Genomic DNA, 56,849 nt, shown 5'->3' with positions numbered 1-56,849 from the left:
TTGCGCGAAAGCGGAACAACGACAATCAACAGACCATCTCTTGCTTCGGCCCTTTGCAAAACAAAGGGTTCACAAATGTCTTTCGCCGGCCTGGTAGCTCTCAGCGAAGTGGCCAGACCCGATCCCATCCCGAACTCGGCCGTCAAACGCTTCCGCGCCAATGGTACTTTGTCTCAAGACACGGGAGAGTAGGTCGCCGCCAGGCCTGCAAAAGACATTTAGCCTCTTCACAATGAACCAACTCGAACAGCGGCCCAAAAGGCCGCTGTTTGCGTATAAACCGGATAACGCGGGGTGGAGCAGCCCGGTAGCTCGTCAGGCTCATAACCTGAAGGTCACAGGTTCAAATCCTGTCCCCGCAACCATCTCAACTTGCGACGCCAAAGCCACTCCGTCCTCGGGGCGGCTTTTCGCGTTTCCCCCGCCAAACCGCGCCTTCTGGCCCGTCGGCGTCGAGGCGATCGTCAGGATGCCGGCGAGCTCGCCGCGCACCTCCACGTCGAGGCGGCCTTCGGCGTTTGGAGTCAGAATGATCGCGTCGATCAAGGACCGGATGATCTCCTTCGCTTCGATCTGGTTGATTTCGTCGCCGTCGAGGAGCGTGGTGTGGAGTTGCTCGACTTGGCGGCGGTAGTGCGAGGCCATCTCGGGATGAAGCAGGGGAGGTGGCGCGCCGGCGCCCGCGACGCTTTCCTCGAGTTTGTTGATTTCCGCGAGGAACTGACCCGGGATTTCCACTAAGAACTGACCCGCCTCAGTTTATGGTTTGAAGGTCAGGTTGGGGTCAAGTTTCTGGCTTTCTCCTTTCGCCCTTTTGTTGCCGCGGCGCTCGCCTTGAAGCGGAAGCTGTCGTTGCCGGTCTCGACGATGTGGCAGTGGTGCGTGAGGCGATCGAGCAGCGCGGTGGTCATCTTGGCGTCGCCGAACACGCCGGCCCATTCACTGAAGCTCAGGTTGGTGGTGATTGCCACGCTGGCGCGCTCGTAAAGCCGGCTCAGGAGATGGAACAGCAGCGCGCCGCCGGAGGCGCTGAACGGCAGATAGCCGAGTTCATCCAGGATGATCAGGTCGCAGCGCGCCAGCCGCTCGGCGATCTGCCCTGATTTTCCCTGCGCCTTCTCCTGCTCCAGGGCGTTGACGAGGTCGATCGTCGAGAAGAAGCGGACCTTCTTGCGGTTACTTTCGATGGCCTGGACGCCAAGCGCGGTCGCGATATGCGTCTTTCCGGCGCCGGGTCCGCCGATCAGGACGACGTTGTCGGCGTTGTCGATGAACGTGCAGCGGTGGAGCTGACGCACCAGGGCTTCGTTGGCCTCGCTGGAGGCGAAGTCGAACCCGGCCAGATCCTTGTAGGCTGGAAAGCGCGCCGCCTTGATCCTGTTGGCGACGGAGCGCACGTCGCGCTCGGCGGTTTCTGCCTTGAGCAGCTGAGAGAGAATGGGCATGGCCGCTTCAAACGCCGGCGAACCCTGCTCCATGAGATCGGCGACGGCCTGCGCCATGCCGGACATTTTCAGACTGCGCAGCGTGATGACGATGGCGCCGCTGGCCGGATCATGACGCATGGCGCGCCTCCTGCTCGGCTTTGCGCAGCGTGTCATAGCGCTCGACGTCGGCGCGGGGCTCCTTGGTCAGCGTCAGGGCCGGCGGGGCCTCGACCTTGGCGACCTCTGGTGCCTTGCCGTCGACCAACCGGTGAAGCAGGTTGAGGACATGCGTCTTGGTGGGCGCGTCGTCGTTGACGGCCATCTCGACGGCGCACAGCACCGCCTGCTCGTCGTGCTGGAGAACCAGGGCGAGGATCTCCGCCATCTCGCGGTCGCCGCCGGGCCGTTTGAGCAGATGCTGTTGCAGCCGTTTGAAGGCGTCCGGCATCTCAAGAAAGGGCGCGCCGTTGCCCAGGGCGCCGGGCTTGCGCTGGATCACCGCCAGATAATGGCGCCAGTCGTAGATCGTCCGACCGCGGACGTGATGGGAGCGCTCGATGACGCGCGGGTGCTCGCAAATCACTTTGACTTCGGCGACAACGACGAGACGGTCGGCGTAAACGCGCAGGCTGACGCGCTGATTGGCGAAGGGCGCCGGCACGCTGTACCGGGTGCGCTCGAAGCTGATGAGACAGGTCGAGGACACCGGCTTGCTGTGTTCGATGAAGCCGTCGAAAGGCCGCGAGAACGCCATGAGGCTTGGCGCCTCGGCGCGCCAGACATCGGCGATCGTTCCCGGCTCGCTCTCGTGGCGCATCTCGCTCCACAATTCCTGGCAGCGCCGCTCCAACCATTCATTCAAGGCGTCCAGCGTGGGAAAGTTCGGAATCGGCTGCCAAAGCTGATGGCGTCCGTCCTGAACCTTTTTCTCGATCTGGCCCTTCTCCCAGCCTGCCGCGGGATTGCAGAACGCCGTCTCGAAGACATAGTGGCTGACCATGGCGAGAAAGCGCGCGTTCACCGCCCGCTGCTTCCCGGTCAGGACCTTGTCGACCGCGGTTTTCATATTGTCGAAAATCCCGCGCCGCGGCACGCCGCCGAACACACGGAAGGCGTGGTTGTGGGCGTCAAACAGCATCTCGTGGGTTTGCAGCAGATAGGCGCGCACGAAGAAGGCGCGGCTGTGCGACAGCTTGAACTGCGCGACTTGCAGCTTGGTCCGCTCGCCGGCGATGAGCGCCCAATCCTCGCTCCAGTCGAACTGGAACGCTTCGCCTGGCTGGAACACCAACGGGACAAACGTGCGGCCGGACGGCTTTGTGCTGCTCGCGATTCCGCTCAGCCTTCCAGTCGCGGGCGCAGGCGGCCACCCGATTGTAGGAGCCGGTGAAGCCGAGCGCGACCAGATCACCATGCAATTGTTTGAGCGTGCGTTTCTGCTTGCGCGGCTTGCGCGCCTCCGTCTTCAGCCAGTCGGACAATTTCCCGGCGAAGGCGTCGAGCTTGCTCGTCCGCTCCGGAACCTTGAATTTCACCTCGACCGCGTCGGAGCGCAGATATTTGCGGATGGTGTTACGCGACAAGCCCGTCCGTCGCGCTATCTCCCGGATAGAAAGCTGGTCCCGCAAGGCCCAGCGCCGGATCACACTCAATAACTCCATGTCGATCACTCCGCGGCCCCCCGCTGAAACGGACAGGGCGGGTGCAAAACATGGGTCAATTCTCGATGGAAATTTCCCGCGTAGGCGGGTCAGCTCTCAGTGGAAATCAACACTCAACGTCAAAGCCAAGCCAGAGCTAAGGGATGGCAATGTGATTCGGCTCGCTATATCCGCCTCATCCCGCTGACCCCTAATCTGATAAAGTTAGTGTCAGGTTCGTCCATCATGGACCGCTGCAATCCAGCGACCAAAGTGGGACCCGAAGTAGGGCCGATAACTTCGCGAAATTTGATAGTTCAGTAAAAACAAGGTGTTAATTTGCAGTGCTGGCGGAAGAGGTGGGATTCGAACCCACGGTAGGCTTGCACCTACGGCGGTTTTCAAGACCGCTGCCTTAAACCACTCGGCCACCCTTCCCAGACCTCGCCACAAGCCCGAAACATTGGGCGGGTCGAGGCTGGGTTCCTATAGACCCATCGCGTCCGAACGCAAGGCCCCCCTGACAAAAACATCGCCGGAAATCCGGGCTCACGCGGGCGAGACCAAGGCGCCAGGCCCCGCGCGGTTGAATGTTTCGCTCAGCCTGCTAATCATCCAAGCTGAGCCGCCTCCCGAAATGACGTCCTCGGCGCGCTAATCCCCGCAACTTGAGCGAGCATGACATTGACGAACGTGAAACCGGCGAGCGTAACTCCTCGACCCGCGCTCTCCGGCGCCTTGCGGCTGCTGAGCGCCTTCGCCCTGGTCTTCGCGCTCGCCCGCATCGCGAATGGCGGCCTCGAGAACGCCATCGTCGCGGCTGCGATCGGCGCAGCGGCGCTTCAGGGATTCGCCGTCGCCGTCACCGGCCAGCGTGAGCGCCTGACCTATCTGGCGCTCGACGGCGCCGTTCTGCTCGCCTTCGGTGTCGCCTGCGCGCCCGAGATGAAGCTCTGGGCCCCGCCGCAGACGTTTGTTGACCTGTTCCGCATGACCCCCGTCGGCGTCAGCCTCGCCAGCGCGCTCTACATCGCCGCCGCGCTCAAAAGCCTGATGCAGACGGGCCGCCGCCCCGGCCTGTCCGGCGCGCTGGCGCTGCTGATTCCGCCCGTGGCGCTCAATCTGCTGCTGGCGCTGGGCTCGCCCCTGTTCGACCGCGCGGCGGCCGCGACCCCGCTCCCGGCCCCGGTCGCGCTCGCCGCGCTGCGCGGCCTCGTCCTGTTCACCGTCAACGAGCTGGTCGTGCTCGGCGCCGGGCTCGCCATGGGCCGCCGCCCCTCGCGCGACCCAAAACTCCACGGCCTGCTGCTCGCATCGGCCTTCGGCGCGGCGGTCACCCCCATCGTCTCGCAATTCGGCTCGACCGCCCTTGTCGCGCAGCTGATGCAGCCGCTCGACATCCTGGCGGCCTCGCTCGCCGCAGCCGCGGCGCAGGCCGGCCTCTGGGCCGAGGTCTATCTCGTCACCTCGGTGCTCGGCGACATCCTTCACGCCGCGCCGCCGGTCGCGCCCCGCCTCATCGCCACCTGGCGGTCCGGCGTCGGAAAAGGCGCGATGTTCGGCGGCGTGTTCATGGCGCTGCTGCTGATCGCCGCGGCCGTTGTCGCTTCGCCCGCCGCCATGGAGTTTTTGCGCGCGTCCTCCTGGCTCGGCGCCGGCCTGCTCGGCGCGCTGCTGTTCCCGCTGGGCCGCACCATTCTGGAGTCGACCGACGCCACGCCGCCATTTCCAAAACGTCTCGCCAGCGCCTATCGCATGGCGCCCAATTATGCCGCCGGCGCGGTCGCCGGTTTGGGCATGCATTACGCCTTCGCCCATGGCCTGCCGGAAGCCGACTCGGCCGTTCGCTTCGGCGTCGGTTTCGGCATTGGCGCGGCGGCCTATGTCGCGTCGCTGCTTTACGACGATCTCGCCGATATCGGGCGCGGCATGCGCGGCCGTCCCCGTCATTGGCGCGTCTATGCGCTCGGCGTGCTGCTCGGCGGCATTTTGGGCGGCGCCATCTCCTGGTATTTTGACCGGGGCCAACTCGACGTCGTGCTCGGCCATTTCCGCGAACATGTGGCGCTCAACTATGTCGCCGCCGGCGTGGCCGACCACCGTTATGTCATCACGCCGTTCTTCTCCAAATGGGGCGCGACCGATCTCGGCGCCGCCATGGGCGCGGTCAACCTGTTCTATCTCGAATCGCTGTCGGGCGTGATCCAGTGGGTGTTCGCCGCGCCTTTGTTCAGCATCAACCTGTTCTTCCTCACCGCGCTGCTGACGCGCAGCACCGCGCCGATCAAGACGCTGTTTTCGTCCGAGGGGCTGAGCGGGCTCGCCGACAACGCCATTGTGGTGCTGCGCTGGGGTCTGTGGATGGCGCCGATCATCTACGCCTTCTTGAAAGTCGCGCCGGATCCGCAATGGTACAACCAGGATGGCCTTGTGCGCACCGTGGTGGCCACGGCGGCGAGCGCCAGCCTGCCGGAAAACCAGTTCCGCGACTGGAGCTTGGCCATTTTCACGGCGCTGCTCAGCTATGACTGGCTGCGCGTGCTGATCTGGTTCGACCATATGGGCCTGCGTGTCGCCACTTTGGTCAATCTGTCCTTCGTCGGCGGCGATCTCGCCGACGGCGCCTGCGCGCGCTTCCTGGGATCGCGCGGCAGCGCCCGCGCCATTCCCGAGGCCATCAGGCGCTTCGGCACCTGGGCGCCGCTGCTCATCCCGTTCTACATTCCGCGCGGCGCCGAATGGGACAAGGCCTGGAGCGCGGCGGAGGCGGCGGCGAAGGCCCCGATGCCGCCGCTGGTGGCGCTCACGCTGGGCTATGCCCTGGCGGCGCTTGGCGTCGTCGCCGGCATTGTCGTCTTCCTGCTGACCCGGCCCGGAAAGAAAACCAAGGGCGCGCGGCAAAGCATCGGCAATGGCCTGCTGACCCTGGAATTCTATGGCAGCGGCGAAGGGCATTTCCGCATCGAGACGGCCGCCCGGCGCGGCGCGCCGATCGACATGACCCGCGTTCCCGACGATCCCATCCTGCCGCGCGGCGCCTTCTTCTATTTCCTCGAGCAGACCGGCGAGACGCAAAACCTGTGGTCGCTGACGGCCGCGCCGACCCAGGTGGGGTTTGGCGCGCTCGAGGCGGTGTCGCCGACATCGGCGCAATCGCGCGGCGAACTCTATGGCCTGCGCTGCGACACAAGCGTCGAAATGGTCGAGGGCGAGGTTTTGGCGCTGACGCGTCTCAAACTCTCCAACGCCGGCGCCAGCGCGCGAAAAATCCGCATTTGCAGCTATCGCGACCTCGTCATGAACGAGGGCGGGGTGGAGCGCCGCGACGCCCCCTATAATGCGCTGCATGTCGGAACATGGTTCGTGCGCGCCTGCGGGGCGCTGTTCTTCCGCAATCGCCTGCTGAAGAACCAGGGCGGGGATTTCGCCTCGAAACGGCTGTCGCGCGAAATCGCCTTCCACGCTGTGCGCGAACAGGCCGGGGTCAAACTCACGGGTTACGAGGATGTCCGCGCCCGCTTCCTGGGGCTCGGCCAGCGCCGCGACCCCGATGCGCTCACGCAAAATCTCAGCCTGCGCGATCCCGCCGACGAAGGCTTGCTTTACGGCTTCGAGCCCTGCGCGGCGCTCTCCGTGGAGGTCGAAATTCCCGCCGATGGTTCGGTCGAGCTCCTGTTCGCCGACGGCTGGGCCGAGGACGAACATGCGGCGGCGCAGGCTCTGGCCCGCGCCTTCGCAACCCGCGTCCCCGAGACCTTCGACGCGACTTTCACCCGCCGGCGCGTGCTGGCGCCGGCGATCACGGCGGCGGGCGAGCGCTTCGCCTTCTCACGCGACGGCCGCTCCCTGCGCACCGCGCCGGGCGCGCCGCGGCCCTATTCGCATGTGATGGCCAACGAAGCGGGATTTGGCGCCGTGGTCACCCATGACGGTGAAATTTTCTCGTTCCATCGCAACGCCCGCGCCAACAGCGTCACGCCGTTCCGCATCGGCGAGGGCCGCAACGCCCCGCCCGGGCAGGCGATCTACGTGTTCGAGAACGAGACCGGCGAGACGCATATGGCGACGCTGCTGCCGCTGCGCCGCGCCGACAGCGATTATGACGCCGTGTTCACCCTGGGCGCCGCCACCTTCACGGCGACCAATCCGAGGCTCGACCTCACCCAAGAGGTGTTTGTCGTCCACGACGATCCCGTGCAGGTGCAGGTCCTGACCCTCACCAACCGCACCGATCGTCCGCAGGTCTATCGCATCGCCTCGGTCGCGGAAATCGTGCTGGCGGAGACGCCGCCCGAGTCGATTGGCCGGGTCGAGACCGAAACGGACGACGGCCGCGCGCTGTTCTTCCGCAATCCCAGCAATGGCTTTGTCCAGGACTGGGCCTTCGCCGCCGTGTCCTTCGACGCCGACGAATGCGATTTTGCGCGCGCCAAAATCTTGGGCCGCAAGACCCGCGATCCCAAAATTCCGTTCCTGGCGGAACATGGCCATGTCGATGGCGGCGCCGGCGACGACGGCCGCCGCGCCGCCGGTTTCGCCGGCTCGATCGAGATCGAGCCGGGCGAATCCGCGCGCATCGTGGTGGCGCTGGGCGCCGCGCCCGATCTGGAGGCGGCGCGGGCGCTGGCCAAACGCGCGGCGACTCTCGCCTATGCCATCGACAAGCGCACGCGGCTCGACGCCTTCTGGACCGACATGCTGTCGACGCTGCGGATCAAGACCAACACGCCGTCCTTCGACCGCCTGGTCAATGACTGGCTGCCCTATCAGGCGCTGACCGCGCGTCTGTGGGGCCGCACCGGCCCGGCGCAGCGCTCGGGCGCCTTCGGCTACCGCGACCAGTTGCAGGACGTGTTGCCCTTCGTCGCCCGCGCCCCGGAGATCGCCCGCCGGCAAATCCTGCTGCACGCCGCCCAGCAATTCGTCCAGGGCGATGTGCTGAAATGGTGGCACAATGCGCCGGACGGCGGCGTCGGCATCGGCGAGCGCACCCACGCCTCCGATCCGCATCTGTGGCTGCCCTATGTCACCCTGCGCTATGTCGCGGCGACCGGCGACGCCACGGTTTTGCACGAAAAGGTCGGCTTCGTCGAAGGCGCGCCGGTGCCGCCCGGCGTCGAGGGCTATTGCTTCTCGCCGACGCCCGCGCCGGAAACCGCGACGGTGCTCGACCATTGCCGCCGCGCCATCGACCACACGCTTTCGCATTTCGGCGCGCATGGCCTGCCGCTGATGGGCGCCGGCGACTGGGACGACGGCATGAATCTCGTCGGGTTCAGAGGCCGGGGCGAGAGCGTGTGGATGGGCTTTTTCCTCTACGACAATCTCACCCGCTTCGCCGAGCTTTTGCGCACGCAAAAGCAGGAGAGCCTCGCCAACACTTATTCGTCGCGTGCGGAAACCTTGCGCGCCGCGCTCGACGCCTGCTGGCGCGACAACCGCTTTGTCCGCGCCTTCTGCGACGACGGCGAGGAGTTTTTGGCGGTCGGCGCGATGTCCTCGGCCTGGCCGGCTTTGTCCGGCGCGGCGCAGGGCGAGCGCGGCCGGCAGGCGCTGGAGCATGCGCTGGAACAACTCGACAAGGGCGACCGCGTGCTGCTGGTGACGCCGCCTTATGACGAGACCTCCAAACCCTTCCCGGGCCGCAGCGCCGACTATCCGCCGGGCGTACGCGAGAATGGCGGGCAATATACGCATGGGTCCTCCTGGTTCGTCGACGCTTTGGCGCGGCTCGGCGAGCGCGCGGCGAAAGAGGGCGACGCCAGCGAGGCGGCGCGGCTGTTCTCCCGCGCTGTCAACGTGTGGATGGCGCTGTCGCCGCTGACCAAGACCACGCCCGAAAAAATCGACCTGTACGGCCTGCCGCCGCACCAGCAGCCGGCGGATGTCTATGACGGTCCGGGCTATGAGGGCCGGGGCGGCTGGTCCTGGTACACGGGCGCGGCGTCGCGGATGATGTCGGCGGCCTATGCCATGCTCGGCGTGACCGTCGACAGCGGCGAGCTGAAATTGCGCGCCGACGCCAGCGCGGACAAGGCGGGGCTGAAGCTGGAGAGCGTGACGTTCAAAGGCCGGGTTTTCCTCAACTTCGCCAGCGCGGCGGCCAAAGAGGATCTGCCAGCCGAGTGAGGGAACGGCGGGGCCGGATCGCAGTTGACCGCTTTCGAATGCGAATGGGGTCGACCATGAAGGTTTGTTTCGCTTCCGCGCTGGCGCTCGCGCTGACTGGCGCGGCCGCCGCCCAGGCCGCGCCGCCGCAGAAGATCAGCGACGCGGACAAGAAGTTTCTGGCCTATGCCGCCAAGGTCAACCAGCAGGAAATCCAGATGTCCCGGCTGGCCGAGCAAAAGGCGCAATCGCCGGCGGTCAAGGCTTTTGCGCGGCTGATGGTCAGCGACCACGCGGGCGTCGAGAAGGGGCTTTCCGGCATGCATGGGCATGCGGGCGCCAAGGCGCGCCCACATCGCGCGCATGTGTCGAAACACGCGCACAAAAGACATCACGCGTCTCACGCGCATGTCGCGCACGCGCAGGAAAAACCACCGGCGCCGCCGGCGCGGCCCGAAAATCCGCCGCCGAACGCCGGCGAATCCAAACCGGCGGACGAGGCCTTGTCAAAACTGAGGGACAAGAGCGGCGCGGATTTCGACAGCGCCTTCATGGCGGAGCAGGTGGATTACCACCAGAGCAACCTCGACAAGATCAACGACGAGATCAAGAACACGAAAGACGACAACGTGCGCCGCTTCGCCGAAAAGATTGCGGGCGCATTCAAGCAACATCTCGACCTGGCGAAGGCGGTCAAGGACAGCGGCGGCGCTCACTGAGCCTCTCCGAGCCCGGCCGCCTGCGCCAGCAGCACCAGGTTGAGGGCGACGACGATTCCGGCCGCCAGCCCCGCCACGCCGCGCGCGAAAACGCCGCTGACAAAATCCCCCATCACATCGCGGCGCGAGGTGAGCAGTATGAGCGCAATCAGCGGGACGGGCAGGACGAGGCTCAGCACCACCTGGCTCAGCACCAGCGCCCGCGTCGAGTCGACGCCGAAGCCGACAACGACGAAGGCCGGGACCATGGTGACCAGCCGGCGCAGCCACAGCGGAATGGTGAAGCGAACGAAATCCTGCATGATCACCTGGCCCGCCATGGTCCCGACCACGGAGCTGGAAAAGCCCGAGGCCAGCAGCGACGTCAGGAACACGGCCGCCGCCGCCCCGCCCAGCAGCGGAATCAGGGTTTTGTAGGCGGTTTCGATGCTGGCGACCTCGGCGTGCTCAGGGTGGAACGCCGCCGCCGCCATCGCCGTCATCGCCATATTGACGAGCCCCGCCAGCCCCAGTGCGACCAGAACCTCGACGTTTGAAAATCTCAGCGCCCGCCGCCGTTCCGCGTCATTATGGACGGGCACGCGGTCCTTGGTCAGGCTGGCATGCAGGTAGATGGCGTGCGGCATGACGGTGGCGCCGACAATGCCCACCGCCAGCATCACGCTATGCGGCCCCGCCAGAGCCGGCGCGACGGAATGGTAAGCAAGGGCCTTCCAGTCCGGCGGCGCGATCACGAGTTCGATGAAATAGCTGATCCCGATCACCGCGACGAAAGCGGCGATGGTCAGCTCCATGGGCCGGAAGCCGAAATTCTGCAATTGCAGCACGGCATAAGTGGCGACGCCGACCACGCCCAGGCTGACCATCAGCGGCAGGCCGAACAGCAGCGACAGGCCAATGCCCGCGCCCAAAAATTCGGCGAGATCGGTGGCCATGGCGGCGACTTCGCTCGCCCCCCACATGCAATAGACGACCGGCCTGGAAAAATGGTCGCGGCACTGCTCGGCGAGACTTTTCCCCGTGACGATCCCCAGCCGTGCGGAAAGACTCTGGAACAGCATGGCGACGAGGTTCGCCAGCACGACGACCCACAGCAAGAGATAGCCGTAACGCGCGCCGGATTCGATATTGGTGGCGAAATTGCCGGGGTCCATATAGGCGATCGAGGCGACCACGGCCGGCCCGGCGAAGGGAAACAGCGCCCGAAAACCCCGCCGACGCCCCGCAAGCGACTCGCGTCCCGCCGCTATGGTCTTGTCCGTCCATCCCACCGTGTCGCGCAAAGGCGCCTCCTGAAGCCGGGCGATTTCAAAATGACAACGAGCGATGCGGTCTCCGGGTTTCCTACGAATACTAAGGACATGCTCGGCTTAGCCTAAGCTTATCTCTTGGTTTACTCAAATAAACGCCATTGCATGGCGTCGCCATGACGCCTAATCTCCGCCGGCAGGAGGACGGCGACATCGTCGGCTCTACGCGAAAGGCGCACTTGTCCGCATCGCCGCAAAGCTCAGTTTTCCCCGAGATCGTCGCCACGATCCGGGCGCTTTCCGTGCTGGAATGGGTGGCCCTGGGCTTTGGCGCCGCGCTCGCGCATCTGGCGGGCGCATACAATTATCTGTTGTTTCATACCGCAGTCGAGTTTTTCGCCGCCTGCATCTGCTTCAATATTTTCGTCATCCTCGCCACCACCCAGGACATCAGCCAGAACAATTTTCTCAAGATCATCGGCGTGACCTATATGTTCGTCGGCGCGCTCGACCTGCTGCACGCCTTCGCCTTCAAGGGCATGCCGATCTTCACGGATTACGATTATTACGCGCCGCAGCTCTGGGTCGCCGCGCGTTATCTGGAATCCGGCGCGGCGCTCGTCGGGCTGCTGCTGCTGAAGGCGCGCGTCCAGGTGAGCGTGGCGGCGGTTTTCGTCATCGGCTTCGCCATCACCAGCGCCTCCCTGCTCGCCATCTTTCCTTACAAAATCTTCCCGATCTGCTTCATTCCCGGGGAGGGCCTGACGCCGTTCAAGGTCGGCAGCGAATTCGTCATCATCGGTATCTACGCGGCCGCCCTCGTGCTGTTGCATCGCCGCCGCGCGCTGTTCGGCGTCGACGTTTTCCGGCTGCTGCGCATGTCACTGGTCGCCTCCATGCTCATGGAGCTGTGTTTCAGCTTCTACACCGCGCCGCTGATGGACGATGCGCTGAACGAACTCGGCCATATCCTGAAGATCTTCTCGTTTTACGCGCTCTACAAGGCCATTGTGGTGGGCAGCGTGCGCAATCCGCTTATGTTGGTTGCCCAGGAGTTGCGCGACAGCGAGAAAAGGCTGCGTCAGGCGATGGCGGCGGCGGGCCTGACCTATATTGAAGTCGATCTCGCCCAACCCGCGATCCGCTTCGGCGACAATTTCGCCGAGGTGATGGGCTATCACCCCAGGGCGGGCGCAAGCCCCGACGCGCTCAAGGCCGAACTGATCGCCCATATCGATCCCGACGACCACGCGCGTTTCCTCGACGCGCAAAAACGCGGCGCCGTGCCGAGGTCCGGCGTCGAACTGCGGGTGATCGGCGATGACGGGCGCCTCCGCTGGATCGAAAGCGCCGCCAGTGTGCGCAAGGATGGGGACGCGCGCCTGTTCATCACCAATCTCGACATTACCGCGAGGGTGCGCGCGCGCAACGCGCTGGTCGTCGCCAAGAGCCGGGCGGAGCGCGCCGATCAGGCCAAATCCAAGTTTCTGGCCGCCGCCAGCCACGATCTGCGCCAGCCCGTGCAGGCGCTGATCCTCTATCTCGCGATGATAGACCGGCAAGTGCAGGATTTGCCCAAGGCGGCGGAGACGGTGAAGCGCATGCAGGCGGCGCTCGATGGGCTGTCGAACCTGCTCACCGCCATCCTCGACATTTCGCGGCTCGACGCCGGCGTGATCGCGCCACGCCTCGCGTCCGTCGATCTCGACGACCTGCTGGCGCGGCTCGCGCATGAATATGCGGCCAAGGCGGCGCAACGTCGCCTGGATTTTCGCACGGTCCCGCGCAAAATCTTCGTGTGCGCTGATGAGATGCTGCTGGAGCGGGCGCTTCGCAATCTCATCGAAAACGCTGTGCGCTACACGCCCTGCGGCGGCGTGCTGGTCGGCGCGCGTCGGCGCGGCGACCGCGTGCGCATCGACGTGGTCGACACGGGTATGGGCGTCGCGCCGGAGCGCAAGGACGAGATTTTCATGGAATTCGTCCAGCTCGACAATCCCGGCCGCGACATGGAGAAAGGCCTCGGCCTGGGGCTGGCCATTGTCTCGCGCGTGGCGCGGCTGATCGACGCGACGGTGGAGGTGTCGTCCAGGCCGCGACGCGGTTCGCGCTTCTCGCTGACGCTGCCGGCGGCCGCTCCGATCGAGGCAAGGCCAGACGATGAGCTCGAGCCGAGCGGGCTCGGCCAGGGCCGCATCCTGATCGTCGAGGACAATTCCATCGTGCGCGATGGCCTGGACGCGATGCTGCGCGACTGGGGCTATGACACCGTGACGGCGGCGAGCGGCGAGGAGGCGCTGGCGCTGGCCGAGGCGCAGGGACCTTTCGTCGCCCATATGCTCGATTACAGTCTCGGCCGGGGCATGAGCGGATTGGAGACCGCGCGCGAACTCTCCCGCCGCGCCGGCGCGAAAATCCCGACGGTGATCCTCACCGGCGACACCGCCAAGGATCGCATCGCCGAGATTTCCGCGAGCGAGGCGGAGATGCTGCACAAGCCGGTGACATCGGCGCAATTGCGCGCGGTTTTAGCGCGGGTGGCGGCGCCCGTCCTTTGAGCCGGCGCGCGACCCGGCGTCCATTGCGCTTGGAAATGCAGGGCGACTGGCCTGCTGAGGGTTTTCCGCAGTCGTATAATAGTATTTGCCAAGTTTGAGAACGTAGGCATAGTGATTTGCGATTCGCATACGGCGGCCGCTCCTGGCGTGACCATAGAAAAAGTCGCCATAACGTCTGACGAAACGCACGCTGGCGCGCGCAAAATACATCGGAAAATTGACATGAGTTACTCTACGTCAACATTTCCATACAATTGCGTCGTGCTCATCGAGAGCCCGGACCCGGTAAACCCCGGCTATTACTTTATCGGCAGCGGCGTGGTCATTGGTCCGCATACCATTCTCACGGCGTCTCACGTCGTTTTCGACGTCCCGGACCAAACGCCCGACCAGAGTTTTTATCTGTATCCCGGCTGGTCCGGTTCGGATCCGGCCACGGGCCCCGGATACATCAGCACAAGTTGGAAAGATCATTACAACATCATCGGCTCAGCCGGCTCGGATTTGTTGAGTCAGGCGGACAGCGCCAAAGATTACGCCATCATCGACACAAGCTATACGTTCACCAGCTGGATGGGCGTGCTCACGAATTGGCAAGGCGGCGTCGCCCATATGACCGGCTATCCCGTCAACGCCGGGGGCGTGCAGACCGACCAGGTCGGGACGGCCCAGGCCGATCCCTCTTATGCCGTGCTCGATTACGGGACGCTGAGCGCCTCGCCGGGAAACAGCGGCGGTCCCCTCTGGTTGAACTATAACGGCTCCTACGATGTCGTCGGCATTTGCTCGACCTCGGGCTGGGCCTGTCAATTGACGCCGGCGGTCTGGAGCCAGATCCAGAGCTGGGTGAGTCAGGACGGCTATGCGCTGGGTGGCGGCGCGCTGCCGGACTTCGCCATATCCGGCGCGCCGACGCTGAGCGCGTCATCCGTGGCGGAGGGGAGCAGCGTTCAGGTCTCGTATATCGTCGCCAATTGGGGAGGGAGCGCCGGCGCCTCGACCTCGGGCGTCTATCTCTCGACCGACAGCGTCATCACCAAAGCCGACACGCTGCTGGCCACGGACAGCGTCGCGGCGATCGCCGGCGGCTATGCGTCGCCCACCCACACGATCACGCTCTCCACCAGCGGCATTGCGCCCGGCACATATTATGTCGGCGTCATCGCCGACTATAACAATGCCGTCCCCGAGAGCAACGAGGCCAATAACGCGTCCGTTGGCGTCGTCCTCACCATCACCCAACCGGCGCAGCAGCCGCAAACCCCAAGCGCCTTCATCGGCGACGGGCGCAACGACTTCAACGGCGATGGCGTCTCGGACGTTCTGTGGCGCAACGTCGAGGGGGACGTGACCGTCTGGCTGATGCAGAGCGGGCAATATTCCGCCTCCGGCGCCACCTCTCACGTCGCCAACGACTGGAGCGTGCTCGGCATGGGCGATTTCAACGGCGACGGAACGACCGACGTGCTGTGGCGCAACAGCGCCGGCTACACCACGGCCTGGCTGATGAGGAACGGACAATACGCCAGCTCCGGCCTGGGATTCGCCGTGTCCACTGACTGGCGCGTGGTCGGCATGGGCGATTTCAACGGCGACGGGACCACCGACGTGCTCTGGCGCAACAGCGCCGGCCTGACCACGGACTGGCTGATGCGCAACGGTCAATATGCCGCAACGGGATTCACATTCGATGTCGCCAACGGCTGGAGCGTGCTCGGAACCGGCGACTTCAACGGCGACGGGACGACCGACGTGCTGTGGCGCAACAGCGCGGGCTACACCACGGATTGGCTGATGCGGAACGGCCAATATGCCGGCTCCGGTCTGGGCTTCGACGTGTCCAACGATTGGCGCGTGGTCGGCATGGGCGATTTCAACGGCGACGGGACGGCCGATATTCTCTGGCGCAACAATGCCGGGACCGTCGCCACCTGGCTGATGAGAAACGGCCAATATGCCGGGTCGGGCGCCACCCATGACATCGCCAACGATTGGACCGTGATCGCCGTCGGCGACTTTAATGGCGACGGAACCAGCGACATCATGTGGCGCAACACAGCGGGAACCGTCTGCGACTGGCTGATGAAAAACGGCGATTATTCCGGGTTCCGCGTGGAATCCGCGGCCACCAATTGGACCACCTCGACCAGTTCGTTCGCCTGAGAGCGCGGCGATTTCAGAACTGCGGCTGGCGATAGCGCGCGCGATCCGCGCCCGGGGTCACGGACTCAGGGTCATAGCCGTTGGCGATCAGCTCTTTGGCGGTGACGTCGCCGCCGGCCGCCGCGCGGTCGATCATCGCGCGTCCCCGCTTTTCGTCGCGCGCCACGCCATGGCCGCGCAGCAGGTCGAGGCCATAGTTGAACGCGCCGAGCGAGGAGCCGCGATCCGCCAGCCGCCGGTCCCAGTCCGCCGCCGCCACCGGGTTCGACGGCCGCTCAAAGCCGTTTTCCTCCATATAGGACATCCAGGGCATGGCGAGATCATTGCCCTCATTGGCGCAGCGTTCAAAGATCTTGCGCGCCTCCTCGTGCTGGCCGGTCTTGTCCATGAACACGCCATAGGCGCACACATGCGGATCGAGTTTTTCGGCGCCCGCCTTGCCGACATAATAGTCGACGCTCAACTGGTTGGGGTTGAGTTCGCCCATCTCTTCCGCATGAGCGGCGCCAGCGAGGCAGAGCGAGAGCACGAGAGCGATCCGCATTCATAACTCCTTGACGCAAGGGCATTTTTAGCGCCGATAGACACTATGCGCTAGAATTGCGGCTGGCGATAGTGGGCGAGGTCGGCGGTCGGCGTCACCGCTTCGGGGTCATAATCGGCGGCCTGCAAGGCCTTGGCCGTGGGTTCGCCCGCAGCGGCGGCGCGGTCCACCAGCGCCTTGCCGAGCGCGGGGTCGCGGGGCGCGCCATGGCCGCGCAGCACGTCGAGGCCGTAATTCAATTGGCCCAGCGCCGAGCCGGTCTCCGCGAGTTTGCGGTCCCATTCGGCGGCGGCGACGGGGTTGGAGGGGCGGTCGTAGCCGTTCTCCTCGGTCCAGGCCGCCCAGGGCATGGCGTAGGGATTGCCGTTCTGCGCGCAGCGCTCAAAGATTTTGCGCGCCGGCTCATGCCAGCCCATTTTGGCGATGGGATAGCCATACATGCACATGCCCGGGTCGAAGCGGCCCTCCTCGGCCCGCGCCGCCCAATATTGCACGGTCAATTCTTCGGGATTGAGAACTCCCACCTCGTCGGCGACGGTTTCGCCCACGGGGGCGGCGGCGAGCGGCGAACTCGCGGCGAACAGCGCCGCGGCCAAAGCAAACCTCAACGACATGCAGCCTCCACAAAACATCTTCGCACAAAAACAAACGCCCGGACCATCTCGCGATGACCGGGCGCCGCCACTGGAGGAATGGCGAAAAGGCTCAGATTTCAGCCGACATATAGCTGGTGACTTCCATGCCGACGCAGACTTCGCAAGCTTCCGGAACAGTCCAGGTCATCGCGTAACTCCCAAGATTTTTGCTTTATGGCCAAGACCTTGTTCATCCCGGCCTATGCTCTCTTGTAAACGGCGGGCGGCGCAAAAGGGTCATGCGTCCGGAAGGAATTTGTAAGATTTTTGTCAGGCGGAAGGCGGAATTTAGCCCCGCGTTGCGCGCCGGTTCGGAACCGCCCGCATCGCCGCGCGTCATTGGCGCAAATGGGGGACTGGATGAGCGAAACCTCAAGCAATTCAGATGTTCGCGCACAGGCGCAGCCTGCCGCCGGCGCGCGCTACAATGCGCCGGCGCAGGCTCTGCACTGGATCACCGCAGCGCTGATTTTCATCACGCTGGCGCTGGCCTGGGTGATGACCAACATGCCCGACGACGCGCCGACGCGCGGCCTGCTGTTCACCCTGCATAAATCCTTCGGCATCACCATTTTCGCGCTCGTGATCGTCCGCATCGTCTGGCGCGGCCGTCATCCCGCGCCGCCGCTTGCGGCGAGGCTTTCGCGCTGGGACCGGAGCGCGTCCGTCGCCTCGCATATGTTGCTCTATCTGCTGCTGATCGTCATGCCGATCTCCGGCTATATGATGTCGGCGGCCGGCGCCCATCCGATTTCATTCTTCGGCCTCTTCAATTTGCCGATCTCCGCGACCAAGGACGAGGCGGCGGAACACGCGGCCTTTTTCGTCCATGTCGGCGTGTTGCAATGGGTGCTTTACGCGCTGGTGCTGCTGCATGTCGGCGCAGCGCTCTGGCATGTGATCATGCGCCGCGATGGCGTGCTGGACCGCATGCTGCCGCCGCAAGGAGAGGAACACGGGCGCCACCCCATGCCCGCAAAAGTCGATATGGGCTGGCGCCGCCCGTTGAGCGTCACTCCTCGTACCGATACCCAACCCCATGAACCGTCTGAATGATTCGCGGTCTCGCCGGGTCCAGCTCGATCTTTTTGCGCAGCGATGACACATATTGGTCGAGCGCCCGGCTGTTGGGCATGTAGCCGCGCCCCCAGGCGAGATCGAAAAGCTCGTCGCGCGACACCGCCTTGCCTTTTCGCGCGTAAAGCGCCTGCAACACGGCGAGTTCGCGCGGCGCGAGATCAATGCCGCCGCCGCCGCGCGTGGCGCGCAAAGCGTCGGGATCGATGGCGAGATCGCCCATGCGAAACAGCTTTTCGGGCGTTGATGGCGCGGGCGCCTTGACGCGGCGCAGCGCCGCCTTGATCCGCGCCACCAGCTCCCGCGCCGAAAAGGGCTTTGCGATATAATCGTCGGCGCCGATTTCCAGCCCCACCACGCGATCGATTTCCGCGCCCTTGGCCGACAGCAACAGGATCGGCGTGGCGGCGTCCCGCTCGCGGATGCGCCGGCACAGAGCGAGGCCGTCGAGGCGCGGCATCATCACGTCGAACAGGCACAAAGCGGGTTTTTGTTCGACAAAGGCGGTCCAGGCGGCCTCGCCGTCCTCGGCGACGATACAATCGAGATTTTCCAGCGCCAGCAGGTCGGTGAGGCCGGCGCGCAGATTGGGATCGTCCTCGGCGATCAAAATCTTCATGCAAGTTCCATTTTTAGCGTCGCCTGGGCGCAGGAGCCTGGATGCGCCTGCGACAGCGCAAAACCGCCGCCATTGGCCCGCGCCAGTTCACGCACGATCGACAGGCCGACGCCATGCGACTTAGGCGCCTTGGGCGAACCGCCGCCATGGTCGCGCACGCTCAGATGCAGCAGGCCGCCGCTCTCGCCGACCGCGACCTCGATCCGTCCCGGCGCATATTTGCGGGCGTTGTCGATGAGATTGATCAGGATGCGCTCGAAGGCGCTGGTGGCGAAGCGGCGCTCGCCCTGCACGGCGCTCGTCACCGCGCAGGCGCAGCCGGAGGCGGCGAGCAGGCTTTGGTAACGCGCCACGATCTCCCGCGCGAGTTCGCCGGGGTCGGCGACCTCCATTTTGTATTGAACCGGCGCCGCGCCTTGCGAAAGGGTCGCGCCGGCGAGCGCGTCGAGCCGGTCGATCTCGTCGGTCAACACCGCGCAATAGCGGCTGAGCTCGGGACTATCCCCCTTGCGCCGGATCAGTTCGGCATAAAGTTTCAGATTGGCGAGCGGCGTGCGCAGGTCGTGGGACAATTGCGTGAGCAGGGTCATGCGCGCCGCGCTTTCCTCAGCCTGCGCATTTTGCGCGCGCCGCGCCTGGAACACCAGCAGCAGCCACACAAGCGCCAGCGGCGTGGCCAGCGCCAGCCGCCCCAAGGCGCCGCGCCTTGCGTTGGGCGCGCCGGAGAGTTCCACCACCCAGCCATGCAGCGCGCCGCCCTGGGTGAAGGATTCGAATGTTTCGCCCTTTCCCTTGCTCCAGACGATGCGGTCGAAGGGATCGCGCAGCCGAAACGCCCAGCCGGGGGTCACGGCGGCGAATTCATCTAGCACGCCGAACAGGGTGGGAAAGATTTGCGTGCTCGACAGCGCCAGGCAGTTTTCCTCGCGCTCGGCCCCCAAACCTTTGCGGCGGCACTCAAAATAATATTCGCCGGCGATATTGGGAAACCAGCCGTTGACGAAATCGCCGTCGCGCAGCAGGTCGGCGACGGCGCTGAGCGCGCGCAGCTTTTCCTCCCACATTTTCGGCATGGCGAGGGGATCTTCCGGCGGAAACAGCACGCGGTCGCCGCGCCGCTTGAGCACCAGCAGGCCGAGATCATAGGTGTAGATCACCCGCCACAGCGTCGGGTCGGGATTGGGATCGCGCAAAGCCTTTTCGATGTTGAGATTGGCGAAGGCGGCGAGTTCGGTGACCTCGTTGACGGCGGCGCCGGAAAAGGCATCGGCGACGCGCTCGGTCTCGCGCCGGGCTTTTTCGCGCAGCACCAGATAATCGGCGTCGAGCGCCTGCGCGCCGAGCAGGGCGGCCAGCATCAGCGGCAGCGCGAACAGCAGCGCCGTGCGCGCCGTCGCGATCCAGCCGCTGCGCGAACCCATGCCCAGTTTCAACTCGCTTCCTCCAGACTTTGAGCGCAGCACAAAACGGCGCTGGAAAAAACCCGGACCTTGGAAGATGTTTGCGCCATGACACCTGTCCTCCTGCCTCTGGGAGACGAGGCGGCGACGCTTCGCTTCGGCGAGGCGATCGACCTTGCGCTCAACGCTCGCGCCCACGCCTTTTGCGCCGTGCTCGACGCCGCGCGCCCAAAGGGCTTGCGCGAATGGGCGCCGGCCTTCGCCTCCGTCACGCTCTGGTACGACCCGGACGCGCTGTCTTTCGACGAACTGAACGCTTTGTGCCTGCGGCTCGCCTCAACCCCGGATTTTTCGCACACGGGGCGCGTGCATGAACTGCCGTTCTGCGCCGAGGGCGAGTTCGCCCCCGACCTTTTTGAAACCGCCGCGCGCAATGGCATGACCGCGCGCGACTGGCTGGAGGCTTTTTCCAAAGTCACCTTCGAGGTCTACATGCTCGGCTTCCTGCCGGGCTTCGCCTATCTCGGCGGCCTGCCAAAATTCTTGGATGCGCCGCGCCTTGCGACACCGCGCAAAATCGTGCCGGAGCGGTCGGTCGCCGTCGCCGACGGCATGTGCGCCGCTTACCCGTTCGCCAGCCCCGGAGGCTGGCGCCTCGTCGGCCGCACCCCGCTGCAAATGTTTGACGCAGACGCGAAAACGCCGACGCGCCTCGCTCCCGGCGACCGCGTGCGCTGGCGCCTCGTTGGTGTGGGCGAATTCTTGGCCCTGGAGGCGCAATGGCGCGGCTGATCGTCGAACATCCGGGCCTCGGCGTCTCCATTCAGGACAGCGGCCGCACGGGATTTCGCAAACTCGGCGTGCCCGTGTCCGGCGCCTTGGACCAGCGTTTGCGCATCGCCGCCAACATTCTGGCGGGCGCGCCGGAGCCGGCGGCCGTACTCGAAGTCCTGCTTGCCGCGCCGGTGCTTCGGGTGGAGCAGGGGCCGTTGCGACTCGGGCTCGCCGGCGCGTTTTCGGGCGTGCTGTTTCGCGACGGCGACGAGAAGAAAATCGACTCCTGGCGCGGCCTGACGCTTCACACCGGCGACCGCCTCGCGCTCAAACTTTTGCGCCCGCCCGGTTCTATCGGTTTTTCCGGCGGGCTTGACGCGCCGGCGCGGCTCGGCAGCCGCTCGACCTACGCCCGCGCCGGTCTGGGCGGCCCCCTCGGGCGCGGCGACATTTTGACCTGCGCGCCAGCGGAGGGCGCGGATTTGGCGGCGCCGCCGCTCGGGAGCGGCGAGGGGCCGGTGCGCTTCATTCCGGGGCCGCAGGCCGAGGCTTTTTCGCCGGAGACGTTTGCAACGTTTACGGCATCGCGCTGGACGGTGCGGCCGGAGAGCGACCGCATGGGCCTGCGCCTCGCGGGGCCGCGCCTCACCCACGAGAAGAGCGCGAACATTGTCAGCGACGGCGTCACGCCGGGCGCGATCCAAATTCCCGGCGACGGCCAGCCGATCGTCTTGCGCGCGGATGGACAGACTTCCGGCGGCTATGCCAAGATCGGCTGCGTGATATCAGCCGATCTCGACCGTTTGGCGCACGTCCTGCCGGGCGAAGAATTGAGCTTTCGCGCCGTCGATCTCGCCGAAGCCGCGCGGGCGCGGGCGGAGCAGCGCGCGGCTTTCGAGAAATGGCGCCAAGCGCTGGCGACGTTCGGTTTCGACGAGGACAAACTGTGGAGCGAAAACCTGATCAGCGGCGCGATTTCGGGGGCGTAGCGGCTGCGCGTAGCGCACGCGCGCGGGTCGTTGTCCGATCAATCCATCTCCAGCGCGTCATGGCCGGGCTTGTCCCGGCCATCCACGCGGCGCCGCCATGCGAACTGTCCCCGAAAAATTCCTCGCGGGTCGGCGTGGATGCCCGGGACAAGCCCGGGCATGACGGTTTTCGTGGCGGGCGGCGCGCCGCTCTATGACAGCCCCCCTCAACCTCAACGCCGATCTCGGCGAAAGTTTTGGCGCGTGGCGCATGGGCGACGATCCTGCGCTGTTGCAACTCGTGCAATCCGCCAATATCGCTTGCGGCTTTCACGCCGGCGATCCCCTCGTGATGCAAAATACCGTCAGGGCGGCGCTGCAAGCGGGGGTGAGCCTCGGCGCGCATCCCTCGTATCCCGACCTCCAGGGTTTTGGCCGCCGTGCGCTCAAATGCTCGGCGGAGGAGGTCGAAGCTTTTGTGCTCTATCAGCTCGGCGCGCTCGACGGGTTTGCCCGCGCGAACGGGGCGCGGGTCACCCATGTCAAACCGCACGGCGCGCTCAGCAACGAGGCCTGCCGCAATGCCGAGCTGGCCGGCGCCATCGCCCGCGCCGTCGCGGCTTACGACCCGCGAATGATCTTGCTCGCCCCGGCGCTGTCGGCGCTGGCGGAAGCGGGCGCGCGAGAAAAAATGTGTGTCGCGCTCGAAATCTACGCCGACCGCGCTTACGAGGATGACGGACAGCTGACGCCGCGCGGGGAGGCGGGCGCGGTGCTGCACGATCCGCAACAAAGCCTGGCGCATGTCGAAGCCATGCTCGCCGCGGGCGGGCTGAAAAGCCGGTCAGGCAAATTCCTTCCCACGCCGATCCATTCAATTTGCGTGCATGGCGATGGGCCGGAGGCGATCGCCACCGCGCGCCTGCTGAAGGCGCGGCTGGCCGAAAATTTTGTCCTCGCGCCTCTGCCGGCCCTGTTTGCCTCGACTCCTGCGTCCGCATAAGCTCGCGCGGCTTTTTGGGGGGGGACGCCATGAGCCCAGCAGTCACATCGCGCGCAAAAAAGATCGAGCAGGGCAAGGCCTTGCGCAAGCAGACGCCGCGCGCCGCCCATGGCCTCGTCGTCGGTCCCTTCCAGCGCGACGCCAACGCCATTCTCGAGCAGCAAAACGCGCGCCGGCTGCCGTCGCTGGTCGGGCTGCGCCGCGAGCTGATGAGCGCCGACCCCTTCGCCTATCTGCGCGGCGCGGCGGCGGTGATGGCGCATGATCTGCAATATCAGGCGATGGCTGGCATTCCGGTGCAGGCCTGCGGCGATTGCCACCTGATGAATTTCGGCGCCTTCGTCAGCCCCGAGGACAATATCCTCTTCGACATCAACGATTTCGACGAGACCCTGCCGGGCGTGGATTTCACCGTCGATCTCAAGCGCCTCGCCGTCAGCTTCGTCGTCGCCGGGGAGGCGTTGGGCACCTCCAAATCGACCCGCCACGACATCGCCGGCGCGGCGGTGCGCGCCTATCGCAAGCGCATCGCTTTGCTGTCGCAAAAATCGCCCCTGGAGGTCTGGCACAGCCGCATTGATCTTGAACAGGAGGCGGAAAATTTCGCGGACGCCGACCTGCGCCGCAAGCTGACGGCGATCACCGCCGCCGCGCGCGGCGCCGGGCTCGATCGCGACGACAATTTCCCCAAACTGGCGAAGGGCGACGGCATCGTCGACAAACCGCCGCGCCTGTTCCACTTCAAGCCCGACAGCGAGGCCGGACGGGCGTTCGATCCAAAAATCGGTTTCGAACGCTATGGCGCGGCGCTGCCGCCGGAACGCCGCGTTCTGCTCGAGCGATACGCGCTAAAGGATTGCGTGTTCAAGGCGGTGGGCGTCGGCTCCGTTGGCACATGCTGCTATGTCGGCCTGTTCCAGAACGGCGACGGCGCGCCGCTGTTCCTGCAAGTCAAGGAGGCAGGGCCGTCGGTGCTGGAGGCGCTCGCCCCCGCCTTCGCCGGCCACCAGGGCCAGCGCGTGGTCGAGGGCCAGCGCATGATGCAGGCGGCGAGCGACATTTTTCTGGGATGGACCGAGCACGATCCGGCGGAGCGGCATTATTACGTGCGCGTGCTGAAAAACCGCAGGCTGGGCTCGGTGAGCGAAATCGCTGAGGCCGAGGGCTTGAGCGATTACGCCAGATTGTGCGGCCGCACGCTCGCCCGCGCCCACGCCCGCTCCGCCGATCCGGCGTTGCTCGCCGGCTATATGGGCGACAGCGGCGCCTTCGACGAGGCCATCGCCGATTTCGCCCTCGCCTATGCCAAGCGCAACGCGATCGACCACGCGGCGCTGATCAAAAGCTGAGCTATTTGCAGACGACGAAAACTGACATGGATTTGGCGCGGTCGGCGAGATCGGCGGGGTCGAGCGGCTTTTCCGCCGCAACCGGCGTCAGATATTGAATGCGGTTGGCGTCGAGGAAATTGACCAGCATGGTCGCCTTGACCGCGAAATTGACGTTTTGGGGGAGGTCGCCGCCCTCCGACGCCACTTTCAGCGCATTGAGCTTCATGGCGACGACGCCGACGACATTGCCGTCGCGGTCGAGCAGCGGGCCGCCCGAATTGCCGGCTTGAACCGGCGTCGAAATCTGGGCGAAGCGGCTGTCGTCGCCAAGCCCGCTCAGCGCCGTGACATTTCCGAGGGTGAAATTGCCCGAGGTCGCGAGAATGTCGGCATGGGGAAAGCCGAAGGCGGCGACGTTTTCGCCAAGCCGCAGCGAGGGGCGCAAGTGCGCGGCCTTGGCGGCGGTCTTGTCGACCTTGAGCAAAGCGAGGTCGTTGGTCGCATCCCGCGCGACCAGCTTGGCGTCGAGAATGGCGCCGTCGTCCGACCGGGCCTTGATCGAGGCGCAATCGGCGATCACATGGGCCGAGGTGACGAAATGGCCGTCGGCGGCGATGAAGAAGCCGGTTCCCGTCGAAATCCTGTCCTTGTCCGGCTCGCGCGCCGGCGGGCTGGCTTTGGCGCTCGCGGCCGGCGGGTTGGCCGGTTTGGGCGCCGGGACGGGCGCGGGATTGGGAAGATCGACGGCGGGCGCGCCGGTCATGGTCGCCCACAGGCCCCCCGACATCAGTATGGCGATCCGTTCGCCATGGACATTGCCATTGGCGTTGTTCCACATCAGGGTGAAGCCGGTGGCGGCGCGCCCGTCCTGATGGTAGCGCAGATAATGGTCGACGCCGTCGGGCGTCGAGGCCGAGAGGACAAACCAGCCGTCCTTCATCACCTTGTAATGGATATGCGCGCGCTTTTCTTCGTAAAGCCGCGTCATCAGCGCGAAGGCGGCGGGGATCGGGGTTGAGGAAAAACTGGCGAAGGTGATGGAGATGCGCCGGCTGGGGTCGTCGAATTTGAGCCCCGCATCCTCGCGCGAGTCGCGCAGGCCGAGTCCGACCGGAACCCACAGGGGAATGTTGCGGCTGGGATGGAAGATTTTGCGAAAACCCCAGCTCTGGAACCACGGGCGCGCCAGCTCGATCAAAGCGTCGATTTGCGCAGCGGTGAGGTCGCCATCGGCGCGAAAACCGTTTTCGGCCTGAAAATTTTGCACGCCCTCATATTGCCGCTTGCTGAAGTCGCCTGAAGGCACGCCATTGAGATAGCCGGCGCCGATCAAAAAGGTCTGGATCAGCAGCCGCTCGTTCAGGGGGGCGGCGGAGAAATTGCGTTGCGCGGCGCCGAAGTCGGCGAAGGCGGGCGCGGCCGCGAAAAGCGCGCCGGCTGCGAGCAGAAGCCGCAATGAACTCAATATACGCATATCAAAAAGTTCCGGCGCGAGGACGCGCCGAAACTATGCTTTTGGCCGGAAAGCGAGTCAACGATCAGGTCAAACCAGTCCGGTCGCGTAGTAAATGCCGATCACCACGAAGACGGCGGTGGTTTTGATGACGGTGACGGCAAAAATGTCCTTGTAGCTCTGGCGATGGGTGAGGCCGGTCACCGCCAGCAGCGTGATCACCGCGCCATTGTGGGGCAGGGTGTCCATGCCGCCGGAAGCCATCGACGCCACGCGGTGCAGCACCGCCATTGGAATGCCGGCGGCGTTGGCGGCGGCGATGAACTGGTCGGACATGGCGGCCAGCGCGATCGACATGCCGCCGGACGCCGAACCGGTGATGCCGGCGAGCGAGGTCACCGTCACGGCTTCGTTGACCAGCGGATTGGGGATGGCCGCCAGCGCGTCGCGAATGACGATGAAGCCGGGCAGGGTGGCGATCACCGCGCCGAAACCATATTCGGAGGCGGTGTTCATCGAGGCGAGCAGGGCGCCCGACACCGCCGTTTTCCCGCCTTCGGCAAAGTTTTTGCGCACCTGCGTCCAGCCGAGCGCGACCACCGAAAGAATGCCGACGATCAGCGCCGCCTCCACCGACCAGACGGCGGTGAGCTTGTCGACGGCGACCGTGACCGGCTTGGCCATGGCGGCGAGCTTGAGCTCGTAGGTCTTGCCGTAATTGTCGGCGATCAGGGTCGTAAACAGCTTGTTCAGCCCGAACACCAGCACGAGCGGCAGCATGGCGAGCCAGGCCGGCGCCAGTTTTTCATGCGCGAGCGGCGCGGGTTCGTTGATGTGCCCCTCGCCATAGCCTTCGCCGGCTTTCAGCGCGGCGAAGCGGCGCCATTCCAGATAGGCGATGCCGACGACGAAGATGAACAGGCCGCCGAGCGTGCCGAGCGCCGGCGCGGCGAAGGCGGTGGTCTTGAAATAGGTGGTGGGGATGATGTTCTGGATCTGCGGCGTGCCCGGCAGCGAATCCATGGTGAAGGAAAAGGCGCCGAGCGCAATGGTTCCGGGAATCAGCCGCTTCGGGATGTCGTGCTGCCGGAACATTTCGGCGGCGAAGGGATAGACGGCGAAGACGACCACGAACAGCGACACGCCGCCATAGGTGAGGATGGCGCCGACCAGCACGATCGAGACGATGGTGAATCGCGGACCAAGCAGCGAGGTCACCGCCGAGACGATGCTCTTGGAAAAACCCGACATTTCGATCAGCTTGCCGAACACCGCGCCCAGCAGGAAGACCGGGAAGTAATCGCGGATGAACCCGACCATGCGCTCCATGAACACGCCGGAAAAGGCGGCGGGCACGGCGGCGGGATCGGTGAGCAGCACCGCGCCCATGGCGGCGACGGGGGCGAACAGGATCACCGAGAAGCCGCGATAGGCGACAATCATCAGGAATATCAGCGCCCCAAGGGCGACAACAAAACTCATGCGAAACCTCCCCCACGCCGGATTCTGGGCGCGAACTTTGAATTGCCGCGACTTTAACGCAGAAATGCCGCTTTGCGCACGGGAAGCCGATCGGTTCAGCGCTATCCTTTCGCATCATGGCGCGCGGCGTTGAGATCGCGGCGCCGCCGTGGCAGAAGGCGGGCATGAGCGAAACACTTCAACAAGTCATGGGCATGCTGGCCATTGCGATGATGGTCGCCATGCTGGCGCGGCGGCTGCGTCTGCCCTACACGATCGGCCTCGTTCTGGTCGGCGGACTCCTGGCCTGGTCGGGAACGCGACGCCTGCCGCCGCTGACGTCGGAGCTGCTGTACTATCTGATTCTGCCGCCGCTGCTGTTTGAGGCGGCGCTGGCGCTGCGCTGGCGCGATCTGCGGCGCGATCTCGCGCCGATCCTGTCGCTGGCGGTGTTCGGCACCGTCGCGGCCATGGCGGTGGTGGCGGCGGCGGTCCATTATCTCATGGGCTGGCCGCTCGCGGCGGCCCTGGTGTTCGGCGCGCTGATCTCCGCCACCGATCCCGTGGCGATCATCGCCATGTTCAAGGACAATGGCGTGCATGGCCGGTTGCGCGTGTTGGTCGAGGCGGAAAGCCTGCTCAACGACGCGGCCGCCGCCGTCCTGTTCGCGTTGGCGCTGGCTTTTGCGCTCGCCGGCGCCGACGGTTTGACTGGCGCGCAAATGAGCTGGGAGCTGTTCCGAATCGTCGGCGGCGGCGCGCTGATCGGCGCGGGCTTTGGCGTCGCCGTGATTTTTGCCGCGCGCGGCACCAGCGAGCATCTGGTCGAACTGACGCTCACCATGCTGGCCGCCTATGGCTCCTTCCTGCTCGCCGAACATTTTCACGATTCCGGCGTGCTGGCGGCGGTGACGGCGGGCCTAATCATCGGCAATTTCCGACCCGCGAGCGAAAAGGGCGATTTCCTCACCGAAAAAGGCCGGGAGTTCATGACGGATTTCTGGGATTTCGCCGCCTTCCTCGCGAACTCCATGGTGTTCCTGCTGATCGGCGCGCGCGTCGCCGGGTCCAGCTATGCGCATTATCCCTGGACGGAATATGCCGGCGTGCTCGCCATCACGCTTTTCGCCCGCGCCGTCGCCGTCTATCCGCTGTCCGCGCTGTTTTCGCGCTCGCGCTGGCGGATCAGCCAGGGCGAGCAATTCGTTCTGTGGTGGGGCGGGTTGCGCGGCGCGCTGGCGCTGGCCTTGGTGCTGTCGCTGCCAAGCCGCGTGCCGCTGCGCGACGAAATCGTGCTGGTGACGTTCTTTGTCGTCGCCTTCTCGATCGTCGTGCAGGGCCTGACCATGCCGCCCGTGCTTCGAAAACTCGGGTTTTTGGGAGGCAAGCATGACGAGGATCACGCTCACCAATGATTTTTTGCGCGCCGAGATTTTTGCGCTCGGCGCGGAACTTGTCCGCCTGCAGGACGCAACCGGCGCCGATTGGCTGCATGATGGCGATCCCTCGTGGTGGAGCGGTCGCGCGCCCCTGCTGTTTCCTATGGTCGGCCGCGCCAAAGGCGACCATATCCGCGTGGACGGCCGGCTTTTCCCGCTGCCGCAGCACGGTTTTGCTAGGCGCGCGACATTTGCGGTGGTGGAGGCCGGCCCCGACCGCGTCGTGCTGCGCCTGAGCGCGAGCGGGGAGACGCTTGTCAGCTACCCCTTCGCCTTCCGGCTGGATGTCGCCTATGCGCTGGCCGGCGCGACGCTGAATGTGGCGGCGATGGTGGCGAATGAAGACGACAAGCCGATGCCGTTTTCGCTCGGTTTTCACCCCGCCTTCCGCTGGCCGCTGCCGGGCGGCAAAGGCGCGCATGAGGTCCGGTTCGAGCGCCCGGAGCCCGCGCCGATCCGCCGGCTGACCGACGGCCTGCTCGACCCGCAAGAATTTGCAAATCCGGCGGCTTCGGGCCTGCTGGCGCTGGAGCCCGGCCTGTTCGAGGCGGGCGCGCTGATTTTCGATTCTTTGCAGAGCCGCCGCGTCGCCTTCGGCCCGCCCGGCGGCCCCGAAGTCGCGGTGTCTTTTCCCGGCCTGCCGCATTTCGGCCTGTGGACCAAGCCCGGCGCGCCGTTTTTATGCCTGGAGCCCTGGCAGGGTTTTGCCGCTCCACTCGATTTCGACGGAGAATTTTGTGAGCGCCCCGGCGTTGTGACGCTGGCGCCGGGGGAGAGCCGCCGCTTTGTCATGGACATCGCGATAAAATTTTAGCAGCGGGGACGCGGCCAAGCGGGGCGCGCGCTCCCTCTCCCCGAGAGCGCGCGGCTGTCCGGGGAAAGTTGTTCGTTCCACAGATACGCAAATGTCCGCATTGCGATCCAACTCTCTGTCGTCATGGCCGGGCTTGTCCCGGCCATCCACGCGGCGCCGCAATGCGAACTGCCGTAGGTTTTTCCCCGGCGGGCTGGCGTGGAAGCCCGAGCATGACGTTTTTCGTTTGAAATCGCGCTGGCAAACACAATCAAGATTGTTTCCCCGGACAGCCGTGCCGTGAGCGGGGAGAGGGTTGGGGGGATTCCGGCGTTGGTCCAAAGCGCCGGCCGCGTCGCCTCAGCAGGAGGGGTCGGAATCGACTAAAAATCTTCATGGTGATGAGCCCGCGAGCGCAGAGTCGCGCAGCCAACGCGGGCAATCCCGAAAAATCGGCATTTTGTAAAAAGTGAAAACCGCGAATTTCGGCTTTTCCGCCAATGTGGCGAAAGGATGTTCATGTTTTGTTTCACGTGAAACGACGGCATTGAGGCGAGTCGCTCTCTCAAGTCGTTGTCTTAAAGGGCAAAGTATTCGCCGGCCACGCCAAGGGGCGATAAGGCCAACCCCGTCCGCTCCCGGCGCGGCTTACACAACCCATCGCGTGCATGCGAGAAAACTGCGCAGTTTTCGTCGGAAATCGCGTGTTTTTTTACAAATGCATCAGTTTTGCGCGATTTTGCGCGCCTTCATTTCAACCAGGAATAGAAATTTCCAAAAAATGCGCCCCAACGAGCCATCAGGGCGGCGCCAAACAAAGACCACGCGCCTGCGTCTAAAATCGGCGGTTTGCGGTCTTCCACGAACGCCGTTGGCAAATTCGGCTTGGCGCAGGTTTGCGGACATAGGCGACGATTGGCGCCTGATCGACACGGGTCGGAAGCTGACCGCAGTTACCGGCGACAATCCCTCCCGACTTTCATGACCTTCTCGAAACCAAAGCCCTCATCGCCGCCTGGGAATTCGTTCGCGCCAGGCGCGTGCGGGTCCGGATGGCGGGCGTTGTAAAACGTCACAATCTTGAAACCACACTTGTTCACGTAGAAGTGGATGTTCCGCTTCTCGAAATACGGGGTGTGCGTGGTCCAGACCAGCGTCTCGGGGTAACGGCGTTCGATCGCCAGCCAAGCCTTATGCCCGAGACCACGACCGTGCTCTGTGGGAGAGAGGAAGAACAGGCCAAGCGAATTTTGATGTGTCTCCGGATCGATGGACAGCACGGCCCCGCCGACTGGTCGGCCTGCGGACAGGATGCGGAGCACCACGGCGTCCGGCGCGCTCATGGCGCCGTCGAGATCGGCGTCGGTCGGTATCGGGCCGTCTGGGAGTTCTCCAAATTCGTCAACGACGGCCACAGCAAAGGCACTCTGCAGCTCTTTCTTGAATGCGGGGAAGTCGCCGGGTTGGGCCTCCACGAGTGTGATCTGGTCGTCGGTCATTTTTCGCTACTATCACATCCCCCTGCAAACGAGCAGAGCGGGTCACGAATGGCGGCCAACATACCAAGGATCGTTGGCCGACGCCGTCAGGATGCTCAAGCCGATAGCCGTTACTCCCCCGCATCGCCAAGCCTGAAACCTTCACCCCTTGGCGTACGCCTCGCGCAAGATGTTTTTCTGCACCTTGCCCATCGTGTTGCGGGGCAGGGCGTCGACGAAGCAGATGCGCTTGGGCTGCTTGAATTTCGCCAGACGTCCGGCGAGCGCGGCGCGAATATCGTCCTCGGTGAGCGCGGCGCCTTTTTCGCGCACCACCACGGCCACCACCGCCTCGCCAAAATCGGCGTCGGGCAGGCCGATCACCGCGCTTTCGACCACGCCGGCCAAAGAATCGATCTCGCCCTCGACCTCCTTGGGATAGATGTTGAGGCCGCCGGAAATGATCAAATCCTTGCCGCGCCCGACAATGTGGACATAGCCGTTTTCGTCGATGCGCCCGAGATCGCCGGTGATGAAAAATCCGTCCGGCCGGAACTCGGCCGCGGTCTTTTCCGGCATTTGCCAATAGCCGCGAAAAACGTTCGGACCCTTCACCTCGATCATGCCGATCTCGCCGTCCGAAACGTCCTCGCCGGTGTCGGGATCGACCACGCGCAGCGAAACCCCGGGGAGCGGAAAACCCACCGTGCCGGCGACGCGGTCGCCGTCATAGGGGTTTGAGGTGTTCATATTGGTTTCGGTCATGCCATAGCGTTCGAGAATGGCGTGGCCGGTTTTTTCGCGGAAGGCGCGATGGGTCTCGGCCAGCAACGGCGCCGAACCGGAGACGAACAGCCGCATGTTTTGGCAGGCCTCGCGGGTGAGCCCGGGTTCTTCTAGTAGGCGGGTGTAAAAAGTGGGCACGCCCATCAAAACCGTCGCGCGGGGCAGGGTTTGCAAGACCTGCGGCGCGGAGAATTTGGGCAAGAAGATCATGCTGGCAAAGGACAGCAGCACGCAATTGGTCGCCACGAACAGGCCGTGGGTGTGATAGACGGGCAGGGCGTGGACCAAAATATCGTCGGACGTAAAGCGCCAATAATCGACGAGCGTGAGTGTGTTCGAGGCGAGATTGTCGTGGCTGAGCATGGCCCCCTTGGAGCGCCCCGTCGTGCCGGACGTGTACAGGATCGCCGCCAGATCATTTTTGTCGCGCGCCACATTGGCGAAGGTTTCGGGGCTGGCTTTGGCGCGCTCAAAAAGCTCGCCCTCCATGCCGACGCCATGGGTGAGGATCAGCGCCCCGGCTTCTTTGGCGGCTGGCGCGTGCGCCTCGGCCCAGGCGGGATCGCAAACAAAAACTTTGGGCCGGGCATCGCCGAGAAAATAGCCGACTTCGTGCGGGGTGTAGGCGGTGTTAAGCGGCAGGAAAATCGCGCCGGCGCGCAGGCAGGCGAGATAGATGAACAGGACGGCCGGCGATTTCTCCATCTGCACGGCGACGCGGTCGCCGGGCTCGACGCCCGCCGCCACCAGCGCATTGGCGTAGCGCGCGCTGGCCGACAGCATTTGGCCGTAGGTGATTTTTGCGCCGGTTTCCGTCTCGATGAAGGTTTTGGAGGAGTCGGCGATTTTGCCCGCGATGAGGTCGAAGAGGTAGTTCATTTCGGTCGTTACCCTCGAACATTCAGCCCGTCATGGCCGGGCTTGTCCCGGCCATCCACGCCGGCATGGCAGGCTTCGTCCTTGGCGAGAGGCGGCGCCTTTGTCCAGTCTTGAGCCGCTTAAGCAGCGGCTTGGCGTGGATGCCCGGGACAAGCCCGGGCATGACGTTGAAGTTTGCGGCGCGCGTCAATCTCGCAAGTCCACGCGCACCGGCACATGGTCCGACGGTTTTTCCCGCGCCCGCATGTCGCGGTCGATCTTGACGCCCACGAGGCGGTCGGCGGCCTGCGGCGACAGCAACAAATGGTCGATGCGCAGCCCCAGATTTTTGGGCCAGCATCCCGCCTGATAATCCCAAAACGTATATTGCTTCGCCTCGTCCGTCGTGGCGCGCAGGGCGTCCGTAAAACCCAGCGCCAACAGCTCGCGGAATTTTTGCCGGGTCGGCAACGCATAGAGCGCGTCCGCCGCCCAGCCGGCGGGATCGTAGACGTCGCGCGCGTCGGGAATCACATTGTAGTCGCCCGCCAGCACGAACACCTCTTCATGCTTCAGCAGCGCGCGGGCGTGCCCGATCAGACGATCCATCCAGGCGAGCTTGTAGGCGTATTTCTCCGTCCCCATCGGATTGCCGTTGGGCAGATAGAGACAGCCGACCCGCACGACGCGCGGCCCGAACGGAATCACGGCCTCGATATAGCGCGATTGCTCGTCGCTCTCGTCGCCGGGCAGGCCGGGGGCGCATTCCATCGGCGCCTTGGAGAGAATGGCGACGCCATTATAGGATTTCTGCCCGTGCACGGCGACATTGTAGCCCGCGGCTTCGATCTCCAGGCGCGGAAACGCGTCATCCTGGCATTTGATCTCCTGCAGACAGAGCACGTCCGGCGAGACATCGCGCAGATAGGCGAGCACCAGGTCCAGCCGCAGCCGGACCGAATTGATGTTCCAGGTGGCGATGCGCATTTCAGCGACGCGCGGCGCGCGAAAAAACTGGCGGCCGCTCGCGCATCAGTTTTGGCGTGGGCCCATGCGGCGTCACGCCCTCGCGCATCAGCGCGCGGCGCAAAGGTCCGACGGCGGAGAAAAAGTTCAGCGCGAAGGCGCGGGCGAAATCCACGGGCAGCGCATGGACCAGCAGCGAGCGGTTGAGCACGTCGATGCTGTTGACGCGGAACCCAATGTCGCGCGCCCGGTCGCGCTCATAGCGTTTGAGCGCCCGCGAGATCGGGTCGGGCTCGTCGAGGTCCAGACCCTCGAGACAGTCCACCAGATTGGCGACATCGCGCAGGGTGAGGTTCAAGCCCTGCGCGCCGATCGGCGGGAACAGATGCGCGGATTCGCCGATCAGGGCCAGCCGCAGCCCGGTGACGCGGTCGGTTTTCAGCGCGCCCATCGGGAAGGCGCCGACGGGACCGTCGAGTTCGATGTGACCGAACTTGTCGTGCGACTGGTCCTGGATTTCGCCCGCGAGTTCCTCGGGATAGAGCGCCTGCAAGCGCACGGCTTCGCGCGGCGACACCAACCAAACCATGCTGGAGCGATGCGGCGCGCCCTCGCGGCCTTGCAGCGGCACGAAGGTGAAGGGGCCGCTGCGCTTGTGCCATTCCGTCGAAATGTTGTGATGCGGCTTTTCGTGCTTGAGCAGGACTGTCAGCGCCGTCTGCGGATAGGTCCAGGTTTTCACCGTAATGCCGGCGATCTGGCGCGCCTGCGAGTTGCGGCCCTCGCCGGCGACGATGAACTTGGCGTCGATCCAGCCGCCGCCGACCAGCCGCGCCCGCGCGCCGGAATAATTCAGCTCGAACGTGTCAAGCAGGCCCTCGATCAGCGTGATCGCCGGATTTTCGCGCGCCGCCGCCGCCAGTTCCGCCACCAGCGCATTGTTTTCAATATTCTGGCCGAAGGCGTCGAGGTCGATTTCCCGCGACCGAAATTCTTTCGGCGCGGTGGGAAACAGCGAGCCGGTGTCGTCGATGAGCCGAATGCCCTCCATCGGCGCCGCATGGGGCTCGCAGGCGTCCCACAGTCCAAGAGCGCGGAAGAATCGCAGGCTGCCTTCGAACAAAGCGACCGTGCGTCCGGCGAGATGGGTCTCGACCTTGCCGACCACGATCACGCTGCGCCCCTGCGCGGCGAAGGCGTGCGCCGCCGAAAGCCCGGCCGCGCCGGCGCCGACGACAAGCACATCGCATGCGTAAAATTCTGTCTCGCTCATGCCCGATCTCCTGAGGCTCCATTTAGGGGTTTTGGAGAGGCGAGTTCAAGGGCGACCGGCGTTAAGCCTGCGATCAGATCGATCTTGAATCTTGGGGCCGCTTGCGCGCGGAATGGCCGGGGAGGCGCGATGGCCATCAGTTCGAGACGAGCGGTTCTGTTGGGCGCGGCGGGATTGACCCTGGGCGGGTTGGGCGCGTGGCGCGGCCGCGATCGCCTGGCCAATCTGTTCAACCCGTTCGCCGCCGATCGTTTCGACCTGCCGCCGCTCGCCGGCCTCACCGACCCCGCGGGTCGACAAATCCCGGGGTTTTCGGCGGCCGACATCGCGGACAAAACCGTGTTCCTGAACGCCTTCGCCTCCTGGTGTCCGCAATGCCGCGAGGAGCACCAGGCTTTGGTCGATTTCGCCCGCGCGGGCGCGACGATTTTTGGCGTGGCTTCGGCGGATGATCCGGAGAACACGCTGAGCTATCTGCGGGCGTTCGGCAATCCCTATGCGCGGCTCGGCGTGGATCGAAGGGGTTTGCTCTATCGGGCGCTGGGCGCGCGCGGCATTCCCGCGAGTTTCGTGCTGGCGCCGGGGCCTCGCATCGCCTTCAAACATGTCGGCCCGATCGCGCTCGCCGAGTTGCAGGCAAGCGTCGGCCCCGTCCTAAAATTGTAAAGCGACGCTTTGGTCGTCTTGGTTTTGCCGGTGTTAACCTTTACACGTTTTCGTGAACACGCGCGCCTGCGCGCAAAAGGTTGATCGGGAGGTTTGCATGAACAGGACCATTCTGCTGGGCGTCGCTTTCGCTGGCGCGTTGGCGCTCGGCGGTTGCGGCTACACGCAGGAGCAGCGCACGGTGAATGGCGCGGCCGTGGGCGCGGCCTCCGGCGCGATGATCGGCGGTCTGGCCAGCGGCAGCGCGGGCGGCGCGGTCGCGGGCGCGCTGCTCGGCGGCGCCGCCGGCGGCGTCATCGGCGCCAACAGCGCTCCGCCGCCCCCGCCGCCGCCGCGCCGCTGCGCCGAGTGGGAAGAGGATTATTACGGCCGCCGCCACTGCATCGCGTGGTATTGATTTGAGGACGGGCGCCTTCCTTCTCCCCTTGCGGGAGAAGGTGGCGCCTCCGGCGCCGGATGAGGGGTTCGTCCGTCGCGACCGCCCCTCATCCGTCTCGCGCTTTCAGCGCGATCCACCTTCTCCCCTCGCAGGGCGTTCGTCAGAACGCCCGTCTGATGACGGGCTATGGGGAGAAGAAATGCCCCGGCGCCATGCATCCACGCCCTGATTCCCCGCTCGTCGAAAAATTCGTAGTTTCGCCCAACCATGGCGCACGGCTGGTTGGGCCAACCGACGCGCTGATCCTCCACTATACCGGCATGCCCACTGGCGAGGCGGCGCTGGACCTGCTGGCCACGGAAAAGGGCGGCGTCTCCTGCCATTACCTCGTCTGGGAGGATGGCCGCATCTGGCAACTCGTCGCCGAGGATTTGCGCGCCTGGCATGCCGGCAAGAGTTTTTGGGCGGGCGAAACCGATCTCAACTCCCGCTCGATCGGCGTCGAGATCGTCAACCCGGGTCATGACGGCGGCTGCCCGCCCTATCCCGAGGCGCAGATCGCGGCGGTGATCGCGCTCTGCCGGGACATTTGCGCCCGCCTAAAAATTCCGCCGCAAAGGGTGCTGGCCCATTCCGACATCGCGCCGTCGCGAAAAATCGACCCCGGCGAATTTTTCCCCTGGCGGCGGCTGCACGACGCGGGCGTCGGCCTCTGGGCAGAACCGTCCAGCATCCGTCCCGGCCCGAGCTATGAGCCCGGCGCGCTCGGGCCTCCGGTGGCGGCGCTGCAAAAAATGCTCGCGGATTTCGGCTATGGCGTCGAGGTGACGGGTGTTTATGACGCCGCGACGCAAGACGTGGTCGCCGCCTTCCAGCGCCATTTTCGCCCGGAACGGGTCGATGGGATCGCGGATGTCTCGACGCTGGAGACGTTGCGGGCGCTGCAGCTTCTTTTGGGTTAGAATTCCGCCATGCAAACCCGCCCCACACTGGCCGTCATTCTTGCCGGCGGCCTCGGCCGCCGGATGGGGGGCGCGCCAAAACCCTTGCTCACCCTCGGCGGACGCCGGCTGATCGACCATGTGATCGATCGCGCGCGCCGGCAAAATCTCGAGGTCGTCGTGAACCTCCATGACGTCACGCCTGAGGCCGCGGCGCCGTTCGGCGACGCGCCCTGCATCGCCGACGCGATTCCCGGCCACGCCGGGCCGCTGGCGGGGATTTTGGCCGCGCTGGACCATGCCAACGGTTTTAACGCCGTACTGAGCCTGCCCTGCGACACGCCGTTCTTGCCCGACGATCTCGCGGACCGCCTGACGGAAGCCGCGGGCAAGACCCGGGACGGCTTGGCTTGCGCGGCGTCGGGCGGGCGCGTCCATCCGGTGGTCGCGCTCTGGCCGCTGTCCCTGCGCGAAACCCTGCGGCGCGCGCTGGTCGAGGAAGGCATTCGCGGCATCGGCCAATTCCAGCGCCGCTACGACTGCGCGACCGTGGAATGGCCGGCCATTCCGCGCGATCCCTTCATGAACGTCAACACGCCCGAGGAGCTCGCGGCGGCGGAAGCGCTGCTGGCGCCGAAAATTCTGGACCTGCGCGGCCTCAAATGCCCGTTGCCGGTGTTGAAGACGCGAAAATTTCTGGCGGACATGGCGCCCGGGGAGCGAGTCGAAGTGTCCTGCACCGATCCCATGAGTTTTGTCGACGTGCCGCATCTCCTGCGCGAAACCGGCGACGTTCTGGAGGCGCAAAACCGGGCCGAAGGGGTCGCGGTTTTCCTCATCCGCCGAGAAGTCCGATGATGTCCCTCGCCGCCGTGATCTATGACGAAGGCGAGCCGATCGACGCGCTATTCGCCCAGGTGCGCGCGGCGCTGGAGGCGCGCGGCCAAAGGGTGGGCGGCGTGACCCAGACGCCCTGCGCGGAAACCATCTATGCCGTGCATATCGACAGCGGCCGGACCTTCGATCTGATGCAGAATCTCGGCGCTTGCGCCACCGGCTGCCGGCTGGACAGCGGCGCGCTGGCCGAAGTCGCCGGTCTGCTGGCGCAAAGCCTGGCGCAAAAACCCGACCTGTTGTTGATCAGCCGGTTTGGCCGCGTCGAGGCGGAAGGCGGCGGGTTTGTCGCGGAGATCGGCGCGGCGGCGCTGGCGGGCCAGCCGACTTTGATCGGCGTCGCCCGCAAGCGCGCTGACGACTGGCGCGCCTATGCCGGCGAATTCGCCTGCGAACTGCCCTGCGACGCCGCGGCGGTCCTGGCGTGGCGGGAGAGCCTGCCTCAGCCCTGATCGTTCAGCGACGGTTTTTCCGTATAGTCGATCGCGTGCGAAAGGGTCGCGGCCACCTGTTCGGCGAGGCAGCGATAGCCGCGATCGTTCATGTGCAGCTGGTCGGGGCCGATCAGCTCTTCACGGCCGCTGACTTCGGCGAGTCGGCGCATGGCGTCGAAGCGCGAAACCAGCGTCACGCCGGTCTCGGCGGCGACCTGGCTGGTGGCGTCGCGCACGGCGAGATAGTGGGGATTGGCGGCGAATTTGCGCGTCCATTGCATGCCGACCAGCATCACATCGTCGCCGCGCTGGCGGAGAAAACCCAACGCCGAGCGCAGGGTCTGCTCATAGTCGCCGACCGGCACGTCCCTCAGGCCGTCATTGGTGCCGACCTGCCAGATCACCAGATCGGGATGTTGCTTGGGGATGTCCCGGCGCAGCCGTTCGACCGTCGCGGACGCCGTTTCGCCGCCGACGCCGAGATTGACCACCTCGAATTCGGTCGCCGGCAGAGCCAGATTGAGCAGCGCCAGCAATTGGGCGGGATAGCTGCGGGTGGGCGCGGAGGCGCCGACGCCCTCCGTCGAGGAGGAGCCGATGGCGACGATGCGCACGGCGCGACCCGACAGCAGGGCTTCGGAGAATTTCGGCAAGCCGGCGACATGCGCCGGCAAAGTGGCGGCGCAGGAGGCTTCGGGCGTCACGCGAAGCTGGCGCTCATGCGTCTCGCCGGGCGCGACGACGGGAAAAGCGGCGAAAGCCGCGATAATCCCCATGAGAGTGAAACGCAGTCGAGTGTTCATGCGCGATCCTGAAAGGCAAATCGAGCTTGCCCTTGGCTTGCGCGCGCGTCAATGATGCAGCGCAATCCATCGGGCTAGACCTTCAGCTAGTCTTACCCGATTGTTGAATTCCGCTTCTTCTGGGGCGCCTTGCTGACGCAACGCAATCAACAATGTGTGATCTCGGCGCCGGTTTAATCATGAATTAACCGTGCGGCGGTCACCCCGCCGCCGCTACGGCCTGTGCGATTCCCGCATATTGGCAGCCGGCCGCCACGGCGACGAAACCGTGCCAGATGGCGTTCTGGAATTTCAGCGTGTGCCAGCGGTAGAACAGCACGCCCACCGAATAGAACAGGCCGCCGACCAGGGTCAGCACCAGCGTCGCCATCGGCAGGTTGTCGAACAGGGATTTGGCCGCGACCACGCCGACCCAGCCTAGCGCCAGATAGACCACCAGCGACGCCTTGTCGTAGCGCCCGGGCAAAAACACTTTGACCGCCGCGCCGCCCAGCGCCACCACCCAGACGAAAATGGCCAGCGACCAGGCGAAAACCCCTGACGGCAATTGCGACAGCAGCGCCGTATAGGTGCCGGCGATCATCAGATAGATCGAGGCGTGGTCGAAGCGCCGCAGGATCCATTTGACGTTGGAGGGCGGGGTCATGTTGTAGGCGCAGGAAAAGCCGAACAGCAGGAAGAAGCCGGCGGCATAGGCGCCGAAGGCGAAGGCCTCGGACACCGCGCCGCGCTCCACCGCATGATTGATGAGCACGCCGAAGGCGATCAGCCCGGCGACAATGGCGATGGCGTGAACAAAGCCATCGGCGATCAGTTCGTCGACGCCATAGAGGCGCTTCTTCAGACGCGGATGATCTTCAGGCAGCGACATGAACAGCTCCGGTTCAGCAACGTTCAGAGTTAAACTAATGCGTGCGGCGGGATGATGGCAAGAGTCTGGGACCAGTCTGGGACCAGTCCGGAACCGCGTCAGGGACCCACCGCCTTGGCGATGCCGGCGAACTGGCAGGCGGTGGCCAATGTGACGAAGCCGTGCCAAATGGCGTTCTGGTACTTCAGACTATTCCACAAGTGAAACGGCACGCCAACGGAATAAAGCACGCCCCCGGCGAGCGTCAGGCTCATCGTCTCCGGCGGCAGTCCGGCGGCGAGGCGCGGCGCCCCCGCCATCGCGCCCCACCCCAAAGTCAGATAGAGCGCCAGCATCGCCCGGTCGAATCGGCCTGGAGTCGCCAGCAGCGCGAAACCGGCGCCGCCGATCGACGCCAACCACACCCAGGCGACGGCCGGCCAGATGCGGACATCCTGCGCGGTGAGCGACAGCAGCGCCGTATAGGTTCCCGATATCATCAGGAAAATTGCGGCGCGGTCGAGGCGGCGCAACAACCATTTGGCGCGGCAGGGCGGACTGAGATTATAGGCGCAGGACACGCCGAACAGCAGGAAGAAGGCGAGCGCGTAAACGCCGACGGCGGCGGCCGACGCCGCATCGCCTTTTTCGCCCAGCCGAAAGAACAGCACGGCGAAGCCGACGAAGCCTGCGAGAATGGCGATCCCATGCACCAGGGCGTCGGCGACCAATTCCGCAGGCGAATAGCAGCGTTTGAAATAATGGGGTAATGGGTCGGACATGGGCGCGTAACGCCAGAGGCCCGGTTTGGTTGCGGCGGCTATTTTCCTGCGGGCGCTTCGAGGTCCGCCGCGCCGCCGTCACGCCAAAATATGCGGCTCCACGGCCTCCATCAGCATGTCCAGCCCGAAGGCGGCGGCCTGGGTGCGGATTTCGCTGCGGTCGAGATCGGGGTCAAAATTCTTGCGGACGATCTTGACCGGACGCTCGTCGCGGGCCAGCGCGAAAAAAACCGTGCCCACCGGCTTGTCGGCGGAGCCGCCCTCCGGCCCGGCGATTCCGGAGACCGCCAGGGCGAGATGGGCGCGGGAATTTTCCAGCGCGCCCAGCGCCATGGCCTCGACCGCGGCCTCGGAGACGGCGCCGTGGCGGGCGATCAACTCCTTGGCGACGCCGAGCAGGTCGATCTTGGCCTCGTTGCTGTAGGTGACGAAGCCGCGCTCGAACACGTTCGAGGAACCGGGAATTTCGGTGAGAGCGGCGGCGATCAGACCGCCGGTGCAGCTTTCCGCGGTGGCGAGCTTGAGCTTGCGCTCGCGGGCCGCCGAAAGCAGTTTTTCAGCTTGCTCGACCAGATGCCGTTTCATGCCCCTCTCCCCTTTTTTTAGGGGAGGCGCACCGTCGCCAACGCCTGCGCGGCGATGCCCTCCTGCCTTCCGGTAAACCCGAGTTGTTCCGAGGTGGTCGCCTTGACCGCCACCCGATCGAGCGGCAGGTCCATGATTTCGGCGATGCGCGCGCGAATGGCTTCGCGATGCGGGCCGACTTTCGGACGTTCGCAGATCAACGTGGCGTCAATATGGGCGATGCGCCCGCCGCGCGCAGCCACGAGCGCCACGGCATGAGCAAGAAAACGGTCGGAGGAGGCGCCGCGCCATTTTTCGTCGCTGGGCGGGAAATGCGCGCCAATGTCGCCGTCGGCGATGGCGCCGAGCACGGCGTCGGTGATGGCGTGCAGCAGCACGTCGGCGTCGGAATGGCCGATCAGCGCCTGATTGTGCGGAATTTTCACGCCGCCGAGCCAGACATGGTCGCCCTCGCCGAGCGCATGGACGTCAAATCCCATGCCGGTGCGAATGTCGGGCAGATCGTTCAAAAGCTTGGCTTCGGCGCGCACAAAATCCTCCAATGTGGTGAGTTTGCCGTTTTCCGCCTCTCCAGGGAAGACGAAAACGCAATGGCCCGCCCATTCCGCCACGGCGGCGTCGTCGGTCAGGTCGCCGGCGCCATCCGCCCTGGCGGCCAGATGGGCCTTGTGGATCAGGCCGAAGCGAAAGGCCTGCGGCGTCTGCACGGCGCGCAAGGTGGCGCGCTCCGGCGTGGCGATGATGCGCGCGTCCCCGGCGATCTGCTTGATCGTGTCGGTGACGGCGAGGCCGGGAATGCCCGCGCCTTTTCGCGCCGCCTCTTTCGCCCGCTCGATCAAAGCGGCGCTGACGAAGGGGCGCGCCGCGTCGTGGATCAGGACCAGATCGTCGGCGGCGCAGACGTTCGCCAGCGTGTCCAAGCCGTTGCAGACGCTCTCCTGGCGGGTGGCGCCGCCAATGGTTGGCGGCAGCAGTTTTTCCCGCAAATCTTTGGAAAGCGGCGCCACCGCCGCGTCATAGAGGTCGCGGTCGTCGGCGTGGATCACGGTCAGGGCGCGCGCATCCGGCGCGGCGCGCAGCAGCGCCTCCAGCGTGCGGGTCAAAACCTGCTTGCCGCCAAGTTCGCGATATTGCTTCGGCCCGCCGGCGCCGGCGCGCGATCCGCGCCCGGCCGCGACAACAAGAAAAACGCAACGCTCCGCCATGCAAACTCCGCTTGTCATGTCCACGCGCGTCATGGCCGGGCTTGTCCCGGCCATCCACGCCGTGATGAAGCGCGACCTAACGCTTGGGAATGCTCGTATCTTTCGGACGCCGCTTGAAGTGGCGGCTCGGCGTGGATGCCCGGCACAAGGCCGGGCATGACGACGCTTGTCAAGCGGCCGCCGTTTTTCTTTGCAGCGTCCAAGAATCTGTCTAAAATGAATGCATGAACCTTTTTGCTCAACAAACATGCAGCGATCTCGCCGATCCCTGGCATGTGGGCGGGCTGGCTTTGCAGGGCCGCGCGCTGCTGGCGCCTATGGCCGGGATCACCGATCTGGCCATGCGGCGGCTGGCGCGACGCTTTGGCGCGGCTCTCGCCTTTTCCGAAATGGTGGCGAGCGACGAACGCGGCCGGGACCGGCGCGAATCGCTGTTGCGCCTGCAGGGCGACGGCGTGACGCCGCACGCCGTGCAGATCGCCGGCTGCGATCCCGCGCAAATGGCCGAGGCGGCGCGCCGCGCCGAGCAGGCGGGCGCCGAGCTGATCGACATCAATATGGGCTGTCCGGCGCGGAGGGTCACGGGCGGCGCGGCGGGCTCGGCGCTGATGCGCGACCTCGATCTCGCCCAGGCGCTGATCGCGGCGACCGTGCGCGCCACCAAAATTCCGGTGAGCGTAAAAATGCGGCTCGGCTGGGACCATGACGCGCTCAACGCCCCGGAACTGGCGCGCCGCGCCGAAGGGGAGGGGGCGGTGATGGTCACGGTGCACGGCCGCACCCGCAACCAGTTTTACAAGGGCGAGGCCGATTGGGCGGCGATCCGCGCCACGGTCGAGGCGGTCAAAATTCCCGTCGTCGCCAATGGCGACTGCCGCAATGCCGCCGACGCGCGCAAAATGTTGGCGCTGTCCGGCGCCAAGGCGGTGATGATCGGCCGCGCCGCGCTGGGCCAGCCCTGGCTGGTCGGCGACATCGCCCATGAACTGGCCGGCGCGCCCCGGGCCAAAATCGCCGCCGAACTGCGCCGCGCCGCCGCGTCAGAACATTTCGAAACCCTGCTCCAAAATTTTGGCGAGAGCCACGGCCTGCGGCATAGTCGAAAGCATCTCGCCGCCTATGCCGATCAGGCGGCGCGCGACGGCTTTGCCGTCGATCCGCATGCGCGCCGCCGCCTGGTCGAAAGCGAGGACCCGCGCGAGGTGCGAAGCTTTTTGCACAACCTCTACGCCGCGCCCCGGAAGGAAGCCGCATGAAGGCGAAGAAACTCCAAACAATTGGCGCGCCGTTCGGCGTTCTGCCCATTAATGAGGCGGATTGCGAGATGGACGCCTGCATGGCGACGCATCTGCTCAATGCGCTGCCGCATCCGCTGCTGTCGGTCGGCGGCGACGGCATGATCCATGACGCCAATCCGTCGGCCGAGCTGTTCTTCGCCATGTCGCGCAATGCGCTGCGAAAAATCCGCTTCCACGACCTGCTGCCGTTCGGCTCGCCGCTGATCGGCGCCATCGAGCAGGTGCGCGCCCGCCGCGCGCCGATCAACGAATATCGCGTCGACCTGGGCACGCCGCGCATCGGCGTCGAGCGCTATGTCGACATTCACATCGCGCCGCTGCCGCAGCTCGACAATGGCGTGGTGGTGATGCTGCAGGAGCGCACCATCGCCGACAAGATGGACCGCCAGCTCACCCATCGCGGCGCGGCGCGCTCGCTCTCCGCCATGGGCGCGATGATGGCCCATGAGATCAAGAACCCGCTGTCGGGCATTCGCGGCGCTGCGCAATTGCTGGAGACGTCGCTCGGCGACGAGGACCGGGCTTTGTGCCGGCTGATCTGCGACGAGACCGACCGCATCGTCCATCTGGTCGAGCGCATGGAGGCTTTTTCCGACGGCCGCCCCGTCGAGCGCCGCGCCATCAACATCCATGAAGTGCTGGAGCACGTGCGCAAAGTGGCGCAAGCCGGCTTCGCCCGGAATGTCCGCTTCGTCGAATCCTACGACCCCTCGCTGCCCCCGGTGCTCGCCAACCGCGACCAGCTGATCCAGGTGTTCCTCAATCTGGTGAAGAACGCGGCCGAGGCGATCGGCCCCGACGCCCTGCAAGGCGAGATCGAATTGACCACCGCCTATCGTCCGGGCGTGCGCATCCGCGCGCCGGGCAAAGCCTCGCCGGTCAGCCTGCCGCTCGAATTCTGCGTGCGCGACAATGGTCCCGGCGTGCCGGAAGACCTCGTCCCGCACCTGTTCGACCCCTTCGTGACCACGAAAACGTCAGGGTCTGGCCTCGGACTTGCATTGGTTGCGAAAATCGTGGGCGATCACGGCGGGGTCATCGAATGCGAATCGCATCCGCGCAAGACCGTGTTCCGTATGTTGATGCCCGTCTATTCCCGTCGCGAAATCTGACGGTTTCTGGAGGTTTTTGAATGCCGACCGGCAATATTCTCGTCGCCGATGATGACGCCGCCATCCGCACCGTCGTCGGCCAGGCGCTGACCCGCGCCGGCTATGACGTGCGCACCACCGGCGCGGCCACCACGCTGTGGCGCTGGATTGAGGCCGGCGAGGGCGATCTGGTGATCACCGACGTGGTCATGCCCGACGAGAACGCCTTTGAACTTCTGCCCCGGGTGAAAAAGGCGCGGCCCGACCTGCCGGTCATCGTCATGAGCGCCCAGAACACCTTTATGACGGCAATAAAGGCCTCCGAGCGCGGCGCCTATGAATATCTGCCCAAACCCTTCGATCTCAAGGAGCTGCTGGCCATTGTCGGCCGCGCCATGAGCGAGCCGCGGGCGAAATTGCGCGCGCCCGAACCCGACGATCTCGACGCCATGCCGCTGGTCGGCCGTTCGCCCGCCATGCAGGACATTTATCGCGCGCTGGCGCGACTGATGCAGTCCGACCTCACGGTGATGATCACCGGCGAATCCGGCACCGGCAAGGAACTGGTGGCCCGCGCCCTGCACGATTACGGCAAGCGTAAAAAGGGCCCGTTCGTGCCGATCAACGTCGCCGCCATCCCGCGCGACCTCATCGAATCCGAGCTGTTCGGCCACGAAAAGGGCGCGTTCACCGGCGCGAACTCCCGCTCGATCGGCCGGTTCGAACAGGCCGAAGGCGGCACGCTCTTTTTGGACGAAATCGGCGATATGCCGATGGACGCGCAGACCCGCCTTTTACGCGTGCTCCAGCAAGGCGAATACACCACTGTGGGTGGCCGCACGCCGATCAAGACCAATGTCCGCATCGTCGCCGCCACCAACAAGGACCTTCGCGTTCTGATCCAGCAGGGCCTGTTCCGCGAAGATTTGTTCTTCCGCCTCAATGTGGTGCCGCTGCGCCTGCCGCCCTTGCGCGAGCGCAGCGAGGACATCGGCGATCTCGCCCGGCATTTCTTCACCCAGGCCTCCAACGAGGGCCTGCCGCTCAAATCTTTGGAGCCGCTCGCGCTCGACCGCCTCAAGCGCTACAAATGGCCGGGCAACATCCGCGAGCTGGAAAACCTGGTCCGCCGTCTCGCCGCGCTCTATCCGCAGGATGTGATTTCCGAGCAGATCGTGGTGTCGGAGCTGGGGCTCGATTCCGCCAGCGGCGCGCCGCGCCCGACGCCGCCCAGCGGCTCGGCCTCGCTGTCGGCGCAGCCGGCGCATTCGGATGAATCGCTCGCCATGTCGGTCGAGCGCCACCTCACCGAGCTGTTCAAGGCCCATGGCGACAACCTGCCGCCCCCCGGCCTCTACCACCGCATCCTGCGCGAGGTCGAATATCCCTTGATTTCGATCGCGCTCGCGGCGACGCGCGGCAACCAGATCAAGGCGGCGGAACTTCTGGGCCTGAACCGCAACACCTTGCGCAAAAAAGTCCGCGACCTCGATGTGAGGCTGATGCGCACCTCACGGTGATTGGCTTTCTGTAGGACGTCATGCCCGGGCTTGTCCCGGGCACCCACGCCGACCGACGAGACCGAGCCGCCTCAGGCCGTCTGCCCCCTGATCTGCCGGAGCACATGGGCGATGATCAGCAGGTGAAGCAGCAGCGCCAGCCCCAGACCCGCAAGATGGAATCCCGCCGCGACCGGTCCGATCGCATAAAGCGTCGCCAGGCTGAGCGGCAGGAACAGGAACAGCGACGTGCCCAGCCCGGGATTGTAGCTGCGGAAGCGCGCGGAAGCGCCGATATGGGTGATGCCGTTCACCAGCATCGCATAGGGCGCCACCAGCCCATAGCCGGGCCCCCAGAAATAGGCGGCATAGAGCGCGGCCAGATTGAGCCCCCAGACCACGGGGAGGTTGATGACGAGAACCGCGCCGACGCTGAGCGCCTCCCGGCCGCCGAACACGCGCTGATTGACGAAGGTGCGGAAGCGGTCGCCGGTGTGCTCCTCCACCTGGTGGACCATATAGCCGGGGCTGTGAAGAAACAGCAGCACGAGCGGCGCCGCAAAGGCCGCGGCGATCAGGGGCAGAAGGGCGAGGAGCGTCGCCGCCATGAAGCCGGCGGCGGCCACCCAGCGGCTGGCCAGCCAGAGTTTAAGCTTTTGCATGGGCGCCTTCGAGGTCTGGAATGAACGGGAGGAACGCTTATGCAACGCAGGCTGCAGCTTAAGCTGAAACCCTTCGCGCCGAAAGCGGATTATGGGTATCAGGGGTTGTAGCGCGCAACTTTGCGTGTCACCCCGCCGCGCGCGTCTCCTGCAGGCCGAAACGCTGAAAAAGCTCCTCTTCCCACAGCGGCTTGTCGAACAGATAGCCTTGCGCCAGCGCACAGCCGCTCGCCGCCAGAAAATCCGCCTGCTCGCGGTTTTCGACGCCTTCGGCCAGCGCCGTCACCTGCAAGGAATTCGCCAGCCGGATGATGGCGACGGCGATTTCCATGCTCACGGGATCGCGCGGAATGTCCTGGACGAAATCGCGGTCGAGCTTCAGCTTGTCGATGGGGAAGCGCCGCAGGTAGAACAGCGACGAATGCCCCGCGCCGAAATCGTCGATGGCGAGGCGCACGCCCAGATTTTTCAGCGCGCGCAACCGGCCTTCGACCTCTTCGCCGGGTTCGGCCAAAGCGGTTTCGGTGATCTCGATCTCCAGGCATTGCGGCGGCAGCCCCGTTTCCTCGAGGATCGCCGCGACGCGCTCGGCAATATTGGTCCGGCTGATCTGCACCGGCGAAAAATTGACCGCGATCGACCCGATCGTCGCGCCCGCGTCGCGCCACGCCTTCATCCGCGCGCAGGCTTCGCGCAAGACGAATTCGCCGAGCGGCACGATCAGCCCGGTCTTTTCCGCCAGCGCGATGAACTGTTCGGGCGGCACGAGGCCGTTGGGCCCGCGCCAGCGCACCAGCGCCTCGACGCCGACCATGCTGTGGTCTTTCAGCGACACAAGCGGCTGGTACTGGAGGACGAATTCGCCGCGCTCCAGGGCGCGCCGCAAGCCCGCCTCCATGGCGAGGCGGGCGCTGGCCTCCGCCGTCACCGTTTCCGAATAGAAATTCAGCGCGCCGCCGCCGCATTGTTTTGACAGATAAAGCGCGGAATCGGCGCGCTGGATCAGCGCGTCGGCGTCGGCGCCGGGGGCGAACAGGCTCGCGCCTATGCTCAGGCCGACGCAGGCCTCGCGCCCATGCGACAAAGTGAAGGGCGCCGAGGTCGCCGCCATCAGCCGCCGCGCGATCTGCTCCGCCTCATGGACGTCCCGGACATTTTCGAGCAGGACGACGAATTCGTCGCCGCCGACCCGCGCCAGCGTGTCGCTCGGGCGCAGGGCGTGTTTCCAGCGTTCGGAGGCGAGCGCCAGCAATTCGTCGCCGGCGGCGTGGCCGAGGCTGTCATTGACCGTCTTGAACCGGTCGAGGTCGAGGAACAGCACGGCGGCGGTGGTCGGCGCGTTGCGGGCGCGGCCGAGCGCCTGGGCGATGCGCAGGCTGAGCAGGGTGCGGTTGGGCAGCGCGGTCAAGGGATCGTGGTGCGCCAGGAATTTCAGCCGCTCCTCGGATTCCTTGACCCGGCTGATGTCGGTGAACAGAGCGACATAATTGGTGATCGCGCCAAGGGCGTCGCGCACCGCCGAAATGGTCAGCCATTCCGGATAGACCGAGCCGTCCTTGCGCTTGTTCCAGATTTCGCCGCGCCAATAATCCTTTTCGGCGATGTCCTGCCAGATCGCCTGGTAGAAGGCGTCGTCGTGCAGGCCCGACTTCAGCACGCGCGGGTTCTGGCCGCGCACCTCGGCCTCGCGATAGCCGGTGATTTCCTCGAAGGCCGGATTGACCATGATGATGTTGCGCTGCGCGTCGGTGACGCAGACGCCTTCATGGGTGCTGACAAACACCGCGCTCGCCAGCCGCCGCTGGGATTCGTGGCGTTTGCGCTCGGTGATGTCGGTGTCGGCGCCGACCACGCGCACCATGCGCCCATTGGCGTCGAAGACGGGGATGGCGCGCGAGAGCACGTCGAGCCAGCGCCCGTCGCGATGGCGCATGCGCGTCTCGAACTCGAAATTCTCCCGCTGTCCCGCCCGGATTTCCAGGAATTGCTGACGAAACGCGGCGCGGCCCTCTTCGGCCACCGCGCGCCGCCAGGCCGAGGCGTGGCTCTCGATCTCGTCGTCGGCATAGCCGAGCATGGCCTTCCAGCCCGGGGAATAATAGGCTTCGTCACTGTCGGGACGCCAGTCCCAGACGCCTTCGCGCGCGCTTTCGAGCGCCAGGCGAAAGCGCTCCTCGCTCTGCTCCAGCGCGACCTGGGTCGCCTTGCGGCCGGAAATGTCCTGGAGCACGATCATCATATAATCGGGCTCGCCGGCCTCGCCCCGGGCCAGGCTCACGGAGACGGAGGCGTCGAACCAGGTTCCGTCCTTGCGCTGGTAGCGGCGCTCGGCGAAATATTCGCTATGCGCGCCGCTGCGCAGGCATTCCATGTCGGTGTCGAGCTTGACCATGCCCTCCGGCGCCGACATCAGCAGCGCGTTATTGGCGAGCATCTCCTCCTGCGTATAGCCGAACATTTCGCAGGCGCGTCGGTTGACGCGCAGGATGCCGCCGTGGAGGTCGCCATGGATCATGCCGACGGCGGCCTGTTCGAAGGTCACCTGGAAGCGTTTCTGCAACTTTCTGTCGGCGCGCGCGCGCGCCAGTTTCTGTCCCTGAAGCACGAAGCCCGCGATCAGCCAGACGGCGACGATGGCGAGGGTCATGGCGAGCCCGACAATGCGGGCGTAATGGTTCTTGTCCGAGAGCGCCTCGCTCTCGTCGAGGCGCGCCACCAGCGCCCAGCCGGCGCCCGGCACATTGGCGCCGGCGGCGAACACCGGCCGCGCCATGGGGTCGATCCCGCGCATCGCCCCGGATTCGCCGCGCAGGAAGCGGGCGATGGGCGCCTCCGAGCTCGCAAAGCTGACGCGCAGGCGCAGCGCCGCATTGGGGTCGCCGGGCAAAGCGCTGAGGAACAGCACCTCGGCGCCGTCGCGGCGCGCGAGCACGCCGGCGCCGGTCGCGCGCGGCAGCGGCCAGTCGGACAGGAAGGGATAGAGATGGTCGCTCGCCGCGAGTTCGGCATAGAGCGCGAAGCGGCGCCCGTTCGCGCCGGCCTGGGGCAGCGGCGCGACGAAGCCGAAGCGCGGGCCGACGGCGCTGCGCTTGACATGGAGACCGACAAAGGCCGGCGCGGCGTCGCCGAACGCCTTGGCGGCGGCGACGGCGAGTTCGGGCGGCTCGTCGCCGGCGCCGAAATAGGAGCGCGCCTCGTCGTCGATCAGGTCGACGGCGGCGAAATTGAACGCCGCGCCGCGCCGCGCCAGTTCGGCGCGGATCGACCCCATCTCGGCGCCGCGCTGGTCGAAGTCGTCGAGCAGGCCCTGGGTGGCGACATTATAGGCCAGCGATCCCGCGGCGCTCTCCTGCGCCTGCAGCCAGCGCCCGAGGTCGCCTGATTTCAGCTCGGCCACGGCGCGGACTTCGTCGAGGGCCTTCTGCTCCATATTGGCGACGATGGTCTGGAACACCAGCCAGCCCGCGCCGAGGATGGCCAGCGTCAGCGCCGCGGCCACCGAAAAGATGGCGCGCGCGCGCGTCCCGGCTTCCGCGGCCGCGGGCGGCTGTTTCGGCTCGCCGCGCTGCAGCAGGACATAGAGCAGACCCGTCGTGACCGCGACAAAGGCGAAGCCCTTGTAGCCCTGCAGGACGACATAAGTGTCGTGGTCGACGACATGGGCGAGCAGGCGGTCGGACAGGACCTTGTAGATCAGGAAACCGACCGCATAGAGCAGGCTGGCTTTCAGCGCGAAGCTGCGCGTCATGCGCGCCCCCTCCGGTCGCTCGCCTGCGAAAGGTTTTTGGGGGGGAGGGGCGCCGGCACGTCTCAACTCGCCAGGCGTCTCAAGAAGGCTTCGACCGTGCGGGTCAGCCCGTCGGTCGTGGCCTCGGCCTTCACCGCCCCCTCGGCGACGCTTCCCGCGCCCTGGTCGGCGGAGCGGGTCTGTTCGCTGGCGCGCCGCGACAATTCGCTGACATGGCGCGTGCTCTGCGCCACATGGGAAATATTGGCGGCGATCTCGCCGGTGGCGACGCGCTGCTGGTCGATGGAGGCGACAATGCCGCCGGCGCATTGGCTGGCCTCGTCGATGTGCCGGGCGATCGCCTCCATGGCGTCGACGGTGGAGCGCGTCGAGGCGTTGATCGCGGCGATGCGCTGGGCGATGTCCTCGGTGGCCTTGCCGGTCTGGTCGGCGAGCGCCTTGACCTCATTGGCGACCACGGCGAATCCCTTGCCCATCTCGCCGGCGCGCGCCGCCTCGATCGTGGCGTTGAGCGCCAGCAGGTTTGTTTGTCCGGCAATGTTCTGGATGATGGCGACCACTTCGGAAATGCGGTTGGCCTGTTCCGTCAATTGCCCGACATCGCCCTGCGCGGTGGCGGCGGCGCCGAACACCTTGTCGATCAGCGCCTTCATGCCGCCGATCTGGTTCTGGATCTCCGCCACGGAATGCGAGAGCTGCTCGCTCGCCGCCGCCACCGCGCCAATGGCGCCGGAGGAGGCTTGCGAGGAGTCCGCCGCCTGGTCGGCGTCGCGCGAGGCCGAGGCGGCGACGGAGGTGAGCGACTGGCTGGCTTGCGTCATCTGCCGGGCCTGGCCGCGCAAATTGTCCAGGAGGCCGCCGATCTCACGCTGGAAGGCCGAGACGGACTCCTGGATTTCGGCGCGGCGGTGGCTTTCGCCCTCGGCCCGGCGTCCCTCGTGGACGGCGCGCTCGGCGGCGGCGCGGCTGGTCTTTTCGGCTTCGCCCTGCAGACTTTCGGCGTCTTCGAAGGCGTGGCGCAGGCGCGCCGCCAGCCAGCACAGCGCCACGGTCTGCGCGATCAGGATCGCGGCGTGGATGAGCACCCGCGGCAGGTTGGAGGCGGTCTCGGGGAACACCGCCCAGGGCAGGAGGAAATTGAGCAGCAGGTGATGGATCGCGACCACGCCGGCGAAGGCGATCATCGCCCGCTCGTCCACCCAGCCCGCGGTAATGGCCAGGGCCGCGAAGAAATACATGTGCATGTCGATCTGGAAGGCGTGGCCGGAGGTGGCGTAGACCAGGATCGCGACCTCGACGGCGAGCGCGGCGGAGGTGACCATGCGCGTCGCCGGGCCGGTGCGGTCGACGAGCCAGAGCGCGCCGGCGCCGCCCGCGACCGCCAGAGCGGCGAGGGCCGCGAGCCAGCCGCCGTCCAGCCGCACCAGGGCGACGGTGGCCGCGATCGCCGCCGACAGCGCGATCACGCCCATGATGGCCGGAGAGAAATTCGCCCGCAGCCGATCGATATTGTTCATGAAGAAACCTTTCCCAACGCCGTCATGATTTTCCGGACGCGCAGCCGTCCAGGGCCTTGCCGTCCAGCACCATCAGGGCGCCGTTCGCGTAGAGCCGCCGGACGAAATCCGGCGCGTCGCCGCGCGCGAGCAGGGCGCCCGCTATTCCGCCGCGCAGCATAAAGCCTTGAGCTTGCGCCACGATGGTCGCCGCATCTTGTCCGAAGGGCCGGGGAATGACGATCACCGTGCGGGCGCCCGCGGCCGGCAGCAGCGCCAGGCCGAACAGAGCGACGCCCATGATGCACAGGTTGAGCCCCACCAGCAGAGGCGCGATCGCCCCGTGGCCGCCGGTCCTGACTTCCGCCTGCGCCGAACTCATGTCTGGCTCTCCCCGAACATGCGGCGAGTGTCGCGAAAGCGTCTTAATAATCAACGAATTTAATCAGTATTCGCCGTAAAATTCGACTTAGGTCCAAGGTTTTGCTTTACGTACGTCAAGTAAAACGCGCCATTTTTGTCGCGTGCGGATGGTTTCAGTCGGCGCGGCCGGTGAGGGCGCGCAGCAGCATGTCGACATGCGCGGCGATCAGCGCCGGCGCGTCGAGTTTTTCGATGGGGTCGAACACATGCAGCCAGACCGCGGCGACCAGCGCCGGGGCGATCATCAATTGGGGGAAACGCTCGGGCTCGTCATAGACGAATTCGCCGGAGGCGCGGCCCTTGGCGATGATGGCGCGCACCAGGGCGGCGCCGCGCGAGATCACTTCGCGATGGTGGAACTGGGCGATGGCGGGAAAACGGGCGCCTTCGGAAAACACAAGATGCATCACCCGCCGCCGGTCGGCGTCCTGGGCGCCCTGGGCCATGAAGGCGCCGAACTCGCGCAACAGTTCGCTTGCCGGCGCGGTGGAGGCCGAGACCGAATTCTCCAGCGCCTCCAGCGGCGCGCTGATGATCGAGGCGACCAGCGCTTCGAGCAGGCGCTCCTTGGACTCGAAATAAAGATAGATCGTGCCCTTGGCGACGCCCGCGGCCTGGGCGATGTCGTCGAGGCGCGCGGCCTCGAAGCCGACTTTCGAGAACTGGTCGAGCGCCGCGGCCATGATCGCCTTGACCCGCGCCTCGCGCGCCTCGGGCGTGCGCGCCTGTCTGGCCATTCTGAACCTCCAAAAAAATGACCTCACGGTCATCTATCGACGCGGGGCCAAAAGCAAGCCTTGATCGGGGTCAACGATTTGCGCCGGCAGGTGTATAATCTCCGATGAGGCGCAGGCGCCGCGGAGGGAGCTTCCATGAGAGCGTCGGATATCATGACCCGGGACGTCAAAACGGTGGCGGCCGAGGCCACCATCGACGAAGCCGTGAACATCCTGTTGTCGATCCGCGCGTCCGGCCTGCCTGTGCTCGACGCCGCCGGCCGGCTGGTGGGGATCGTCAGCGAGAGCGACTTCTTGCACCGGGTGGAGATTGGCACGGCCAAGCGCCGGCCGCGCTGGATCGAATTTTTGCTGGGGCCCGGCGAGGTCGCCGAAGCCTATGTGATGAGCCACAGCCGCAAGGTCGGCGACGTCATGACCCGCGACGTCGTCACCGTCGCCGCCAACGCCTCGCTCAGCGAGATCGTCGCGGTGATGGACAAGCGCAAGGTCAAGCGGGTTCCGGTGGTCACCGGCGACGAACTGGTCGGCATCGTCACCCGCTCCGATCTGTTGCGCGCCCTGACCGCCTGCCGCCAGGCCTCGGCGCCGGCGGCGCCGCTCGACGATCAGGCGATCCTCGACCGGCTGATCGCGGAATTGAAGGAGCAGGGTTTTGCCTCGCCGCGCACGCTCGACGTGACCGTGGACCGCGGCGTGGTGACGCTCACCGGCGAGATTTTTGACGAGCGTCAGCGCGCGGCGCTGATCTGCGCGGCGGAAAACATTCCGGGCGTGACCCGGGTGCTGGATCAACTGGTCTGGATCGAGCCGTTTTCCGGCATGACGCTCGAGAGCAAGACCGGAATGATGTGAGGGCGCTCCCTTCTCCCCTTGCGGGAGAAGGTGGCCCCGAAGGGGCCGGATGAGGGGGCGCCGCGATGCGACGGCGCCATCATCGAACTGACAAACCCCTCATCCGTCTCGCGCTTTCAGCGCGATCCCCCTTCTCCCGCAAGGGGAGAAGGGGGCGCCCGTCACCCCGCCACGACCCGCGCGAGCGCCACCGCGCGGCGCAGGTTTTCCGCCTCCAGCGGCCCGCCAATGTCCTGCGTCGCCTTCAGCATGTCGGCGAACAAAGGCGCCCGCGCCACGTCGGGATGCCCGCCCGCCACCAGCGTCTCCAGCGCCTCGCGCTCCGCGCCGCCCGCCATTTCCGTGGCGATGGCGAAGGCCAGCACCGGCGCCAGCTTGTCGTCGGCGCCGCGCGCCGGACGCAGGAACAGATAAAAATTCCGCAGCCGTTTTTTCGCCCGCGGCGTGTCGCCGACCAGCGGCGCCAGCGAGACCAGCATCCGCTCCTCCAGCGCCGACAGCGACGCGTCGAGCGGCGCATAGCTCGGCGAATCGAAGGCGCCGGCGTTGAGCCGCAGCGGCAATTGCAGCAGCCGCGCCTGGCTCGAGGCGTCGCACAGCGCCGGATCGAGCGCGAAGATCGAGACAAGGCCGGGCCGCGCCAAGAGATGCGCCAGACGCTCGAGCAGCGCGCCGCCCGCCAAAACCTTTTCAAAGCCGTCGACGATCACCACGGCGCGCCCGCCCTTCTTCGCCAGCCCGGCCGACAATGCGCTCAACAAGGCCAGCGCCTGCTCGCGCTTCTGGCCGGCGGCGTCGCGCTCCAGGAAGGCGGGCGCGAGGGCGCCGGCGCTTTCGGCGCGCCGCTCGGCCTCGGCGGCCTGCTGTTTGGCGGCGGCGGTCTGGGCCGCCAGCCGCTCGACCACCCGCGCCTGGCTGGCGACCGCCTCGTCGGCCTCGGGGGCCCGGGCCGCCACGTCTTCGTCGAGTTTTTTCGCCGCGCGCAACAGCGGCGCGGAAAAGGCGTAAGCGCGCCACAGATTCAGGCCGATGCAGAACAGAGCGAGCCAGGTTGCCAAGGTCGCGGCGGCGTCGAGCGGTCCGAGCCTGTCGCGCAGGTATTCGGCGGTCTGCGCGCCGGCCTCGTGGGTGCGCGACAGCCAGCCGAGCCAATCGGCCTTGTGCAGCGACGCCCAGTCCAGTCCTTGCGCCAGCAGGTACAAGAGCACGGCATAGACCAGCAGCGAGGTCTGGCCCTTATAGGCGTAAAGCGAGCGCAAACAGGCGAAAATGCGCGCGCGCGTCCCGTCGAGCGCCGCGAGATCGCGGGTGAAATCCTTGAAGGCCAGCAGCGGATCGCCGCTGAGGCCGAAGGCCTGCATGCGCGCCTCGAACCCGCCGCGCATCCGCCGCGCGAATGTGTCGACCTGCGTGCCCGGCAGGTCATAAAGCACTGTCTCGGGCAAAGCGGCGCGGCGCTCCTGATGATCGGCGAGCGCTTGGCGCTCGGCGATCAGCTTTTTGCGCAAATCATCCAGTCTGTCCTGCGTGTGTGACGTTGCGGAAGCCTCCTCCGCCTCGCGCGCGGCCACGGCGACCAGCGCGGATTGCGTCGGCGCCAGCGCGCGATACAGACCGGCGGCCAGCGCGCGCTCCGGGTCGGCGGCGAGATCGGCGGCTTCGAACCGGGCGACCACCAGGCCGCCCTGCTTTTGCGCGCGCGCCTCGACCCAGCCGAGGGCGCTGGTCTTGCCGCCGCCCGCCGGCGCCAGCAGTCCCAGCGCGAAGGGGGTGGGCGCGGCCCCGGCGACCTCGACGAATCGGGCGAGACGCACGGCGCAGGTCGCCGGCGGCGCATAGGCCTCCGGCGCGAGCGGCGAATCGCTGGCGAGGCTGGCGGGCGCCGGCGACGGACCTGGCGGCGTTTTGGGCGCGGCGCCTGGCGCGGCTTTGGGCGGAAACCGCGTGATGGACGGCTCGGAGGTAAAATCTCTGTCGAATTCAGGCATGCGGGCTCCGGCTGGCGAGCGGCTCGATTTTCCTTAACGCAAAGCGCGGCGAGAATTAAGGCGCCGATGCCGGGGAAACGCGTTCATCCCCATATTCCCCTTTGCGTCCAGCCGGCCCCGCCGCTACAAGATCGACCCAGCAAACACCGGAAAAACCGGCGACAGGGAACCAATATGGCGCGGCAATTCATTTATCACATGCAGGGGCTGTCCAAGGCTTGGCCGGGCGGCAAGAAGGTCTTGGACAATGTCCATCTCTCCTTCTACCCCGACGCCAAGATCGGCGTGCTCGGCGTCAACGGCGCGGGTAAATCCACCCTGCTGAAGATCATGGCCGGCATGGACAAGGATTATAATGGCGAGGCCTGGGTGGCGGAGGGCGCGCGCGTCGGCTACCTGCCGCAGGAGCCCAAGCTCGACGACAGCCTCGACGTGCGCGGCAACGTCATGCTCGGCGTCAAGGAAAAGAAGGACATTCTGGATCGCTACAACGATCTCGCCATGAATTATTCGGACGAGACGGCGGACGAAATGACCCGTCTCCAGGACGAGATCGAAGCCAAAAACCTGTGGGACCTCGACAGCCAGGTCGACCAGGCCATGGACGCCCTGGGCTGCCCGCCCGACGATTGGGAAGTGTCGAAACTGTCGGGCGGCGAGCGCCGCCGCGTGGCCTTGTGCAAGCTGCTGCTGGAGCAGCCGGAATTGCTGCTGCTCGACGAACCGACCAACCATCTGGACGCCGAGACGGTGAACTGGCTGGAAGGCCATTTGCGCGAATATCCCGGCG

46 protein-coding genes, 2 tRNA genes, 1 rRNA gene and 1 pseudogene (1 of these 50 only partly in view) are annotated in these 56,849 nt (G+C 65.8%); 24 read left to right on the top strand and 26 right to left on the bottom strand.

Features of this window, described 5'->3' with window-relative positions; translation table 11 throughout:
• Positions 1–89 precede the first annotated feature (89 nt).
• The 3 genes from rrf to M2320_RS08685 all read left to right on the top strand — a co-directional run bounded on the left by rrf (position 90) and on the right by M2320_RS08685 (position 741).
• Positions 90–205: ribosomal RNA gene (rrf, locus tag M2320_RS08695) — 5S ribosomal RNA — on the top strand.
• A gap of 83 nt (positions 206–288) precedes the next feature.
• A tRNA-Met gene (locus M2320_RS08690) sits at positions 289–365 on the top strand.
• 7 nt (positions 366–372) lie between these two features.
• Complete coding sequence (locus M2320_RS08685) at positions 373–741, top strand: hypothetical protein (protein ID WP_264596929.1); 369 nt, start codon at positions 373–375, stop codon at positions 739–741.
• A 32-nt stretch (positions 742–773) separates the two neighbouring features.
• On the opposite strand, the gene istB is transcribed toward M2320_RS08685, so the two are convergent.
• The 3 genes and pseudogenes from istB to M2320_RS08670 all read right to left on the bottom strand — a co-directional run bounded on the left by istB (position 774) and on the right by M2320_RS08670 (position 3,505).
• Complete coding sequence (gene istB / locus M2320_RS08680; protein ID WP_264596928.1) at positions 774–1,565, bottom strand: IS21-like element helper ATPase IstB; 792 nt, start codon at positions 1,563–1,565, stop codon at positions 774–776.
• Positions 1,555–3,088 (bottom strand): annotated as a pseudogene (istA, locus tag M2320_RS08675) (IS21 family transposase). Before istA ends, istB begins: the two are co-directional and overlap by 11 nt.
• Before the next feature lie 327 nt (positions 3,089–3,415).
• A tRNA-Ser gene (locus tag M2320_RS08670) sits at positions 3,416–3,505 on the bottom strand.
• Between the two features lie 240 nt (positions 3,506–3,745).
• Between M2320_RS08670 and M2320_RS08665 the strand changes: the two genes are divergently transcribed.
• Entirely contained in the window at positions 3,746–9,196 is a 5,451-nt protein-coding gene (locus tag M2320_RS08665; protein ID WP_264596927.1) for a GH36-type glycosyl hydrolase domain-containing protein, read from the top strand.
• Between the two features lie 56 nt (positions 9,197–9,252).
• Positions 9,253–9,894 (top strand): DUF4142 domain-containing protein, encoded by a 642-nt coding sequence (locus tag M2320_RS08660; protein WP_264596926.1) that lies wholly within the window; start codon positions 9,253–9,255, stop codon positions 9,892–9,894.
• On the opposite strand, the gene M2320_RS08655 is transcribed toward M2320_RS08660, so the two are convergent.
• The gene (locus M2320_RS08655; protein WP_264596925.1) at positions 9,888–11,177 is read right to left on the bottom strand and encodes an Nramp family divalent metal transporter; all 1,290 of its coding nucleotides are present in this window, start codon (positions 11,175–11,177) and stop codon (positions 9,888–9,890) included. The two genes, M2320_RS08660 and M2320_RS08655, sit on opposite strands and share 7 nt — an antisense overlap.
• Positions 11,178–11,320: 143 nt before the next feature.
• Here M2320_RS08655 and M2320_RS08650 point away from each other — a divergent pair, with 143 nt between their 5' ends.
• Together M2320_RS08650 and M2320_RS08645 are read left to right on the top strand one after the other, a co-directional pair.
• Positions 11,321–13,702: an MASE3 domain-containing protein gene (locus M2320_RS08650; RefSeq protein ID WP_264596924.1), complete on the top strand. Its 2,382-nt coding sequence runs from the start codon at positions 11,321–11,323 to the stop codon at positions 13,700–13,702.
• A 222-nt stretch (positions 13,703–13,924) separates the two neighbouring features.
• Positions 13,925–15,865, top strand: a complete 1,941-nt coding sequence (locus M2320_RS08645) for an FG-GAP-like repeat-containing protein (RefSeq protein WP_264596923.1) — start codon at positions 13,925–13,927, stop codon at positions 15,863–15,865.
• Positions 15,866–15,878: 13 nt separating this feature from the next.
• Here M2320_RS08645 and M2320_RS08640 read toward each other — a convergent pair whose 3' ends face one another.
• From M2320_RS08640 to pqqA, 3 genes are all read right to left on the bottom strand, one after another.
• A complete protein-coding gene (locus M2320_RS08640; RefSeq protein WP_264596922.1) occupies positions 15,879–16,409 on the bottom strand; it encodes a tetratricopeptide repeat protein in 531 nt (176 codons plus the stop codon).
• 50 nt (positions 16,410–16,459) lie between these two features.
• Entirely contained in the window at positions 16,460–17,023 is a 564-nt protein-coding gene (locus M2320_RS08635; RefSeq protein ID WP_264596921.1) for a sel1 repeat family protein, read from the bottom strand.
• A gap of 91 nt (positions 17,024–17,114) precedes the next feature.
• A complete protein-coding gene (gene pqqA, locus M2320_RS23365; RefSeq protein ID WP_104469644.1) occupies positions 17,115–17,192 on the bottom strand; it encodes a pyrroloquinoline quinone precursor peptide PqqA in 78 nt (25 codons plus the stop codon).
• A gap of 212 nt (positions 17,193–17,404) precedes the next feature.
• Between pqqA and M2320_RS08630 the strand changes: the two genes are divergently transcribed.
• The gene (locus M2320_RS08630) at positions 17,405–18,100 is read left to right on the top strand and encodes a cytochrome b (RefSeq protein WP_184430464.1); all 696 of its coding nucleotides are present in this window, start codon (positions 17,405–17,407) and stop codon (positions 18,098–18,100) included.
• On the opposite strand, the gene M2320_RS08625 is transcribed toward M2320_RS08630, so the two are convergent.
• Together M2320_RS08625 and M2320_RS08620 are read right to left on the bottom strand one after the other, a co-directional pair.
• On the bottom strand, positions 18,057–18,740 hold the full coding sequence (locus tag M2320_RS08625; RefSeq protein WP_264596920.1) for a response regulator transcription factor: 684 nt from the start codon (positions 18,738–18,740) through the stop codon (positions 18,057–18,059). The genes M2320_RS08630 and M2320_RS08625 overlap by 44 nt on opposite strands.
• Positions 18,737–20,161, bottom strand: coding sequence for a sensor histidine kinase (locus tag M2320_RS08620; RefSeq protein ID WP_264596919.1), 1,425 nt, complete (start codon positions 20,159–20,161; stop codon positions 18,737–18,739). Before M2320_RS08620 ends, M2320_RS08625 begins: the two co-directional genes overlap by 4 nt.
• Before the next feature lie 87 nt (positions 20,162–20,248).
• Between M2320_RS08620 and pxpB the strand changes: the two genes are divergently transcribed.
• The 4 genes from pxpB to M2320_RS08600 all read left to right on the top strand — a co-directional run bounded on the left by pxpB (position 20,249) and on the right by M2320_RS08600 (position 24,234).
• The gene (gene pxpB, locus M2320_RS08615) at positions 20,249–20,932 is read left to right on the top strand and encodes a 5-oxoprolinase subunit PxpB (RefSeq protein ID WP_264596918.1); all 684 of its coding nucleotides are present in this window, start codon (positions 20,249–20,251) and stop codon (positions 20,930–20,932) included.
• The gene (locus tag M2320_RS08610) at positions 20,920–21,903 is read left to right on the top strand and encodes a biotin-dependent carboxyltransferase family protein (protein WP_264596917.1); all 984 of its coding nucleotides are present in this window, start codon (positions 20,920–20,922) and stop codon (positions 21,901–21,903) included. The genes pxpB and M2320_RS08610 overlap by 13 nt, the downstream gene beginning before the upstream one ends.
• Before the next feature lie 193 nt (positions 21,904–22,096).
• Positions 22,097–22,885: a LamB/YcsF family protein gene (locus M2320_RS08605; protein ID WP_264596916.1), complete on the top strand. Its 789-nt coding sequence runs from the start codon at positions 22,097–22,099 to the stop codon at positions 22,883–22,885.
• A 29-nt stretch (positions 22,886–22,914) separates the two neighbouring features.
• Positions 22,915–24,234 (top strand): DUF2252 domain-containing protein, encoded by a 1,320-nt coding sequence (locus M2320_RS08600; protein ID WP_264596915.1) that lies wholly within the window; start codon positions 22,915–22,917, stop codon positions 24,232–24,234.
• Position 24,235: 1 nt separating this feature from the next.
• Here the strand turns inward: M2320_RS08600 and M2320_RS08595 are convergent, their stop codons facing one another.
• Both M2320_RS08595 and M2320_RS08590 read right to left on the bottom strand, forming a co-directional pair.
• Complete coding sequence (locus tag M2320_RS08595) at positions 24,236–25,690, bottom strand: serine protease (protein WP_264596914.1); 1,455 nt, start codon at positions 25,688–25,690, stop codon at positions 24,236–24,238.
• Positions 25,691–25,759: 69 nt separating this feature from the next.
• A complete protein-coding gene (locus M2320_RS08590; RefSeq protein ID WP_184430472.1) occupies positions 25,760–27,151 on the bottom strand; it encodes a GntP family permease in 1,392 nt (463 codons plus the stop codon).
• Between the two features lie 164 nt (positions 27,152–27,315).
• Here M2320_RS08590 and M2320_RS08585 point away from each other — a divergent pair, with 164 nt between their 5' ends.
• Both M2320_RS08585 and M2320_RS08580 read left to right on the top strand, forming a co-directional pair.
• Complete coding sequence (locus tag M2320_RS08585; RefSeq protein WP_264596913.1) at positions 27,316–28,545, top strand: cation:proton antiporter; 1,230 nt, start codon at positions 27,316–27,318, stop codon at positions 28,543–28,545.
• On the top strand, positions 28,520–29,383 hold the full coding sequence (locus M2320_RS08580; RefSeq protein ID WP_264596912.1) for an aldose 1-epimerase family protein: 864 nt from the start codon (positions 28,520–28,522) through the stop codon (positions 29,381–29,383). The genes M2320_RS08585 and M2320_RS08580 overlap by 26 nt, the downstream gene beginning before the upstream one ends.
• Before the next feature lie 932 nt (positions 29,384–30,315).
• On the opposite strand, the gene M2320_RS08575 is transcribed toward M2320_RS08580, so the two are convergent.
• The 4 genes from M2320_RS08575 to M2320_RS08560 form a co-directional block, all read right to left on the bottom strand.
• Positions 30,316–30,861, bottom strand: coding sequence for a GNAT family N-acetyltransferase (locus tag M2320_RS08575; RefSeq protein WP_264596911.1), 546 nt, complete (start codon positions 30,859–30,861; stop codon positions 30,316–30,318).
• A gap of 141 nt (positions 30,862–31,002) precedes the next feature.
• Entirely contained in the window at positions 31,003–32,505 is a 1,503-nt protein-coding gene (locus M2320_RS08570) for a malonate--CoA ligase (RefSeq protein WP_264596910.1), read from the bottom strand.
• A gap of 186 nt (positions 32,506–32,691) precedes the next feature.
• Positions 32,692–33,471 carry an exodeoxyribonuclease III gene (xth, locus tag M2320_RS08565; protein ID WP_264596909.1) on the bottom strand — a complete coding sequence of 260 codons (780 nt, stop codon included), beginning with the start codon at positions 33,469–33,471 and terminating at the stop codon, positions 32,692–32,694.
• A 1-nt stretch (position 33,472) separates the two neighbouring features.
• The gene (locus tag M2320_RS08560; RefSeq protein WP_264596908.1) at positions 33,473–34,723 is read right to left on the bottom strand and encodes an FAD-dependent monooxygenase; all 1,251 of its coding nucleotides are present in this window, start codon (positions 34,721–34,723) and stop codon (positions 33,473–33,475) included.
• Between the two features lie 129 nt (positions 34,724–34,852).
• Between M2320_RS08560 and M2320_RS08555 the strand changes: the two genes are divergently transcribed.
• From M2320_RS08555 to M2320_RS08530, 5 genes are all read left to right on the top strand, one after another.
• Positions 34,853–35,389 (top strand): redoxin family protein, encoded by a 537-nt coding sequence (locus tag M2320_RS08555; protein WP_264596907.1) that lies wholly within the window; start codon positions 34,853–34,855, stop codon positions 35,387–35,389.
• A 97-nt stretch (positions 35,390–35,486) separates the two neighbouring features.
• The gene (locus tag M2320_RS08550) at positions 35,487–35,786 is read left to right on the top strand and encodes a hypothetical protein (RefSeq protein ID WP_184430345.1); all 300 of its coding nucleotides are present in this window, start codon (positions 35,487–35,489) and stop codon (positions 35,784–35,786) included.
• Between the two features lie 194 nt (positions 35,787–35,980).
• On the top strand, positions 35,981–36,730 hold the full coding sequence (locus M2320_RS08545; RefSeq protein WP_264596934.1) for an N-acetylmuramoyl-L-alanine amidase: 750 nt from the start codon (positions 35,981–35,983) through the stop codon (positions 36,728–36,730).
• Positions 36,731–36,739: 9 nt separating this feature from the next.
• A complete protein-coding gene (mobA, locus tag M2320_RS08540) occupies positions 36,740–37,567 on the top strand; it encodes a molybdenum cofactor guanylyltransferase MobA (protein ID WP_319801422.1) in 828 nt (275 codons plus the stop codon).
• Positions 37,567–38,055 carry a DUF2478 domain-containing protein gene (locus tag M2320_RS08530; protein ID WP_264596906.1) on the top strand — a complete coding sequence of 163 codons (489 nt, stop codon included), beginning with the start codon at positions 37,567–37,569 and terminating at the stop codon, positions 38,053–38,055. The genes mobA and M2320_RS08530 overlap by 1 nt, the downstream gene beginning before the upstream one ends.
• On the opposite strand, the gene M2320_RS08525 is transcribed toward M2320_RS08530, so the two are convergent.
• The 5 genes from M2320_RS08525 to M2320_RS08505 all read right to left on the bottom strand — a co-directional run bounded on the left by M2320_RS08525 (position 38,046) and on the right by M2320_RS08505 (position 42,262).
• Complete coding sequence (locus M2320_RS08525) at positions 38,046–38,840, bottom strand: SGNH/GDSL hydrolase family protein (RefSeq protein ID WP_264596905.1); 795 nt, start codon at positions 38,838–38,840, stop codon at positions 38,046–38,048. The two genes, M2320_RS08530 and M2320_RS08525, sit on opposite strands and share 10 nt — an antisense overlap.
• Before the next feature lie 199 nt (positions 38,841–39,039).
• The gene (gene trhA / locus M2320_RS08520) at positions 39,040–39,711 is read right to left on the bottom strand and encodes a PAQR family membrane homeostasis protein TrhA (protein WP_184430338.1); all 672 of its coding nucleotides are present in this window, start codon (positions 39,709–39,711) and stop codon (positions 39,040–39,042) included.
• 98 nt (positions 39,712–39,809) lie between these two features.
• Complete coding sequence (trhA, locus tag M2320_RS08515; protein WP_264596904.1) at positions 39,810–40,472, bottom strand: PAQR family membrane homeostasis protein TrhA; 663 nt, start codon at positions 40,470–40,472, stop codon at positions 39,810–39,812.
• 78 nt (positions 40,473–40,550) lie between these two features.
• Positions 40,551–41,057, bottom strand: coding sequence for a CinA family protein (locus M2320_RS08510; RefSeq protein ID WP_264596903.1), 507 nt, complete (start codon positions 41,055–41,057; stop codon positions 40,551–40,553).
• A gap of 17 nt (positions 41,058–41,074) precedes the next feature.
• Positions 41,075–42,262, bottom strand: coding sequence for a bifunctional 2-C-methyl-D-erythritol 4-phosphate cytidylyltransferase/2-C-methyl-D-erythritol 2,4-cyclodiphosphate synthase (locus M2320_RS08505; RefSeq protein ID WP_264596902.1), 1,188 nt, complete (start codon positions 42,260–42,262; stop codon positions 41,075–41,077).
• Positions 42,263–42,486: 224 nt separating this feature from the next.
• Here M2320_RS08505 and dusB point away from each other — a divergent pair, with 224 nt between their 5' ends.
• The 3 genes from dusB to ntrC all read left to right on the top strand — a co-directional run bounded on the left by dusB (position 42,487) and on the right by ntrC (position 46,171).
• Positions 42,487–43,518, top strand: coding sequence for a tRNA dihydrouridine synthase DusB (gene dusB, locus M2320_RS08500; RefSeq protein WP_264596901.1), 1,032 nt, complete (start codon positions 42,487–42,489; stop codon positions 43,516–43,518).
• Positions 43,519–43,586: 68 nt separating this feature from the next.
• A complete protein-coding gene (locus tag M2320_RS08495) occupies positions 43,587–44,672 on the top strand; it encodes a two-component system sensor histidine kinase NtrB (RefSeq protein WP_184430352.1) in 1,086 nt (361 codons plus the stop codon).
• 20 nt (positions 44,673–44,692) lie between these two features.
• Entirely contained in the window at positions 44,693–46,171 is a 1,479-nt protein-coding gene (ntrC, locus tag M2320_RS08490) for a nitrogen regulation protein NR(I) (RefSeq protein WP_184430333.1), read from the top strand.
• Positions 46,172–46,242: 71 nt separating this feature from the next.
• Here the strand turns inward: ntrC and M2320_RS08485 are convergent, their stop codons facing one another.
• From M2320_RS08485 to M2320_RS08465, 5 genes are all read right to left on the bottom strand, one after another.
• Positions 46,243–46,812 carry an HXXEE domain-containing protein gene (locus M2320_RS08485; RefSeq protein ID WP_264596900.1) on the bottom strand — a complete coding sequence of 190 codons (570 nt, stop codon included), beginning with the start codon at positions 46,810–46,812 and terminating at the stop codon, positions 46,243–46,245.
• A 127-nt stretch (positions 46,813–46,939) separates the two neighbouring features.
• Positions 46,940–50,560 (bottom strand): sensor domain-containing protein, encoded by a 3,621-nt coding sequence (locus tag M2320_RS08480; RefSeq protein ID WP_264596899.1) that lies wholly within the window; start codon positions 50,558–50,560, stop codon positions 46,940–46,942.
• A gap of 62 nt (positions 50,561–50,622) precedes the next feature.
• Positions 50,623–52,077, bottom strand: a complete 1,455-nt coding sequence (locus M2320_RS08475) for a methyl-accepting chemotaxis protein (RefSeq protein ID WP_264596898.1) — start codon at positions 52,075–52,077, stop codon at positions 50,623–50,625.
• A gap of 22 nt (positions 52,078–52,099) precedes the next feature.
• Positions 52,100–52,438 carry a hypothetical protein gene (locus tag M2320_RS08470; protein ID WP_264596897.1) on the bottom strand — a complete coding sequence of 113 codons (339 nt, stop codon included), beginning with the start codon at positions 52,436–52,438 and terminating at the stop codon, positions 52,100–52,102.
• 154 nt (positions 52,439–52,592) lie between these two features.
• Positions 52,593–53,216 carry a TetR/AcrR family transcriptional regulator gene (locus M2320_RS08465; protein WP_264596896.1) on the bottom strand — a complete coding sequence of 208 codons (624 nt, stop codon included), beginning with the start codon at positions 53,214–53,216 and terminating at the stop codon, positions 52,593–52,595.
• Between the two features lie 135 nt (positions 53,217–53,351).
• Between M2320_RS08465 and M2320_RS08460 the strand changes: the two genes are divergently transcribed.
• Positions 53,352–54,071, top strand: coding sequence for a CBS domain-containing protein (locus M2320_RS08460; RefSeq protein ID WP_264596895.1), 720 nt, complete (start codon positions 53,352–53,354; stop codon positions 54,069–54,071).
• 161 nt (positions 54,072–54,232) lie between these two features.
• On the opposite strand, the gene M2320_RS08455 is transcribed toward M2320_RS08460, so the two are convergent.
• Positions 54,233–56,059 (bottom strand): hypothetical protein, encoded by a 1,827-nt coding sequence (locus M2320_RS08455; RefSeq protein ID WP_264596894.1) that lies wholly within the window; start codon positions 56,057–56,059, stop codon positions 54,233–54,235.
• Positions 56,060–56,233: 174 nt separating this feature from the next.
• On the opposite strand from M2320_RS08455, the gene ettA reads away from it, so the two are divergent.
• Positions 56,234–56,849: the beginning of an energy-dependent translational throttle protein EttA gene (gene ettA, locus M2320_RS08450; protein WP_264596893.1), read on the top strand. 1,037 nt of this gene lie beyond the right edge of the window; the window shows 616 of its 1,653 coding nt (coding positions 1–616); the start codon lies at positions 56,234–56,236; its stop codon lies off the right edge, out of view.

The sequence above is a fragment of the Rhodoblastus acidophilus genome, assembly GCF_025961575.1.
Classification (GTDB): domain Bacteria; phylum Pseudomonadota; class Alphaproteobacteria; order Rhizobiales; family Beijerinckiaceae; genus Rhodoblastus; species Rhodoblastus acidophilus_C.
This window is presented reverse-complemented; position numbering and strand designations above follow the sequence as displayed.

Excerpts from the sequence above, each read along its gene's own strand:
- istB (WP_264596928.1), bottom strand. The coding sequence starts at position 1,565 with ATGCGTCATGATCCGGCCAGCGGCGCCATCGTCATCACGCTGCGCAGT.
- M2320_RS08665 (WP_264596927.1), top strand. The coding sequence starts at position 3,746 with ATGACATTGACGAACGTGAAACCGGCGAGCGTAACTCCTCGACCCGCG.
- M2320_RS08660 (WP_264596926.1), top strand. The coding sequence starts at position 9,253 with ATGAAGGTTTGTTTCGCTTCCGCGCTGGCGCTCGCGCTGACTGGCGCG.
- M2320_RS08650 (WP_264596924.1), top strand. The coding sequence starts at position 11,321 with ATGACGCCTAATCTCCGCCGGCAGGAGGACGGCGACATCGTCGGCTCT.
- M2320_RS08645 (WP_264596923.1), top strand. The coding sequence starts at position 13,925 with ATGAGTTACTCTACGTCAACATTTCCATACAATTGCGTCGTGCTCATC.
- M2320_RS08640 (WP_264596922.1), bottom strand. The coding sequence starts at position 16,409 with ATGCGGATCGCTCTCGTGCTCTCGCTCTGCCTCGCTGGCGCCGCTCAT.
- M2320_RS08635 (WP_264596921.1), bottom strand. The coding sequence starts at position 17,023 with ATGTCGTTGAGGTTTGCTTTGGCCGCGGCGCTGTTCGCCGCGAGTTCG.
- pqqA (WP_104469644.1), bottom strand. The coding sequence starts at position 17,192 with ATGACCTGGACTGTTCCGGAAGCTTGCGAAGTCTGCGTCGGCATGGAA.
- M2320_RS08630 (WP_184430464.1), top strand. The coding sequence starts at position 17,405 with ATGAGCGAAACCTCAAGCAATTCAGATGTTCGCGCACAGGCGCAGCCT.
- M2320_RS08625 (WP_264596920.1), bottom strand. The coding sequence starts at position 18,740 with ATGAAGATTTTGATCGCCGAGGACGATCCCAATCTGCGCGCCGGCCTC.
- M2320_RS08620 (WP_264596919.1), bottom strand. The coding sequence starts at position 20,161 with ATGGGTTCGCGCAGCGGCTGGATCGCGACGGCGCGCACGGCGCTGCTG.
- pxpB (WP_264596918.1), top strand. The coding sequence starts at position 20,249 with ATGACACCTGTCCTCCTGCCTCTGGGAGACGAGGCGGCGACGCTTCGC.
- M2320_RS08610 (WP_264596917.1), top strand. The coding sequence starts at position 20,920 with ATGGCGCGGCTGATCGTCGAACATCCGGGCCTCGGCGTCTCCATTCAG.
- M2320_RS08605 (WP_264596916.1), top strand. The coding sequence starts at position 22,097 with ATGACAGCCCCCCTCAACCTCAACGCCGATCTCGGCGAAAGTTTTGGC.
- M2320_RS08600 (WP_264596915.1), top strand. The coding sequence starts at position 22,915 with ATGAGCCCAGCAGTCACATCGCGCGCAAAAAAGATCGAGCAGGGCAAG.
- M2320_RS08595 (WP_264596914.1), bottom strand. The coding sequence starts at position 25,690 with ATGCGTATATTGAGTTCATTGCGGCTTCTGCTCGCAGCCGGCGCGCTT.
- M2320_RS08590 (WP_184430472.1), bottom strand. The coding sequence starts at position 27,151 with ATGAGTTTTGTTGTCGCCCTTGGGGCGCTGATATTCCTGATGATTGTC.
- M2320_RS08585 (WP_264596913.1), top strand. The coding sequence starts at position 27,316 with ATGAGCGAAACACTTCAACAAGTCATGGGCATGCTGGCCATTGCGATG.
- M2320_RS08580 (WP_264596912.1), top strand. The coding sequence starts at position 28,520 with ATGACGAGGATCACGCTCACCAATGATTTTTTGCGCGCCGAGATTTTT.
- M2320_RS08575 (WP_264596911.1), bottom strand. The coding sequence starts at position 30,861 with ATGACCGACGACCAGATCACACTCGTGGAGGCCCAACCCGGCGACTTC.
- M2320_RS08570 (WP_264596910.1), bottom strand. The coding sequence starts at position 32,505 with ATGAACTACCTCTTCGACCTCATCGCGGGCAAAATCGCCGACTCCTCC.
- xth (WP_264596909.1), bottom strand. The coding sequence starts at position 33,471 with ATGCGCATCGCCACCTGGAACATCAATTCGGTCCGGCTGCGGCTGGAC.
- M2320_RS08560 (WP_264596908.1), bottom strand. The coding sequence starts at position 34,723 with ATGAGCGAGACAGAATTTTACGCATGCGATGTGCTTGTCGTCGGCGCC.
- M2320_RS08555 (WP_264596907.1), top strand. The coding sequence starts at position 34,853 with ATGGCCATCAGTTCGAGACGAGCGGTTCTGTTGGGCGCGGCGGGATTG.
- M2320_RS08550 (WP_184430345.1), top strand. The coding sequence starts at position 35,487 with ATGAACAGGACCATTCTGCTGGGCGTCGCTTTCGCTGGCGCGTTGGCG.
- M2320_RS08545 (WP_264596934.1), top strand. The coding sequence starts at position 35,981 with ATGCATCCACGCCCTGATTCCCCGCTCGTCGAAAAATTCGTAGTTTCG.
- mobA (WP_319801422.1), top strand. The coding sequence starts at position 36,740 with ATGCAAACCCGCCCCACACTGGCCGTCATTCTTGCCGGCGGCCTCGGC.
- M2320_RS08530 (WP_264596906.1), top strand. The coding sequence starts at position 37,567 with ATGTCCCTCGCCGCCGTGATCTATGACGAAGGCGAGCCGATCGACGCG.
- M2320_RS08525 (WP_264596905.1), bottom strand. The coding sequence starts at position 38,840 with ATGAACACTCGACTGCGTTTCACTCTCATGGGGATTATCGCGGCTTTC.
- trhA (WP_184430338.1), bottom strand. The coding sequence starts at position 39,711 with ATGTCGCTGCCTGAAGATCATCCGCGTCTGAAGAAGCGCCTCTATGGC.
- trhA (WP_264596904.1), bottom strand. The coding sequence starts at position 40,472 with ATGTCCGACCCATTACCCCATTATTTCAAACGCTGCTATTCGCCTGCG.
- M2320_RS08510 (WP_264596903.1), bottom strand. The coding sequence starts at position 41,057 with ATGAAACGGCATCTGGTCGAGCAAGCTGAAAAACTGCTTTCGGCGGCC.
- M2320_RS08505 (WP_264596902.1), bottom strand. The coding sequence starts at position 42,262 with ATGGCGGAGCGTTGCGTTTTTCTTGTTGTCGCGGCCGGGCGCGGATCG.
- dusB (WP_264596901.1), top strand. The coding sequence starts at position 42,487 with ATGAACCTTTTTGCTCAACAAACATGCAGCGATCTCGCCGATCCCTGG.
- M2320_RS08495 (WP_184430352.1), top strand. The coding sequence starts at position 43,587 with ATGGACGCCTGCATGGCGACGCATCTGCTCAATGCGCTGCCGCATCCG.
- ntrC (WP_184430333.1), top strand. The coding sequence starts at position 44,693 with ATGCCGACCGGCAATATTCTCGTCGCCGATGATGACGCCGCCATCCGC.
- M2320_RS08485 (WP_264596900.1), bottom strand. The coding sequence starts at position 46,812 with ATGCAAAAGCTTAAACTCTGGCTGGCCAGCCGCTGGGTGGCCGCCGCC.
- M2320_RS08480 (WP_264596899.1), bottom strand. The coding sequence starts at position 50,560 with ATGACGCGCAGCTTCGCGCTGAAAGCCAGCCTGCTCTATGCGGTCGGT.
- M2320_RS08475 (WP_264596898.1), bottom strand. The coding sequence starts at position 52,077 with ATGAACAATATCGATCGGCTGCGGGCGAATTTCTCTCCGGCCATCATG.
- M2320_RS08470 (WP_264596897.1), bottom strand. The coding sequence starts at position 52,438 with ATGAGTTCGGCGCAGGCGGAAGTCAGGACCGGCGGCCACGGGGCGATC.
- M2320_RS08465 (WP_264596896.1), bottom strand. The coding sequence starts at position 53,216 with ATGGCCAGACAGGCGCGCACGCCCGAGGCGCGCGAGGCGCGGGTCAAG.
- M2320_RS08460 (WP_264596895.1), top strand. The coding sequence starts at position 53,352 with ATGAGAGCGTCGGATATCATGACCCGGGACGTCAAAACGGTGGCGGCC.
- M2320_RS08455 (WP_264596894.1), bottom strand. The coding sequence starts at position 56,059 with ATGCCTGAATTCGACAGAGATTTTACCTCCGAGCCGTCCATCACGCGG.